This window comes from uncultured Umboniibacter sp. (assembly GCF_947497555.1).
Taxonomy (GTDB): Bacteria; Pseudomonadota; Gammaproteobacteria; order Pseudomonadales; family DSM-25080; genus Umboniibacter.
In genome coordinates, this window is sequence record NZ_CANMGY010000001.1 from 1 (window position 1) to 57671 (window position 57671).

Sequence of the window (57671 nt, forward strand, 5' to 3'; positions counted from 1 at the left end):
ATCGGATGTCGCCGAAGGCTTTCGAAACCGATTATTTTAAGCGCCTAGAAGGTGTCTAGAAAACTCAGGCCTTATCACACTTCTATGGTTCTTAATTTACCATAAAAAGTGTCTAGAGTTCTCAGGCCTTATCATACGAATTGAGCATTATCATGGGTTAGTAACACATACATATAATGGTGTTTGGGATTATATCCTTCATGAGTGGACTTGTTTTTATAAGCTGCAATCAATTTATGCTTTAGCAAAACATTCTGTTCCACAATACTTCTTCAACAAGAAAGCCTTGCAACTTCCAAGGAGAATGAAGGTTTTAGAAAGTATTATTGCTAAACAATCAGAAGAACCTCATAAATCATTTTCATCTCTTGATCTAATGAGTTACATGTATTCAATTAGGTGGTATTTACATCCACAGAAAACAGAGCTTCGAAAAAAGATGGATTTGTATTTATCTTCTTTCGTTTCATCTGGAGAGTTGGAAAATCACGGTGGTAGCTTTGACTTTATAATTACTGGTAAAGCTATTGCTACCTTAGAGCAGTACCAAATTGAGACAGCGAGAGCAAAGTACGCTAAGTCTGCAAACTCTTGGATGCTCATACTTACAGCTATATTGGCTTTCTTCGCTGCTTTCCAATCTGGTTTAATTAAATCACCAGTCTGGATTGACCTTGGTAAAATTTGGGAGTGGTTATCATCGTACATGTAACTGGCCTTTCCCCTGAATTAGCACTACCCCACAATCAGCTCAGCCCTACATAACCAGGGCCAATTAGATGAAAAATCTGTAGCCCATCTACTCGATAATCAACACCTAACAAGCCATAAAACTTGCCTAGTATGCCGAACAAAACATCGCAGATTCCTAAACCGTCCAGCTCTCACTTAACGCCTCAGCCTGCTTTAAACACAACGCGATAGCCTCATCCGCTCTATCCGGTGGGTACTTCCATCTCCGAAGTGCTCTCCGTACTAAATTACGTAGTTTAGCCCTCACACTATCCCTTACCTGCCAGTCAACCGTAGTGCTCTTTTTAAGCTGCGCGGTAACATATTTAGCTAATTCGCGGAGGTTATTGTCGCCGAGCTCTTTTACCGCTGACTCATTTTTTATCAATGCGCGATAAAATGCGATCTCATCTGGGTTTAGTCCTGACTGCTTTGCAAGCTCAGCGTCATCGGCCATGTCCTTAGCCATCTGAATAAGTTCTTCGATGACCTGTGCGGTCTCTATGGCTCGGTTATGGTACTTCCGTAGAGTCTCTAAAATACGATCAGAATATTTTTTTTCCGATACCACATCAGTCTTCATACGGGCTTTAATTTCGTCCCGCAATAGCCGTTCGAGTAGGTCGACTGCTAAGTTCTTTTCTTCTAGGTTGGCTACATCTTCAAGGAACTCAGGTGAGAGTAGCCCTACATTCGGCTTTTCGAGTCCTACTAAGCTAAATATGTCATCCACGCCTTCGGCAACTATGGCGTTATCGATAATTTGTTTAAGCGCAGAATTCTTCTCTTCGTCAGTGCGGCGCTTATCTACAGAGGTAAACTTCGTAATCGCGTTCTTAACCGCATCGAAGAAAGCAATCTCAGTGCCCAGAGCCTTGGCCTCGTCCATGGTGCTACTGAGAGTATAGGCGGTGCGAATCTTAGCCATAATATCGAGGAAGCGTTTCTTACCATCAAGTTCACCGGATCCGGAGTTTTGCAGCCCTAATATATGATTCATTACCCCTGGCAGCAGATGCAAGGCATTGGTCTTGTATGCACTGTAATCACAGCCATGCATTAAACCGCGTAGCTTATCAATATTCTCGAGCAGGATAGCGAAGGCTTCGGCGGTATCAATCGTAGGCTTTCCCTTCCCCTGTGAGCTGGTATAGGTTTTGAGAGCGGCTTTCAGCTCATTCGCAATACCGATGTAGTCAACTACTAGGCCGCCGGGTTTGTCTTTAAAGACACGGTTAACACGGGCGATCGCCTGCATTAGGTTATGCCCCTTCATGGGCTTATCGATATACATCGTGTGACAATTAGGCGCATCAAAACCGGTTAGCCACATATCCCGTACGATAACTAATTGCAGTGGATCATTGACATCTTTGAAGCGCTTTTCGAACAGCTTTTTGGTGTCTTTGTTATAAATGTGTGGCTGAAGCTTCTGCTTATCGGAGGCGGAGCCCGTCATCACAACCTTAATCGCGCCCTTAGTTGGATCAGGATCATCCCAGTCTGGGCGGACAGTCGTAATTGCATTGTAGAGGTCAACACAGATTTCACGGCTCATACCAACAATCATCGCCTTACCCGGCATAGTGCTAATCCGAGCTTCGAAATGGGCCACCAGGTCCTGCGCTACCTGTGCCACACGAGGCTCACTGCCTACTAACTTCTCTAATGCAGCCCATTGAGACTTCGTTTTTTCTCGTTCAGCAACGTCCTCTTCATCTTCAATTACCTCTTCAACTTCATCGTTGAGGCTCTCGATAGCTGCCGCGTTAATATCGAGTTTCGCGAGTCGGGATTCATAGTAAATGGGAACGGTGGCTCCATCCTCAACCGCATCTTGAATATCGTAGATAGAGACATAATCACCAAAAACGGCGCGCGTATCTTTATCCGCTGAATCGATAGGGGTACCGGTAAAACCAATAAAACTGGCCTGCGGGAGTGCATCTCGCATGTGCTTCGAGTAACCGAACGTATACTTTCCCGTTTTCTGATTAAACTTTGCCTTGTCGCCATACTGACTGCGATGCGCCTCATCACTGACCACCACTATGTTATGGCGAGCGCTTAGGACTGGGTGAGCCGTTTCTTCAGCTAATAACGCAAATTTTTGTACCGTGGTGAAGACAATGCCGCCGGACTGTCTAGACGCTAGAATATCGCGAAGATCATCACGATCACTGGCTTGCACCGGCGTTTGCTTCAGGGTCTCAGCTGCCATTCCAAAAGTATTATATAGCTGCCCATCTAGATCGTTACGGTCCGTGACCACGACGATGGTTGGGTTGTTCATTTCAGGCTGCGCGAGCAACTTTGCTGCATAGCACACCATTGATATTGATTTACCGGAGCCCTGGGTATGCCATACCACTCCCGCTTTACCTGAGCCGGGTTCGACGTTGTTCGCCCAGTTTGCTCTGGGTTCATTAACCTCATGGTTCGACGAAGCAATAACCGTTGCTTTGACCGCTTCGCGCACTGCATGAAACTGGTGGTAGCTAGCAATTTTCTTAATTATCGTATCGCCGTCTTGCTCGAAAAGGATAAAGTGGCGAATGTAATCTAAGAACAACGAGGGCTTAAAGAAGCCCTTGACCAACGTTTCTAGAAAGTACTCAAACTGCGGTTTATCATGTTCGTCATCAACCACACGCCATGGAACGAATCTTTCTTTATTTGCAGTTAACGAACCAACGCGCGCGTTAAGCCCATCACTAATGACTAGCGCTTGGTTAAAGATGAAAAGATCGCTAATTTCATCTTTGTAGGTTTGCAACTGCTGGTAGGCTGACCAAATATCTGCGTTATTGTCGGCAGGGTTCTTTAGCTCCAACACAGCCATAGGTAGGCCATTGATGAAGACAATCACATCGGGCCGGCGGTTACCCTTGCTTCCGGTAATGGTGTATTGGTTTACGACTAGAAACTGGTTGTTGCTGGTATTGGCAAAGTCGATGAGCTGAACATAGCTCGTTTTACTTTCACCCTTATCTTTGTACTCAACCTTTACACCTTCGATCAACAGTTGATGAAAAGCTTTGTTGTTTTTAATAAGAATAGGGGTTTCGGCTTTAGTAACCTGGATTGCGACTTGCTCTAACGTAGCCAACGGGATTTTAGGGTTAATTATCTGCAAGCTACTAAGCAACCGATCGTGCAACACGATTTGGCGGTAATCGGCACGTTCTGGCGCTTCGCTGTCGGGCGCGATGTCGTAACCGCAGATGTAGTCGTAGCCGGTGGTTTTAAACCAATCGAGGCAAAGTTGTTCTAGTTGGTCTTCGGTGATCATGTTTTTTCTCCAGCTAGCTGCTGAACATCATCTGCAATAGCCTTATCTTGCTTCTTTTTTTCTCCTTTATAGTCTTTGGTGGGGTTGTTCCAGCAGCCTTCACTGTGGGCATCAAAGAACACCAGATCATCTAATGTCAAGTGTTCTAGCTTCATCTCTATATTTCCACAAAGTACTTGATCATCACCGTAAATTGCTACGGCAATCTTTTTTACGGAGGATTTGGCTACTTGTTCGATAATGTGTTCGTCTTGATCTCCAAAACTCCAACCATAAATAACCAATGTATCCTCAAGAGAAGGCAATACTTCAAAGAAAACGCGCTCAAAATAGTTACAGCTCGATATAGCATCCCTTTTATTTTCCTTCGTTCCTTCACAAACAAATGCTGGAGCTAAACTATTTCTTTCCCATTTATCTAAGATCGACTCTAAAAGATTACTATCCGTACCTGCTTGAATTTTTCTTTCTCCAGAAAACCCTTCACGGCGTAAAACGAGATTTCCATGTGGGTAAAAATACAAGGTTGATCCAACTGCTTTGCCATAGGGAGCCTTCACTGTTCGCCAGTCAGGCCTGAACTCTGAATTTAGAAAACAATCCTTAAACCAATTTCCCAAGTGGCGATTGCCGTATTGAGCCGCCCAGTAAACAATCAAGTCATAATTTAAAGAAATGACGTAATCAAACTCCTGCATGAACTTAAATATGTGTTCCAAGTGCTCGCGCGCATCATCATAGCTAACATGGGTATATCTAACTGTTGAAATCAAAGCTTTTCGGACTTTTTCATAGGCATTCTCAACTTCGCCGCTCGGAATTCCTAATGCCTCATTAACCAACTTAGCTTGCCATAAACGGCGCAAGACATGCTCAAAATCATTAACAAAAAACTTATCAAACACAGCCTGAACATCAGTTGTCAAATACCCAAGTTCAACAGCCTTGTCATATAGTGACTGATAGTTAAAACAATCATTAACAGCGATACTTGCACCGTTCCCTAATAGTAGACTGCCTTTATGATAATTTTCTTTGATGTCATTCCATTGGTTTATTTCAGCCATGTAAAACTTCCTTGTCTTCATTACCAATCGCTAAATCACCAGAAAGTAGTTTCGGCAGCAAAGCATCCCGTAGTTCCACAAGAGTTTTATTCTCGTTGCTAGACATCTTCTGGAGATATGGCATCGCAAAATCATAAAAGTGTTTGTTCAATTCGACAGACGGAACAACAACCAGCTCTTTTCCCAAGAAGACTTTCGTCTGGAAGTTACTAATTCCTGTACTCGTATTTTGATAGAGCCAAGTTTTTCCTTCGTCATAAATTTTTTGCAGATGAAGGCCGAGGATTAACCCTACTTCAGACTCTACTGGTCTAAAGAGCCTACAAAAACTGGCTGGTTCTAAGTCAGCATTCAGTCTGCTAATAATCTCTTGCGTTAAATATAAAGAGCGCCCTGTAGGCTGCGTTGGACTACCTCCCGAGACCTCAATAACAATATCACCTGCTTCCAGCTTTCTTGTTGCTAATTTCTTTGCCGTAACATATCGAGTTGGGACTCTGTCATCCGAACCAGCATGAACATTAGGCAAATCTGTACCACGTAAGATCTTTACTTTCTCGGTATGTTTTTCATCGGGCTCTTCTTTACCCCAGTCCCCTCCAATAGTTTTAGATAGTAGCTCACCGAACGGCTTTGCTGCCCACCCCTCCGGTATCTCACCCAACTCCGAATCAACCAACGCATCAGGAAACTGCGCAGCGGTTGCTTTAAGCTCTTCTTGTTGCTCTGGGCTAAGTTGATCTAGTTCGGCGAGTGACTTGCCGCTGATGGCAGCCATTGCAGCGCGCTCGGGGTCTTGGCCCGCTTGTTTGGCGGCGATTTTGGCGCGGGTGGGCTCGAAATCGACAAACCAGCTTTTAAAGATGGCTTGGGCGATGTGTTCGAGGGTTTGGTTGGTTTGGCGGTTGAGCTCGATTTTGTCGTCTATCTTTTTTAAGAACGCACCAATTTCTTTTCTTTTCTCTTTATCAGGAAAACTATACTCGAATTCAACAAGAGACTGCCAAGGAACCCTCTGCCGCCCAGACGTTCCTTCCATTCGTGCTTGAGCATAACTTCTGAACTCCGGTAGGCGTGCCAAGTAGTAGACATAATCTTCATCATAATCTGGTTCTTTAGCTGCCATCACTATGAATTCAGTAGAGCCACTTGCAGCCACACCTTCTGGCAAACCAGATACTTTTGCTGTTTTCCCATTTTCTAGACATGGAGTTATTCTTGCAAAAAGTGTATCTCCATTTACAAATTTTGAGCCACTCCCCTTAAACTCTCGCTCACCTATTTCGCTAATATCCCGGCTATCAACTGGCAGCGCAGCCATGTCAACAAATGGTGCAATTTCACCTTTTTTAACGACCCGTTTGGGATTAAAGTCAACTATGTCAGTTATTTTAATATCAGACATCGAAACCCAACCCCGCCAAGTTCTTTTTAATCTCGGTTTCTAAACGATCCGATTCTTCAAACTGAGTCTTTAGCTGGTTGGTTAACCGTGCCATCTTCTCAGCAAAGGGCTCGCCATCGTCTTCTTCGGCGGCTGCGCCTACATAACGGCCCGGGGTGAGCACGTAGTCGTGCTTTTGCAGCTGTTCTAATTCAGCACTCTTACAGAATCCCGCAACGTCTTCGTATGGTTTTTCATCAGAGCCGCCTGTTTGCCAGTTATGAAAAGTTTCGGTGACTTGGTTTAAGTCATCTGGAGTGAAGTCGCGTAGCACACGGTCTTTCATGTAACCGAGGTTACGAGCGTCGATAAAGAGTATCTCGCCCTTGCGATTACGGAATTTTCGCCCTGCAGCACTTGCTCGCTCGCCCTTATTTTTTGTTAAAAACCAGATACAGGCGGGTATCTGTGTATTGGTAAACAACTGACCGGGTAAGGCGACCATACATTCGACCAAGTCTTCTTCGATGAGTTTTTGACGAATTGCGCCTTCGTTATTGGTGTTAGAACTCATTGAGCCATTCGCCAACAACAAACCTAAGCTGCCATTGGGTGCTGTGTGGTGCAGCATGTGCTGTAGCCACGCAAAGTTGGCGTTGCCTGACGGTGGGCGGCCATATTGCCAGCGTGGATCGTCGTCGCTGACGCCTGCGTCCCACTCTTTCATGTTGAAGGGCGGGTTCGCCATGACAAAGTCGGCGCGCAGATCGGGATGCTGGTCGTTGGTATAGGTACTGGCGGGCTCTTTACCAAAGTTAAAGTCGATGCCTCGAATCGCCATATTCATAGCTGCTAGCTGCCATGTAGTATGGTTGTACTCTTGCCCATAGATACTTACCTCGCCAATCTTACCTTGGTGCTCGCTGATAAAGTGCTCAGACTGTACAAAGAAGCCTCCACTACCCATGGCTGGGTCGTACACTCGCCCTTTAAAGGGTTCTAGCATCTGTACTATTAGGCTTACGATTGATTTGGGGGTATAGAACTGACCACCCTTTTTACCCTCGGCTAGCGCAAACTCGCCCAGCATGTATTCATATACATGGCCCAGAATGTCTTTTGAGTTAAGCGATGCATGGTTAAAGGGTATGGTGGCGATGAGATCGATCAACTCCCCCAATTTGGCTTGGTCTATTTGCAGGCGAGTGTATTGCTTGTTTAACACGCCCTTAAGCTTCGGGTTGTCGGCTTCGATGGCTTCGAGTGCATTGTCAATTAGGTGCCCAACCGAGCTGACTTTGATAGTTTGGCCAGCGCCAATGGGCAGATCAGCGCCACCAATTACGGTTTTGTTGTTATCTTGCAGAAATTTCCAGCGTGCTTGATGCGGCACCCAGAATGTATTGGTTTCTAGGTAGTAGTCGCGCACCTCTAGTTCGGCGGCAATTTCGGCTAGGTATTCTGGGTCGTTGTGGCCACCAAAGTCTTCTGCGTCTAGATAGTATTCGTGGGAGCTGTCTTTAAGCTGGGCTTCGAGCTGCGCTTTGCGAATATCAAAGGCGTCTGAGACGTATTTTAGAAAGACTAGGCCTAGTACGGTGTGTTTGTATTGCGCGGCATCGAGGGTTGAGCGCAGCTTATCGGCGGCGTTCCAAAGCTTCTTTTCAAGATCGCTTAGGTATTGTTGTTCGTCGGTGGCTACCATCTTTAAATTCCTATTCTGTTAGTCGTCGCAGACATTTTTGGCTTGCTGCAACGGAACTTGGCTTTCGCTAATCGAAAGACTTATATTTTTGATCAAATATATTCATTATGTCTTCAAGTTGGTTTGGGGCTTTAAAATCAACCTGATAAACACTGCCTTTATCTCCAGACTTCCAAGTCCAAGATCGCTCGTTTAATAGTTGCTTTGGGTCGTCAGCGTTAAAAAATCCCTTCGAGGTTGAGCCATCACTCTTTAAGTTCCCTCGCAAGAACTCCAGATTCAAGTATGATTTTCTAAAGTGAACGAATGAAACGGTTTTTGAGCCACGCTTCACGGCGACATAACTGGCTGTCGCATGTAAGTCGATGTCACCATATTCTTCAATCTGATCTAACAATGCCTGCCATAAGGGTAAGGTGCTAGCTGATAGTTTACTGAGATGTTCATCCAGCTCATGCACCTTCACCTCTGAAGAGACTTCGGAAATGGTTGATTTGGACCCGATAGGCGAAAGACTACTGATGCTTTCTTTGGAACTTGCGGAGATAGATTCCAAACCAATAATGCCGCCTTCGTAGCGTTTGATTTCATAAAGTTCGAAGGGAACATCTTTAAAATTAACACTGTTACGCTGGTAGGCGTTGAATGAGGGGGAGATAAAGATGACTCGAGTTGAGGACCAATCAACATCCTTTTTCTTAAGCGAGTCAGTCATTCGTTCGTTGTAGTCCAAAATGAACTCAGCCTTATTATTAAGCATTACCGAAAGATAAGAGTACCCCTGATCAACAACGGAATAGCTACTACCTTTCTTGTACTCAATTATCACAAAGGATTTGTTTGCTGGATCATAGGCGAGCGTATCTAAACGAAATGATCCTATGGAATACTCCGATGCCACAAACTCAAGGTCAAATAAAGACTGTAAGTTACTCTCTACGAGCTGCTGTATCTCCTGCTCCAACTTGAATGGTTCTGAGGATATTGGCTCGAGTTGACCGCTATTTATACTGTATAAATCCATGAACGTTTCTTACCTTCTAATTCAGTTCAGCTGACACCAATGATCCGCTAGTTTTACCAGATATCCGAATAGCTATCCCAGGAAAATGAACTCTCGGTGAAAATCCAAATAATTATTTTGCTGGGCCGTGAATGTTCCTACGGAATAATCAGCGCTTGGCGGCACTCCCATCTTTTTCAATGATGCATGGTGTGCTACTTCTGCTACAAGCACTTTCCCGTTTTCATCAAAGCTAATGAAGCCCTTGTCAAAAAGATGATCCACTGAGGGCGTTAGCATTAAGCCATTCTCGGGATCGAGGCGTTCATCATTGTCACCATCTCGCCAAGGCTTGATGTGACTGGCGATCAGGTGCTCGAAACGGTCGACTCGCGTTATCCGACAGGACTTCTCTATTTTACTGAGGTCACGGCGGTATTTTCCTTGTCCCCGGCGCGATGCCACCAGCGCTAAACGCGTTGTTTCATTATTCTCGCTTTGTTCTATCTGAGTCTCAATGTGATCTTCCCAAACTTGCTGCTCACGCTGTACAAAATAGTGCGCCGCCTGTTCATTGACTTCGTTAGCGTGATTAATAATCTCGCTCGCCATAGCTCCGGCTTTGGTAGCGAGAAATTGTGCCAACGACTCGCTAATTTTAAATAAGTAGGCCTGATTACCATTTCCGTCGGGTTTAAGTGGAGCGTGCTTCTCTGCAAGCAAAGGCTGTACATACTCGTTGTAATCGCGTGGTCTAAACGACTGAGTTAGCTCTTTAAAGCCCACATCTATTCGCCACCCGGCACTATTCCAATTGTCACCAGCGGCACCAAATTCAGTAGGCTTGGGAAACTCGTAACAATATGTACGTGCAATACCAACCGCTTTGATGTGACCGTCCGCGAAGGAAAACACAACGTCCCCAGGCCTAATTTTGGTCATTAAATCGTAGGAATGGTTTCTTTGGCCGTGTTTCTGGCGTTTGGGTGACCACATGTATTCACCCGGTACTTCATGACGATAGGTTTGCTTTTGGTTGACCCACCAGAAGTTTTTCATTCAGTAGCCTCCTGTTCAGCAGCAATTCTCAACGCCTCATATTCTTCACACACTCGCTGCCTATTCGCCACTCGGCTCGGATCACCTGCGGCTGCAGCAATAGCCGCATTACAACTTACCTTCGCCTGCTCAAGCTCTGTGAGTTCGTCTGCTAGCGCGATTTCCGCAACTAGGGGCTGGTAACGGTTGGCTGCACGGCAATACATTCGCGCCATTCGTTGAGCGAAGATGGAGTTGTGGTTCACGACGGCCATTTCCTCACAAACGGCTTTAAAGAAGCGCTTGGCTGACTTGGTACAGTTCGCTCTAGCTAGAACAGTAGACTGTACATGCTCGCAGACGGACGCATCTACGATGTTCCAGCGAAAGTGACGGAAAGTTAGTAGCTCTTCCTCATATTCAATACGCACTGAGCTCTCAATAAAGTTGCCCTGTTCAACAATATAGTTCCCTGGATACTTAGCCAGATCGGCAAGCGTACTAATATAGTTCGCTGCAAGCACAGACATAATAGCCATCGTCTAACCCCACTCCCTCACCAACAACCTATCCTTCACCCCACGCACCTGAACGGTCATCGCCTCATACACCTCATCAAAGCTATTCACATCCGCTCCAAGGCCCGGTAACGCCATAGCGCTCTGAACCATAAAGGTATCCCTATTGGCATCATCGCCCCAGGCATCATTCCACCAGTTTAAAACGCGTTCACGCGCCTTCGCTAGGGTCGCCTGACTCGGCACTTTATCGCCCTTATTCAGGTTTTCCTTAGCGCTTGAAGGTAATAGATTCCAGAGGTCATTACTCGGCCAATGGGCAAAGGGAACACAGTGGTCCATGTGATAGCTGTCACCTAGTTTCTTGCCACTCCAAACGGACTGGATTTCGTAGCCATCGCTGCGTAACTGCTGTGCTCGCTTTCGCGCATAGGAGGTATCGTGGTTGTCATCAATCCACGCTAAGGAGGCAAGGTAATGCTCATGGCTTAACTTGCGCTCCTGATTCAGCGGATAGCTCTTCATAAGCGCTACCCACTGATTAATGATTAGCGGCTCAATCCAGCTACCGAATAGCTTGAAGCACTGCCATAGGGATTCATCCAGAATGAATTCGCCAAAGCTTTCGAAGTAGCTTTTATCAAGTACTAACGTGGACGCCTTTAGAGGTGATTGTTTGCGTACTTCGAACAGGTAATTGGTCTTCTCTTTGTGCCACAGATGTTTGACAGGCATAGCTTTAATGGTGGTGGCACTATCGGACAACATCTTCGAAACCGCTTTAGCTTCGTTACCTAGGAATACCGCTCCTATGTGTAAATCATCCGCTTGTAAGTGACTTAACTCTTCCCAGGCTTCTTTAACAAAACCTAAGCCACGCTGTGTGTTAGTCGCTTGCTGAATACCCCAGTGACACCTATCAACGCTATCCGCGTTGGTAGGCTTTTGAATTGGGAACTGGAGTAATTTCTTGTACTGCTTCGCCCAGTAGAAGGCAACTAGACCCAGAGGCAGTGCAACCTTGCCCTCTGACTTATCTACCACACAGCCCGAATGCGCCTCAGCAATACGAACTAAGGATCGTAGCAGTGCCAGTTTGTAGGTGGCCGATTTACTGTCGTTTACCAACGCATGACGAACCTTGAGCAAATCACCCGAACCATCATCCGGCAGCTCCAACACCACCGTCTCCCACCAAACCCCCTCACGCTGCTGCTGATCATCATCGCTCGCAACGGCGGTGACCAAGAGCCCATGATAACGAGATAACTGCTCCAGTTCCGCCACACTCACCCCATGGGAAACACGGCCATCACTAAACTCACCATGGCGAAGAGTGATTACTAACTTACCCCTAGGCGCAAGCAGATTAGTGAGTTTACGAAAGGCACGCTGACGTTCACTCTTGGGTACGTGCATCCACACGGCACTCAATAGAATCAGATCAAAGCGGATACCCAGCTGATGGCTAGTTGCTAAGGCAGGAAGGGAATCATTAAGCCAGGTAACGGGAGAAGACGGGTTTTCGGCAGCCGTATGCAGTTGGCCTATTTTACGCATGGCCTCAATAGGCTCTGCGGCATACACCTCAGCCCCTAAGCTTGCCAGCCATCTAGCATCGCGCCCGGTACCCGCACCCACATCCAACACCTTAAGGTGGCTGTTAGGCGCTGGCCAATAGGTTTGCCAGCTAGCGTGAACCTGTTCTGGGGACATGGTGTTGTATTGCCCTGCCAGGTCACTCGCGTTGTGTTGATAGAAGTCACTCAAACTACGTCAATTCCCTTTTTAGGTAGTTTTTATGTTGTTAATTAGTTTGGCACAGCTTGGCGTAAGTTCCCAGTACTTGATAGGTCAACTTGCTTCATCATTACCTACCCTTTTAGGTAGCCCCAAATTACACGCAAAAAAAACCACCCATTTGGGTGGCTCTTCATAACACTACTCAGTAACTAGGCTTTGAACTTGGTAATCACCAAGCCCAACACCTTATTCAGCAACCAATAGCCTGTTAAACCTGCTACCAAACCAATTAAGCTAAACCACTGCGGCAACCATTGGGTAGCGCCGGGTTGCGCTTCGAAGGACAGTGCCATATCACCACTTGGATACAGCCACACTCCCACGTCCGGATTAACCAGGTGCATCGCTGACATAATTAAGACCATGATCACCCAAAAGTAGCCAAAGCCAAGCACTAGCGTCGTAAACCCTTGCACCGCACCCTTGCCGGCACCGTTCCTCAGGCTCTTCAAAATGGCAAATGGGTTACCCTTGGACACCTTCTGATTCAGCAAAATATCTTCAATGAGCGGAGCTAAGTATTCATCCGGCGAACCCAACCGACTTATCGCGTCAATCAACTTCTCCTCTTCACTGGGTGCAACCTCACCCTCCGCCAACGCCGGGGCAAAGCTGAAGGCCGAGTCGTAGAGGTGACTCAGAATCTCCATGCGAATATCTTCACGTTCACTCTCGGGAAGCGGCTTCAATTTATGCACTAGCTCGCGATCAAAATTACGCCAAACCTGCTGTGCAGTGTTGCTGTTGATGGGAAAAGCCGTATTCATGATTGCATTACCATATTAAGAATTGAGTTGTGAGTCTGGGTCCACGTAGTTTTCATCTTGCCGAGCGTCTCTTTACCAAGCTCGGTGATCTCATAGTACTTACGCGGCGATCCCACCTCGGCCGTTTTCCACTCCGACGTGACTAAACCATCCCGTTTTAAACGGTTAAGCAACGGATACAAAGTGCCCTCTGCCACCTCAATGGAGGTGAGCTTCTTAATCTCCACGGCAAGTTCGTAACCGTAAATATCACCTTGCTGTAGCTTCAGCAGAATGATGAATTCCAACAGCCCCTTACGAAACTGCGGCACCCATCTATCTATAATTTGTTCGGACTCCATGGTTGGAATTCCCTTCATTGACTCGCTATTTATACATAGTATTAAACTGTACATCGGGTTGCAATTCTATTATCGAAAAATAACAAAAAACCGGATTTAAGAGCTCTCAAGCTCCTATAAACCAATGGAACAGCACATTCAGCTCAATTTTACACATCGCAATAAATCATACCTTGTATTGCTATGTATGATTCTTTTGTTGTAGGGTACCTAGCAATACAAGGTAACTAACACAGGAAATTGTTATGAAATGCACACTTAATACATTCGCTAAACTATTGGCAGCCGCCACGCTTAGCTGCAGCGCTATCGCTCAAACTACGATTCAAGATATTCAAGGGTCTTGGCTAGGTGCCATGGCCATCCCAGATGGCCCCACCCTCAACATCGGCATTGAGGTATTTCAAAAGGCCGACGGTAGCTGGGGCGGTAATGTAGCAAGCCTAGATCAGGGCGTTCGCTATATGCCCGTTGCCACGGTGGCGGTTGAAGCCAACACCTTTCATCTTCAGCTAGCCGGCGCGCCCATCACGGTTGTGGGTGAAGTCAGTGCGGATCAGCAACACATCAGTGCCGACTTCAACCAGGGCAGCAGTGCCTTTGAGTTAGAGTTAGACAAAGTTCCTGCGCTACCGGAAGTAGAGCGCCCACAAACGCCTAGCCATAGCGAAGACTATCTGAACCAAGCGGTCCGCTATCACAACGTCCAGGACGACGTGTGGTTATCGGGAACAATGACTTTACCCCAAGGCAGCGCCAAGCATCCTGCGATTATGCTCATTGCGGGGTCGGGTCCTAATCACCGCGATTCCTACTTCGGGGGTCATCGACCGTTTGCTGTCATCGCCGATTATTTAACGCGTCAGGGCTACATTGTGCTGCGTTCGGATAAGCGCGGGATCTACAAATCGAGTGGTGATTTTCAAACGGCTACGCTCGCTGACTTTGTGGCAGACGCCGAGGCAGCGCTACAATTCCTCACGGCTCATCCGCGCGTTGATGCCGACAATATCATCCTCTTGGGGCACAGCGAGGGCAGCCTGGTATCGGTGATGGCAGCATCAGCGCAACCGGTTCAGGGGATCATCTCACTCGCTGGACCCGGTATGTCCGTATTAGACATTCTATTACTTCAGGATCAAACCGAGCCTGCCGCCAAGGGTGCTACGCAGGCCGAGACGGACATCCTGCTTGGTTTCAGCCAGCGTTTTTATCAGATGATCCTCGCCACGCCCTCCGGTGAAGCGCGCAAGCAAAAGGCCTTAGCCATGTATGAAGGTTTAGCGGGAACCGAAGCCGAGGTAGTGGGCCGCTGGGTGAATACCAACTCGGGCACTCTTAGTATTGGGGCGGCAGAAAGCGATTCACTCTATGAACTACTACAGCAAAACCCACTTCCCTACTGGCAGCAGTTTACTGGTGAAGCGCTGATCCTGAATGGATCCAAGGATTCTCAAGTTCCGGCCGAGCCGAACGTGGCGGGTATTGTTGCGGCCATCAACCCAGCTCAGGCACATGTTGAAAGCGAGATTATCAGTGGCTTGAACCACATGTTTCAAACAGCTGAAACCGGCGCCAATGATGAATACGCTTCCATAGAGCAGACGATTAGCCCAGCAGTACTCAGCAAGATTTCTCAGTGGTTGGCGGCGCGCTTTTAAGCTGCGCCGCAATACAATTTAAGCTACTGCGCAATACCGTGCGACATCAAGATGAAGGTATATTCCTCCGCACGATCGCGAAGTCGGCCGTAGCGTCCGCTATTAGCAAAGTGACCCGCGCCCATGTTCATCCGCATCATCAACAGGTTATCGTCGGTTTTGTAGTGACGCATTGCCGCCGTCCATTTCGCCGGCTCCCAGTAGGTCACCCGTGGATCATTCAAACCACCAGTAACCAACATTGATGGGTACTCACGTGCGGTAATATTATCGTAGGGCGAGTAGCTCTGAAGCAGCTCAAAGGCAGCCTTATCTTCAATCGGGTTACCCCACTCACTCCACTCAGGGGGTGTGAGTGGCAAGGTTGCATCCAACATAGTGTTGAGCACATCCACAAACGGTACGCCCAGTACCACCCCACTCCACAACTCCGGAGCTTGAATCGTTACCGCACCCATTAGCTCGCCGCCGGCTGACCGGCCCGAGGCGCTGATGTTTCCTGCGCTGGTGTAATTCAGCTCAACCAGACTATTCGCCACATCAACGAAATCGTTGAAGGTGTTAGTTCGTTGCTCCAGCTTGCCGTCGAGATACCATTGATAGCCCATTTCATCGCCGCCGCGAACGTGTGCTAACGCGTAAATCACTCCGCGATCAACCAATGACAAGTTAACACTGGAAAAACGCGGCGACATGCCCGAGCCATAGGCTCCGTAACCGTATAGGTGCAGCGGGTTACTGCCGTCTAACTCAGTGCCTTTGAGGTACACCATGGTCACCGGCACTTGCGCACCGTCGCGGGCGGTAATCATCACGCGCTGAGTATCGTAACGGGTTTTGTCGTATCCCGAGGGAATATTCGTGACCTTGCGCGTCTCAAGCACTTGCTCCGCTACGGCGTAATCGTAAACGGTTGACGGCGTAATCATCGAGCTATAGCTCAAGCGAAGATGGCTTTGAGTAAACTCGGGATTGTTGCCAATGGAGGCCGTAAACACTTGCTCAGGAAATGCCACCTGGTGTAATTCGCCGTTGTAGCTAAGCACGGTAATTTGCTCTAAGCCCTCAACGGATTCCTTCACGGCAACAAAATCATTAAAGGTTTGCATGCTTCTTAGGTATACCGAGTCACTCCCTGCCCGAACGGTTTCCCATTCGGCGTAACTTGGGTTTTGGTCATCTACCTTCGCTAAGCGGAAGTTCACGTGCTGGTCATTGGCCAAGATCCAAAACTTGCCGTGGGCATGATCAACGGAGTACGAGAAGCCCTCATCGCGTGACGCGAACAACCTAGGCTCAGCACTTAGATCCGTTTGTGACAGCGCGAAATACTCGGAAACGGTACCCATGCCCGATCCCAACAGCAGGTACTCGCCATCGGACGTCGAACCGAAGCCAAGGAAGAAGCTGTCGTCGTCTTCGGCCAGCAATACGCTGCTTTCATTGGTGTTCAGGTTATAGCGGTTGATTGATTCGGTGCGCCATTTACCCTCTTCCAGTGCACCGTACACCAACGAACCGTCTTTCATAAATTCGGCGCCGCCGTTGGTATCCGTAATGGTGTCATCAAGGTACTCGCCAGTACTAATGTCTTTGACCTTAACGGTATAGCGTTCATCGCCCGAGGTATCGAACGAATAAGCAATGTAACGGTTATCCTTTGAAATGCTGTAGCCACCTAGCACGAAGTACTCGTGAGATGCGGCCAGCTCAGGCTGATCAAGGATGACTTCCGGCTCAGCCTCGGGATCGCTTAAGTCTTTACGTAGGTAGGTACGATACTCATCGCCCTCTTCGAATACCCACGAGTACTCAAAGCCGTTGGACACCCAGGGCACGGACGATTCAGACTCATCGATGCGCCCTTTAAACTCGTCAAAGAGCGTATCCGACAGCGCGGTGTTCGCACTTAACCAGCTTTGAAAGTAGGCATTTTCTTCGTTGAGATAACCGAGTACATCCTGATCATCTACCGTGGGATAGTCCTGATCGCGAATCCAGTTCCATGGGTCGGATACGGTAATGCCATGATGAGTGAATTCATGCTCACGCATCTCAGCCGAAGGCGGATTGGGTAGCTCGGTTAACAAGCTGTTCGAGTGGTTGTGACTCGGTGCAGCCGCCTTGTCATTTGACGTGCAAGCACTTACCAACACCACGGCGCCTAAGGCCAGAGCAATTGGTTTAATACCAAAATTTTTCATAGCAATTCCCGTTTATTAGTTTTCACCCTTTTGGGGTGTGCACCGTTGGTGCAGTGATCAAGAGTTAGATTAGCCTGACTGAATGGGTTTGTACACGGGGGGTTAGTCACCCTACCTTGTCATGTTAAGTCCTCGTGAAAAAGCAGGGATTCGTTTAGTCGGGTAACGCAACTACCCGAACTGGTAGTTTGTGAGCTTGCTTTGCCCCTACCCTTTTAGGTAGTAAGTAAACCCTATTCGCCAAATTCCTCACCAACTAATGACCACGCAGCAATTGGCAGGTACACTTTATAAAAGCATTTCAAAGGGCGATGAAAATGGATTTTCCAACCTACGAACTACTCAAAGAATATCAGCGTGATCACCGCGATAGCTTCAATCAGGATATTGGCCTGCGTATTCATCGCGCCCTAAGTTGGCTGCATCGCTCCCTGCACGAGCAGGATGATCTGGACGCCCAGTTTGTATTCCTCTGGATTGCCTTTAATTCCGCCTACGCCTACAACAGCACCTCGGAGTATCGGGTCACCGAGACCGAACAATTCTCCGGCTTCATCAGTCGTCTAGTGGGCCACGACAGCCATCAGTTGCTCCACCGCGTGCTCTGGACACACTACCCCAATGCCATTCGGGTGCTGTTGGGCAATAAGTTTGTGTTTCGCCCCTTTTGGGAGGCACAGATGGGTGAGCCCATGGAAACCGGCTGGTTGGAACAATTCGAGCGAGCAAACCAAGCCGCGAATACGGCGCTAGGTCGGCAGGACGCAGCCACCGTATTGCAGATTGTGATGACGAGGCTCTATACCCTGCGCAATCAGATCCTCCACGGTGGTGCCACCTGGAACAGCGCCGTGAACCGAGATCAACTTCGCGACGCCTGCGCACTCCTTAGTGAGCTGGTGCCCTGTGTCATCTCCATTATGATGTCCCACGCCGGTGAGGTATGGGGCCCCGCCCACTATCCGGTTATTGAGGGTTAAGCTTCATGACGATTGCCACCGTAGTACAAACCTTTCGGCCACCATTTTTAGTGTTAACGCCCATCTGTGTATTTTTAGGTGTTAGCACCGCCTCCGCTAGCGGCGCTACCCTCAACACCCTGCAAGTGGCGCTAATACTACTGGGCTGCCTCTGCGCTCATATGAGTGTGAACGCCCTAAATGAATACCATGACTTTAAGAGTGGCTTGGACTTACAAACACAGCGCACTCCGTTTAGTGGTGGCAGTGGCGCATTACCTAGCAACCCCGAAGCGGCATCAATCGTATTGGCGTCCGGCGTAGCCTGCCTGGCTATAACCTTAGTCATCGGCGTTTATTTTGCGCTAACGGCTGCCATGCAAACCCTCGCCGTTACGGCCGTAGCTGCCGTGTTAGTACTTACTTATACCACCATTTTAAACCGGCTACCGTGGTTCTGCTTAGTTGCCCCAGGCTTGGGTTTTGGGGTGTTGATGGTGGTGGGAACTCACTGGGTGTTAGCGGGTGAAGCAAACGCTTTGGTGTGGTGGCTGAGCTTGATTCCCGTCCTGCTGTTAAACAACCTGCTACTCATAAACCAATACCCTGACATTACTGCGGACCGAGCCTCGGGACGAGCCACCTTCCCTATTCGCTATGGAGTTGAAGTCAGTAATCGGGTGTTCGCGATCTTCAGCCTGAGCGCAGCGAGTTTAGTGGTGGCGCTGGTAAGTCTGCAGCTTATCCCACCCCTGGCAGTGATTAGCCTTGTACCCATTGGCTTAACGCTTATTACCTATCGCGGGGTTCTGAAATTGGGTGCGGAGATTGACTCTCAGCCACAACTGATGGCAGCCAATGTCATAGCGGCTAATGTGACGCCGCTATGCTTGGCGGTAAGTATTGCCTGGGGTTAACAGGCTTTAGGCTAAGGCTAAGGCTAAGGCTAAGGCGATGCATTAGACTTGATTAAGCTTGCATTGACATCATGATGACAAACACTGCCATGGCTACCGAGATCTGAGTCTGACGATCCATACCCTTACTTTTACATCTGTTGATTAGCTTCATAATTTTCATAACTTCATCCTTTTCATAACACTATGGTAGGCCTTATGGCCGTTTTAATGCCCTTTTGTGTTAGGCATGTATTACATTATGTAAAGAATACCTTACATGTCAAGTAAACATTACATAATGTCGTGGATATATTACAAACGGCTGTGCTCTAGCGGTGAAACCAAGCGGTACATCAGGCTACAGAATGAATGAACGAAAAACAACCAAACTATAACTAAGAGCGGCTTCTACGGTGCCCCGCGCACGGTAGCGCTGATGGCCGAGTATAGCTTTTAACATAGCCTTCCCTTAAAGGTGTATTCCTATTGCCCCTCTTTTAGAGGGGCTTTTTTATCTAGCTGTTTGGGGGAGAGACAAACTAGGCCTATTGAAATCATGATGATAGTCCTTGTTACGCATTTCGCAGAAACACGAGCGCCCTCGACCCTGATGACAAAAAGCACACCTAAAAGTGCTATTAATTTCCTATAAAAATATTCAATTTGAGTCCTACAGAGAATTAGATACTCTTGGACGAGAGAGGAGTTTCATTCGAAGAAATACTGTTCTTTTTGGGAAATGGTGGCTACTAGATGATCTGGAACACCGGAACTCAGACAGTTATGCAAACCGGCAGGTGTTCATCGTAGCCATGAGTGATTATGTGTATTACGGACCCTATGTAGAAACTCAGGACGAGATCTTTTTGAAGACCATCATTCCAAGTCGCAAACTCACGAAAAGGTACCTCGGAAGTCAAACGCCATGAAAGATTTAAAACTAAGCAGCGAAGAGCAGATTCTCGTTGAGGCTTTAGAAGCGGGTGAATTTCAATCCAAGCTTTCCGCCGAGCGTTTAGCCGATCTTGAGCAGGCAGCGGAGAATACCTTTAAGAAAGATAAACGTATTAATATCCGCATTTCATCTCGTGATTTACAGGCAATCCAATCGCGTTCGCTTCAGGAAGGAATGCCCTACCAAACCCTTATCGCTAGTATTATCCATAAGTATGTGTCGGGTTCCCTCGTAGACGTTTCAGCTAATAAAGCTAATTCTCAGAAGTAGCTGACCATTATTGATTGTTACAGCCATTGACTCGCTTCGCGGCGACACAAGATCACCGCGATGACATCATTAGGTCAATTTAAACCGTAGCGGCTATTCGCTCAGGCAAGTTTGCCTTGCAGTGATCATCAATAAAGCGCTGCTGTGACGGCATCACGGATACCGAGTCATCAATCACTCGCTTAATGTGGGACAAACGGCGCAGGACTTCCTCGTCCGTATGAGTATTCACTAATGGATGATAGCCTCGCGAGGCCAATCCCTGACCCTGCATTACCGCCAACCAAGAGGTTTCATTAAATAGCTCCTGATCCTGGCGGTAAACTCGGCCATTGGACTGATACAAGGCCATCTTTTCTTCCAGAAAGCTTGGTACCTTCATGCCTTTGCAATAGCGCCAAAACTCAGAATCATCACGATCCGTTACTTTATAGTGCAAGATGATAAAGTCACGAATACGTTCGTTATCCAGTTTGAGTTGGCGGTTGAAGGTATCCCTATCAACGTCGCTAAATTCCTTGGAAGGGAAGAACCCCAGTAGCTTCGCAATGGTGGCCTGAATCATGTGCAACCCGGTACTCTCCAGCGGCTCAATAAAGCCTGCTGACAAGCCAATCGCTACACAGTTCTTATTCCAAATTTTCTTCCGCGTACCGGTAATCCAGCGCAGGAAGTTGGGCTCCGCCAATGCGTCACCCGTGAGTTTGCTTCTTAGTAGCCCAACGGCTTCATCATCAGAGACAAACTTACTAGGATAAACGTAGCCGTTACCGATGCGATGTTGCAGGGGAATACGCCAAGTCCAGCCCGCCGATTGAGCCTCGGAAACCGTGTAGGGCTTTGGCTCTTCGTTGGTGGTACATGGCATGGCCACCGCTCTATCGCAGGGCAGCCACTCACTCCAATCCTCAAAGCCAGTCTTGAGTGCACCCTCAATAAGTAAGCCTTTAAAGCCAGTGCAATCAATGAAAAGGTCGCCATCTATGAGCTCGCCGCTGTCTAGGCGAACCGCATCAATGTGCCCGTTATCTGCACGCAGCAGTACCTCGTCAACCTTAGCGTCAATGCGCCGAACCCCGCCTCGTTCCGCTAATTTGCGTAAGTACTTAGCATAGAGAGTGGCGTCAAAGTGAAACGCATAGTTAATCTGCGATAGCGGTGAATTACCCGCGTTACGCTGCGGCCGCATGAACTTACCCTGGCGAGCGGCAACGGTCGCAAGCGAATATTCATCTAACGGTGGCACGCTGGTATTACCCTGCATCTTCAGCCAAAAGTGATGGAAGGGGATAGCATCCATAACGGTGCCATGCACGCCAAAGGGATGCATATAGCGGTGATTGGTGTTACGCCAATTTTGGAACTCAATACCCAATTTAAAGGTCGCGCAGGTCTCGCGAACAAACTCATCCTCATCGATACCCAAAATCTGGTTAAACAGTTGAATCTGAGGAATCGTTGCCTCGCCCACGGAAACGGTGCCAATTTCACCTGACTCAATGAGTGTCACAGTCGTTTGCTTGGTATCCAATACCTTTGCGAGGGCCGCTGCTGTCATCCAACCAGCGCTTCCGCCACCTACAATCACCACGCGTTCAATGGAATTATTCATTATTTTTATCACTCCCAACTAGGGTTTGCTCTCAGCTAAACTGCCGAGCTATATGTGTTTCAATGTTAGTTAATACCTTGCCAATAGCGGCGTCTGGCACTAGCGCTGCCTCAGGGCTTTGCGGCCCGTTAAAGCCAACACCGTCCGCTAATACACTCATCCAGCTGTCCATAGCTATTGGGCAATTTTCCATAGTCGGAAGTTCACCCGTAGCGCTAAAAAACGTTCGAAGCTGCAACCCGAGAGGGGTTTGCAAGCTAGCTGATAGCGGTAGCTTGGCAAAGCTACTAAAGTAATTTCGCAAGTTCATCAGCTGACGATTGCAGGCCTCACTGAGCACGGACATCATGGCTCGGTCACCGCGAAAACTTCGCCATAGTGATAGCTCGGCAAGTATCATTTCAGACTCAACAAATAATGGTCCAACACAGCAGCCGCCGGCTTGGCCAACCCGCAACACACCAGCAGTCCAAACTCGCTCGGGCTGTTCAACCAAGGTGGTTCGATAGCAGCAGCGCTCGTTACCGCCTGCGCGGGTGATGTCGTAGCCATCATGGGTCAACGTTACTTTATCGGCAGCGGCACCCGCTGTGCATACGCTTCTGTCGTGCCGTGATAGCTGAAGCTGGGGCTTAAGTGTGGTGACCGGTGTAGCCATTACTGAGTCCGGCAATAGCGAAACATCCACCACTGTAGTAGCAGCGTTCAAACTGACCCCAGCCACCTCGTCGTAGCCAAAACGGGCAGCTAAAGTCTTTAATCGTGTGCTGAGCAGTTGCACAAATTTCGCCGCTGGGACAACTAGCATCGGATCCACCGACGACCAGATAGATGCCGATTCTCTGGAAATCACTGGCTGCTGGAGCGGACCCGCTCGCTGCATTAGCTGATTGGCAAACTTAAGCTTCGGCAAACGTTCGCTGGACTCCGCCGTAAACTGATGCAATGGCGCTCCGAAAAAACGTGGTAATGATGAACTAGACCCTATGGACTTTGTTGGCTGGCCGTTATCTGTGTCAATAACCCAACCATAGGAGAAGTGTCCCCCTAACACTGCGAGATCGATTCCCAGCTGCTGCAGCAATAGCAGGCAGTTTACCCCGAGCACTAGCGTCTCATCGTCCGTGGCGGGCTGAATAGATACCTTCACTCGGGTGTGAGGCTCTGCATTAATAAGCCATGCTGCTGCCATCAGCGCCAGAGCATTTCGCTCACTCGAAGCGGTGGCATTAACAATATGGATATCTGGCTTCATCATGCAATCTCTCTCCCATACAGGCTGAACCTTGCGGTATCGGATCCACCGGCCAGTTCCTTAAGCGCCTGCTCATGGGAGCCACAGGACGACACTAAGCTATCGATTTGCTGTGACAAACCGCTGAGCCACGCTTGAGTCTTGCCCGCATCGAGTAATTGGCTTTGCGGGTCTAGGCGGCTCGGGATGATATTTTGCCCCGTGTACACGGCTACCCAACTCGGCTTTAGGAATAGCCCAGTATCGTAGTGAAGCACATGCCCCGTGGCCTTATAAAGACGAATTCGTTCAACCAAGTCCGTCGGCAGTGACATATTCTTAACGTAACGCCAGAACTCTGAATCTTCACGCTCTGTCGCACAGTAATGCAAGATCAAGAAATCGCGAATTCGCTCCATTTCAAGGTTCATCGACCGATTGAACTCGTCGCGCAGCAGTGTCTCGTGACCTCGTGATGGAAACAATTCCAGCAACTTCATAATGGCCGCTTGAATAAGATAGATACTGGTAGATTCTAGCGGCTCAAGAAAGCCACTCGACAAGCCAATCGCAACGCAATTATTGGCCCAGGTTTGCTTGCGCTTGCCAGTGACAAAGCGCAGCGTCTTAGGCTCCGCCAGTACTTCGCTGTGCAGGTTCGCTAATAGCTCGTCGCACGCCTCGTCAGGAGAGATAAAGGCTGATGAATACACCATACCGTTGCCAGCTCGATGCTGAAGCGGAATCTCCCACTGCCAACCGGCAGTTCGGGCAATGGCCCGAGTATAGGGCTTTAACTTGTCATTACTCGTTGACGGTACCGCCCAGGCGGAATCACAGGGTAGCCAGTGGCTCCAATCGTCATACTCTACCTTCAACGCACCACCCAAGATGAGGCTGCGGAAGCCCGAGCAATCAATTACAAGATCAGCATCTACACGCTGCCCGTTTACGTAGAGTGCTTGAATATCCCCAGAACCGGGGTGAATTCCCAAACGATCAACCTTACCCTCTATACGCTCAACGCCCAGCGGTTCAGAAAATTCTCGTAAGAACTTTGCGTAGGCAGAGGCATCAATATGGTAGGCATAGGAATACTCCGATCGTATATCGGAGAAATCAGCAGACGGGTAAGCAAAGCGGTTGGCCTCGGCCATCTTTACCGCCAAGGAGTAGCGGCTTAGGTCTGCTGCGTTTTGATTTTTGCTGTGTGCTAGCCAAAGCTGATGAAAGTCTACGCCCTCATAGGACGACCCATAATCAGAGAAGGGGTGAATATATGATTCGCCCACCCTAGACCAATTAACAAATTCAATACCGAGTTTAAACGTTGCATGGGTAGCGCTGAGAAAACTGGTCTCGTCGATACCTAATCGCTTATTGAAATAGCGCAGATGAGGAATAGTGGCTTCGCCAACCCCCACCGTGCCAATATCGGCCGATTCGATTAGCGTAACTTGATGTGTTTCAGACGGCAGAAGCTTAATAAGCGCTGCGGCGGTCATCCAACCTGCAGTGCCTCCACCTAGGATTACTACTTTATATTTTTTATTCATCGCGACAACCCAACTGCTTTATAAAAAATAATACCCCCTAGCCCATGGTTGGGGCTAGGGGGTATTGGGTGCCGATTAGAATGTAGCGCGGAAAACGAAAGAGTAACGACGATCGTTAACGAACCACGAACGCGTTCTCAAATCACCCTCTTGGTTGATTTGCATCTTTGTTTCCACTGCGGTATCCAACAGGTTGGTAGCCTGAACACCCACTTGGAAGTTCTCACTAATATCGTAGAACAACGAGGCATCAAGATAACCCATATCGGCGTTATAAATTGGCAATGTGGTAATTACATCCCGTGACGTCAGCAAGTACTCGGAACGCCAGTTATAAGCCAATCGGCCGGAGAAATCATACTTTTCATACATCATGGCTACGTTGAAGTTGTGCTCTGATAAGCCCTCCAATGGCAGATCATCAAAGGCCGTATCGGCACCGCCATTTGGTGAACCTTTGTCTTGGATATTCGCGTAGTTAACGCTCATCCCCAACCCACCGAACACCCCTGGCAACCAATCGTAGAATTGCTGATAGTTCAATTCGAAGCCATAGATCTTGCCACTCTCGCCATTCGTTGGTGCTGAGATTTGCACCACCTGAGTTGACCCATTATTGGTCATGGTACGAGGAACGGTTCCGTTGATGAAGTAATTGCTAAGGTCTTTGTAGAACAAAGAGGCCGTCGCGTTGCCGTCATCAGCAAAATACCATTCGTAAGAAAGATCGTAGTTAATCGATTCCATTGGTTTGAGGAACGGGTTACCGGCATCGCCAAGGAAACGCTCAAACTTCGCACTGACAGGCACTGGTGGCTGCCCTGGAGGCGTATTTGGATCTAACACGACACGTAGATCATCACCCCAAACTGAGACATGGTTTGACAGCTGATCTAAGTCTGGCAAAGCAATTGCCTTAGATAGGCCGAAGCGAACCAAACTATCGTCGGTCACACTTAGCTTCATATTCAAGCTTGGCAGAACACCACTGTAGTCACCGGTAGCCACATTCTCAGCGGTAGTACCATCGCCAAAGGCTGCTTGATCTGCATCAAGGAAATTCAATGGGTCATTGGGATCATTTGGGTCCGCGACGAAATCAGGGTAAGAGAGGAAACCTTTGGTATCGGTTTCAATTTCTATATAACGAAGACCTAGGTTACCGTCAAGCTCCATTCCGCCTAGCGTGGTGGCGAAGTCCATGCGAACATAGGCCGCATTCTTCATTTCTTCCTGCTCATTAATTTCCGTTGGGAGGAAATAACCCTCTACGCCGTCGCGTTGATTCAATGGCGCCCAGCCTTGGCTTAGCGCCAGTACTGCCGAAACATCTGGATACTGCATCACCGTATCCATATCCGGAAACAGTAGTCCGTCACCGCCTTGGATATTTAGTACGCCACCACGACCGAAGTTATCGAAGCTGTTTTGATCATAGCCTACGGAAGCGCCAGCCGCATCGTCGTACCAGGTGTTACCACTGCCAGTCCATGCTTCGGATAATACACCCCAGTTGTAGGTTGAATAGCGAACCGTCTGTTCACGTTTAGAAGTACGTGCCCCGACCTTTACCGCCGTAACGAAGCCACTATCGAAGCTGTAGGTTAAATCTAGTCGACTCGCAAACTCGGTGCCGTCGTTATCTTCCACGTGATCCATCGCAGAGCGATGGAAATTATTGCGGGGATCGCTAAGGTAGTCCTCTTGGATCGCACCGCCATCGTAAGCTGGATCGAAGATGTCAATGGTCGGAAGCCCTGAACCCGAAACGTCTAGCCCGACGACTGATCGAGCGCCGCCCATCATCTGAAAGTCGAAGGTGTTAGTTTCCGCCTCAACATACTGAAGATCACCAGAGATTTCTAGGTTAGCGGTTGGCCGAAGAATCAAATTGAATGAATAGTCATCGATAATGCCTTCGTTCTCGCGCCAGCGACTAACCATGTTGTGCTGCATGCCAAAACGACCGCCAGGTTGGCGATCCGCATCGTTACCACGCCATCCTGCCTCCGAGGTAATCACGCCGCTTTCGAAATAACCTTGATTATCAAAGCTAAAATCTGAACCGGCTACAGGGTAAAGATCACGATCGGCGCCGTCATCCATTTCCATGCCGTACTCAGTCCACGCTAGCTTTGAGTCAGAATGCAAATATTCTGCCGTTGCAACAATTGCCTCATCGGGAGACTCCCACTGCAGTACTAATGCTCCTCCGGTACGCTCACGATCATCTTGCTTACGACGGATTGCTGCACCTCGAGGCACATAAACATCTTCGCCATTCACCTGATTATTCTGTAGGTTGTAAATACCAACCTGCATACCATCCGATTGCGCCTTTAATTCCGATTTGGAGTAGTTTACCAATAGACCAAAGGTACCAATATCGCTCTCCCACGTACTGCTAAACAAACCCGAGTAACTAGGTGTTGATTCCTCGATAAAGTCTGCATAGGTAGAGTCTAGTGAAAATGCGACAACGGTTTCATCGTTATCTAGTGGCTTACGGGTCACCAAGTTAACGGTACCTGAAATACCACCTTCGATCATATCGGCCGTGGAATTCTTAAAAACTTGTACATTCGCCATTAACTCAGGTGGGACATCTTGGAAACTTAATCCTCGACCACCGTTCACTTTAAAAGCGTCACGGCCGTTGAACTCTGAACGGACGTGAGTTAAACCACGAATAACAACACCTGACCCTTCCACACCAAAGTGATCGGGGTCATCAGCGCCTTCAAAGCGCCCCATGGCTACACCCGGTAGGCGGGAGATGGCTTCAATAACCGATCTATCTGGAAGACGACCAGCATCCTCTGCAGAAATGGCATCAACGAAAGTTGCCGAGTCACGTTTGATGGCTTGAGCATTCAGTAAATCACGACGAACACCGGAAACAACAACCTCTTCCATTACCTCGTTGTTATTCTCAACCTGTTCTTCGTTAGTGGTGTCCTGAGCAATAGCGCCGCTTGCGATACCGGCGATAGCAGCAGTTAAAAGAGATAGCTGGAACGGATTACCGTGCCCACGAGCTCGTTTGAAATTCTTCATAGGAAAGTCCCCAGTGCAAACAATTGTTATACTTATCATGTTGTTGCTCCTAAGCTATTTGATTATCCATAGCGAAGTCGTTCTTCTTTGCTGTAGGACGATTATTTGAACGTTCAACTTTCAACAATGCGTTTGATTGAACTAATAGACATATCACCTATTTTTCTATCGAAGCGATCTAGAGTTAGTCACAATAAGGGCTAGAGCTAGATCAAGTAGTGGATAAAGTTAAACTTTAGGTATCGGTAGCCCAAGCCAAATAAAGCTGAGCGAGTTGAAAGAAAAACGAAAATTCTTAACGACTAGCGCTTAAAAGGCCATCGAAAATGCGGGGGTGGTAGAGAGCTACAGCTTCATCAAGCTAGTGAGCGAGCGCTTCTGTAGCTTCACCATGAAAATCTTTGCGGTACTGAGAAGGAGTCTTGCCAATCACCTTTTTAAAGAAGGTATTGAACGTCGCTTTACTGTTAAATCCAGCAGAACCCATGACGTCCAACATCGTCAAGTGAAGTTGCGATTCATCCTCCAACAAACTGCGGCACTCTTCAATGCGATAACGATTCACAAACTCGAAAAAATTACACTCGTAGTAGCGATTAATGAGTTGTGACAGGGCTCGCGGAGACACTTCAAGCTGCTTCGCCAAGGTCTCAATATTTAACAGGTGATTCAAATGTGGCTTTGCTTCGCTCATGAACATCTCTAGGCGATCTGCCTCAACTTTCATTTCTTGGCGCACAGATTCGTCTGAAGCAGCATTATCAGTCTCTATGTTCTCTCGTGCCCCTAAATCAGAAACTCCCATGAGGGCATCACTCCGCCAGAGAGTGAAAATCCCTAACGCCGAGACTAAAAGCATGTTCACCCAATTAGAGAAGAGCCCCATCGATTCAAAATCAAGACTCGCACCAAAGACAAAATTCGTTGTGAAAGCCAAAGTAACGAAAACACTTTCAACGCGAATGAGTAGAAAACCCACCAGCAAGTAGGTTAGCCAAGTGAGATCTAAACGAGCCACATCAGCATATTGCTGTTGAATTTCTCGGTGATAGTTACGAATTTCCCATAGTGCCCAGACAATACAGCCCGCACGAAAGACTTCCCGAAAGAGGTTAATCAAATAAACGTAGGTAGGTTCATCCGCAAGATCATAACCCTGCAAAATGGCCATCTTTTCATCATAACCTAGCGCAAACCAAATGTTTGATTGATACGCTACAAAGAAAACGAGTGGTAGAAAGAGTAACCCATCGTAGCGTCTAAATTTAAACTCGCGGTAGATAAGCGCTCGAACAAACAGGAGTAGAAACACGGCCTCTACCCAATAGGCGGTTCCAAAAACATGGAAAATATGCGGCGAGAAATTAATGGCAGCCTCACGAAATGCCTCACCGAAAATAATCAAGTTATCAAGCGGCACACAGGCTGAGGCGATTAAAAAAGCAGCGAGAAATTTATAGCGAGCTCGACCATTGGAACTCATTCTGACAAATAACAAAAATACGGAAAACGATATACAGGTGTACATCGTAATAAAGAGCGCAACGTCATGTAAATTAAAAAGAACTTGGTCCATACCGGGCCCGAATCTCCGCAAATTTTATTGTAATTATTTGAGTAAATTACCAACTGCTCAAGTTAACTGCAACCGAAGTATGGAGTTTGCGGACAAAAAAAGTGGGGCATTCGCCCCACTGAAAAAGGAAGTAAATGAATCTCGGTAAGATTAGCGTGGAGTTAATATCGGCTCACGGTGATTATCGCCTGCCCAGGTGTTGGCGCAGTCATAGTCTTGAGCCTCAGCATATTCCCAGCGAACATTCGCCAAGGATACACTTACGCCTTCACTAGCCGTTATGACAAAAGGAGCCGAAGTACTAGACAGGCTAGAAACATCTGGCGCGATACAGAACAACGGAACGGACCACTCAACCCAGTCTCCTTGGTTAGTCTCCAGCATCCCCGTTGCATCCAATGGATAGTCATTCATCTGTGATTCGATGCTCAAGGTGAGCGCAGCATCAGAAGGCGCTTCGTTGACCTTGAGTGCAAACGCCACACGGGCATCATAGCGACGAAAACCCGTTAGGTTCGTTGCCTCACCAAAGCTGAACGCAAGCTGAGAATCTTCTGAATTGAAGTCGACTCTCCGCGCATCCTCCTGCACCAATCGGTCCTCAACATTCACTATTGTGTTGCGCTGCTCAATGGTGATGTGCTCACCCGGTGCACCAACGAATACCGCGATTCCGCCGGTATTCGACTGAATATTATAGGACTCCGTTAATGCCTGAGTAATCGGCGCTACTGTAGATTCATAGCTTCCGCCAGCACCGAGTTCAAGCGCTTCACCTTCACTTGATAGCGGCCATGAGCCCGGTAGGCGACCGGTGAAGTCGAAATCTCCCCAAAGCACGTCGGCAACACCCTGCCCCTCCGAACCAGGTAGCCATGCGGCAACAAATGCATCACTGGCATTGATCTCTGGATTGGTCCACATCGGACGCCCCGAGATGAACACCGATGCGACCGGTATGCCCGTCGCTTTTGCTTCGTTAAGTAACGCTAAGGAATCACTTTCCATCTCACTGTAGGCGATATGCATTCGATCACCATTAAACTCGGCATAAGCTGTCTCACCAAAGATCACTACAATCTTATCGAAATCGCCCTCGGCGTCACTAATACTGTCTGTAACGACCACTTCACTTCCGCGAACTGCACCAAAAGCGACTAACGCATCGGAAATTTTGGTGGCGTTCGGGAAGTCGACCTCCGAAGTTTCCGTACCCTGCCAAGTAATCGACCAACCACCTACCTGACGCGAAAGATCCTGGGCAGCATTACCCACTACCAGAATACGTTCGCCGGCAACGAGAGGCAGTGCCGAGTCATTATTTTTGAGCAACACCAAACTCTGTCTTACCGCATCACGGGACAGTTCGCGCACATCATCGCCCCACAGAGCATCTTCGCTGCCGGCCAAATAGCGTTCGGACGGTTTAACCGTATCGAAAAGACCTGCACGCATTTTTACTCGGAGAATCCGTCGCACCGCATCGTCAATGCGTTCGTGACTAATTCGCCCATTATTCACGTCATCAATAGTGTTAAGAAGGAATGCTTCCCAATCATCAGGCACCATGATCACATCCACGCCGGCATTAATGGCTTCGGCACAGTGAGCATTAGTACAACCTGGAATCTGACCGTGACCGTTCCAGTCGCCAACAATGAAGCCGTCGAAACCCATTCGCTCTTTAAGAACCGTTGTTAGCATGTAGTAATGCCCGTGAAGCTTCTCACCATTCCAGCTATTAAATGACGCCATAACGGACTGCGCACCAGCCTCTAACCCACCGATATAACCCTGAGCATGAATGTTGAACAACTCGTCTTCGGTTATAGTCGTTTCGCCCTGATCAATACCTTGAGTGGTTCCACCGTCGCCTACGTAATGTTTCACAGTGGAGATAATTCGACCATCTTGGAAGCGCTCTTCATCGGTTTCACCTTGAATTGCAGCGACCATTTCATAGGCATAATCGCGGACCATTTCCGGGTTTTGTCCGTAGGACTCATAGCTTCGACCCCAACGATAGTCCATTGCCACCGCAACAGTTGGTGCAAATGTCCAATCAATACCTGTGGCAATGACCTGCCGTGCCGTTGCCCTGCCGATGCCGCTCATGAGCTCTGGATTGCCCGCAGCACCTAAGCCAAAGTTATGTGGGAAGAGCACTGCTCCCACTACGTTGTTATGACCATGTACCGCGTCCGTACCCCAAATTATGGGGATAGGTTCATGGTCTAGGCCGTCTTCGATCATCGAGGCCTCATAGTAGCCATCAGCAATATCTAACCAATCATCAATGGTAGAATAGCGTTCACCATTGGGATGCGAACCGCCCCCATTCAATACACTACCTAGGCGATATTTAAGGACGTGTTCTGGACGAACATGACGCAGTTCGCCTTGGACCATTTGCCCCACCTTGTGCTCAAGTGACATCTTACTAATGATGTCGGTGATTCGAGCCTCCATGTCAGAATCTTGCTGAATGGGCGACTCGATAACGGGCCAAATTGTTGCGTCGCCTTCATAGGCCGGCATCATCGCGATACCACTCTCTGTCGACTGTTCATTTGAGCAGCCGAACATTACGGCTCCGATTAACGCTGAAAGCATTAGTTTATTCATGGTTTTACCCTTTTTCATTGGATTCTTTATCGTCACGAATGTGAGCGCGATGCCTCCGTTAAACAGTTTTCGTATCCCGCTCTGTGAGTTCGCGTTACCCTATTTAATGGTTAGTTGAAGTTCGCGTGGTTTCACGAACTAATTGACGAAGCAGCCTACCGTTTTCCGTTAGCTGTAAATCTTCAACCGCAAAATTTTCGCCAGCTGCCTCGAAAATAGCCGCGGTTTCGTTTTTGTCGGAAACTCCCCAACCAAAGTGAGAAAGCTGGTGTTCGTGCACAAATCGGAACCATTCTTCCGTACTTTCATAGTTCACGTCGCCGTCCCCATGAGCACTGACTGCGCCCCACTCGGACACAAACAAGGACGCGCCTAGCGACATCGCGACGTCGGCCTTTTCGCGTAATGCTTGCTTATGAGTGCCAGTATAAAAGTGCAAACTATAGGTCACGTTAGGATCATCGAGCGGATTTTTGGCGGCAACCTCCACATCCTGTGACCAGGAGGGCGAACCTACTACGATTAAGGCGCTCGGTGCTTTCTCGCGAATGATCGATATCATCAGTTCGGAGTACGGCTTCACATCATCATCCCAAGTAACGTCATTTAATGGTTCATTGTAGATTTCATAAATAATGTTTGGATATTCCGCATAGGCGTCCAGTACCCGATTAAAAAAATCTGCGGCAACATCTGGTTTCTGATGAGCGTAGTGCGAGTGGAAATCAACGACGACATAGATATCACGGCTTATAGCCTGATCAATAATTGCGGTTAGGCGAAGCCAGTTACCTTCGCTATCCGACTCCCAAGAACCAGTATTATCGCCACCAATTGCAGCTCTCACGGCATTCGCACGCCAGTCATCGACAAAGTAGTCAACAAGATCAGCGCGGTAGAATTTCTCGCCATCCCAAGTGGTGTTACTCCAAAAAAAGCTCGGCCCTGCTAACATCAGAACGTCACCATTTTGGTCAACAATCTGGCCATTTTTTACGGAGATAGCGCCATGCTCGCTAACGACGCTGGCGTAACTACTCATAGCCAAGAGGGTACAACCAATTAAGGCGGTTATTCGTTTAGTTAGGGTTTTAAACATAGAATCAGCTCAATTTATTATTATTTACGTTGAGCCACCCTATAACTCCGGGCAATGGAATGTCGTTCAAACCAAGGTATTTGATGGAACTTGAACGTTCAACTTTACGTAAATGAGCTGAACCCATTGAATTATTTGGGGTGAACACTGACTCTCTGAAGTAGCTAACCATCATTGATGAGTCACAGTAATAGGCAGTACGAAGCCTAGCGGGCCTCTATATTCAGTCTGATCTCCCAGGAGCCTGATAGATAACATCGTAATTCTGCTAGGTATTTGCTACTGCCAAGAGCATGGCAGTGGATAGGAAAAATAAGAGCATGACAGTGGATAGCGAAAACATCAGCGCTTAACGCAAAACGCCCAGCGAGTGCTGGGCGTTGTTTGCGGAGTTTACGCTTTAGAAGGTAGCTTTAACACCCATCCAAAGATACGTTCCGAATACGTCGTGCTCACTGTTAAGTTCGCCGTATCCGCCCGAGTAATCCTCAGTAAATACCGGTTTACGGTCAAACACGTTGTCAACACCACCCATCAGTATCACGTCTGACGTAATATCGTAACTGGCATTCAAGTTTACATAGGTCATAGAAGGCATCGCCTTACCGCGTGTTGATGTTCCGCCGTCGTAGTACTGAACGGTAGAACCCACAGACCAATCTGAAGCAGCCGTCCAGGTTGCGGTCATCAAACCTCTCCATGGAGTGTAGATACCACCAGTGGTTCCCACGGTACCAACGTAATCCTGCACCGAGCCATCCATCGCCTCAACCTCATAGCGAGAAAGGTACGAACCCTGAGCGCTAAGGAAGAGATCACCGGAGTTAAAGTAAAGACCTTTGCTAAGCTCCATATCCCAACCGGAAACGTGTTCATAACCTGTGTTTTGCAGGGTTCCGTTCATGTTTTCGATCTGACCTGTTACAGGGTTACGCTCCACCGATAAGGTGTCACAGGATGCACTATCACCTGCTATGTAACACTGATCCAGCATGTAGTCTAAATCTGGTGTACCAATTGCGTTCTCAATCTTAATGTCGTAGTAATCAACAGTGAAAGAGAGATCTTCAACCATGTCCGGCGTCCAGACCATTCCAGCCGTCAATGTTTTGGCTTCTTCTGGATTCAGGGCCGCGTTACCGCCGATGTTAGTTGGGATCTGACCAGAAGTATGTTCAAAGTTCTCGCCAATCCCTTCATCCAAACATTGTTGGTAGTTGGTAGATTGATCATTATCACAGGGATCCGTCTGGAACTCATACGACTGACTAGCGCCACGATACAATTCGTACACGTTTGGAGCACGGTAGCTCGTTGAGTAGCTACTACGGAAACGTAGGGTTTCAATTGGTGCATAAATACCACCTACGCGGTAAGTTCCCTTTCCACCGAAGCTGCTGAAATCTGAATAGCGAACCGCGGCATCTACCGCCAATTCATCCACACCCTTAACGCCAGAGAGAATAGGAAGATTCACCTCTGCAAAGACTTCCGATACGTTATATGAGCCAGCGGTTGGGCTTTGTAGGTTACCAGCGGAATCACCATTCTGCGCTTCGGCAGATGGGTTGAATTCTGCGGACTCTTCGCGATATTCCGCACCTACGGCAAAGCCGATGTCACCACCAGGAAGCGAACCGAGTTCACCTGCTAACGACGCACCGAAGTTAGTGATCTCGTAAGTGTTGTCAGAAACGTCAGTGAAATTAACCTGTTGAGCTAACTCTGGGTCCCAAGGGCCTAGAACGTCAGCGCCATTTGCAACGGCCTCATCAAGCTTACGCTTATTCAGCGAGTTGTGGATGAACTCATTCGTTGAGTTACGACCATAGCTACCGTAGACATCCCACGTGTAGCCGTTATCCAGATCGCCAGTTAAGCCAGCTAGTGCACGGTAAGTGGTTGATTCCTGAGACGAGATACGTGGACCACCCGCGGATGCACGGCTGTATACACCGCCGTAGTTATCAGTCCAATCGCCCGTGTTACCCGCAGCGATATAGGCTTCCTGCAGCTGTGCAATTTGTGAAGCAGAGAAGCTGTCTAGCGGAACATCCAACCATATTGGATTAGCCGCCAATTGCTGAGTAGAGTCACGACGAGTAGTGGTAAGTTCGCCATATGCTTCCATTGAGTCTGAAACGAAGTAATTACCATTAAGCGTGGCACTCACACGCTCAGAGTTGCCGGACAACCACATTTCCTGAAGGTCATATTGTTGATCCATTTGAAGGTCGCCGTTCTGATCAAAGAAGCCCGCGCCTAATCCACCAACCCAAATATTGCCGTTCGGGTGATAAATACTATTATAACCAGCGAAATCACGATCAGAGTAACCAACTTCGCCACGCTTGTGGTAGGAAATGTTGCCTACAAGCTCGTAACGCTCTTCACTCAAGCCAGATGTCAAAGAAAGTTCCTGGCTATCACCACCGCCTTCAACTGTGTCACCGAGCTTGGCACTGAGTTCAGTACCTTCGAATGAATCTTTCATTACGATATTAATAACGCCAGCAATGGCATCTGAGCCATAGACGGCAGAAGCCCCATCGGTAAGCACTTCAACTCGATCAATCATCGCGACAGGAATGTTGCCAAGATCTACCGCAGACGCGACACCCGAGGTTGAAGAGACGAAACGGCGGCCATTAACCAATACCAGTGTTCGAGTTGCACCCAAGTTACGTAGGTCAACCCAGGCTAAACCAGCCCCGCCGTTGTTATCATTCTTACCAATACCATTCGTTCCTACTGACGGCATACGTTTTAACAGCTCGTCAATATTAGCGACACCAGAACGCTCGATTGCCTCGGTAGAAATGACGGTGATTGGTCCTGTCGTTGACAGAGGGTCACGGGCGATTCGGGTGCCGGTAACCACAACTTCTTCGGTCATACTATCTTCTTGAGCTAGTGCCGCAGGTACTGCGGTAAGACCCGATAGCGATGCGCCGATCGCTATAGCTAGTGCGCTTTTGTTATTCATAATACTCTCTAAACCTCTATTATTTATGCCGAGAAATATAGCAATCACGGCCTCCTATTTTCAGGAGCTCTTTCCGAGTTCTACGGAAACTACTTGGAGATTCAGGTAGGGGTCAACAGCAAAAAAATGCGCGCAGGGCTCAGTGAGTAAATACACCTATCAAGGAAGTGAATACCAGCACAGCAGCCTATGAGTGAGAGATGGCTAAAGTTGCAGCGAAGACTGGAGGTTTTAGTTGCTTGAACATTAAAATTGCGACCTAACGAAATGCTTAAAAAAAAATGGTTATAGCAAAATATACGTATGGGTAGTGAGAGTACTGCTCATTAATGGTCTGACCAGTACTAAATTGCGCATAAAAAAGGCAGGTTCATCAAAAAAAGGGAATAATTAACAGAAAATTAGATTACATTACGACATTAACAAACCTCAATTCTGTAAATTCGAAAAATAAAAAATATTATTCGGCCTGCTGAATTCTCAAGTAACCGGATATTTAGCAAAAATTAGCGGGATATGAGCATAATCGCACCGCATTCCCTAATTTTTGCTAAGTCAAAATTACGCAATATCGCCATGACATGACGTGTTTAATCCATGGCATTTACTGCGCCCGTCACCTCACTAACGGTTATTCGAATAAAGCCGGTGCTTCAGGCGCACTCTCAACCATTTCTTTATCAATTTCTTTATCAATTTCTTGCTGAATTAATTGATAGAATTGAAGACGCTCCTCCATACGCTGGCGGTCACTCGCGACAGCCCAATTACCATTTGAGGCAATAACCAACTGCCTGGCAGGATCAATGAAGATGCCCTGCCCAAAGATCCCCCGCGCCATGAACGCACCGTTATCCAACGTCCACCACTGGTAACCATAGCCGTAGTTTGGCGAGATATTCCCTACATGATTGGTAGTTGCATCGGCCAACCAACCTTCGGGCAATATGGACTCGCCATTCACTTTGCCTTCACTAAGCATAAACAAACCAACGCGCGCAAAGTCACGGACGGTAGCTTGAATACAACAGCCACTAATTTCCTGGCCCGAAGAACTCAGCAACCACGAAGCATCAGCTTCCATCCCGTAGGGCTGCCAAATCTTCTCTGACAAATAGTCCGCCAAGGTTTTGCCGGTAGCACGGTTTACTAACAGGCCTATTAGGTTGGTCTCGCCCGTTTTATACACCCACTTTTCACCAGCGGGCGCTTCGCGCTCTAGACTCCGCATGTAGCTAATTGTGGTATCAACCCCAGGCTCAGGAACATGATTATTGAATTTGGCGACATCCGAGTTAGGATCACCATAATCCTCATTCCAACGAACGCCTGAGGTCATAGTGAGTAATTCTTCAACCGTCACGTCGTTGTAAACGGAACCTTCAAGACCGGGCAGATAGGTAGTGATCTTGTCATCCACGCTATTAATGTAACCGTCTTTTATTGCCGCACCCACCAAGGTAGAGGTGAGCGACTTCGCTACCGAAAAACTCGTCCATCGACCATCGGCCGTAAAGTTTCGACGGTAGTCTTCAAAACGAATTTCGCCGTTGTGAACAATCACCATGCCAGCCGCTCGTTGGGTACTCATATAAGCATCCACATCTAATGGCATCTCTAGTGGTTGGCCCGCTGGTAATTGCAGTGGCTGTTCACTTGCTGACATCACTCGAGATTTGGCCAGCAGAGGCATCTTATCCAACGCCCTGAAGGCAAAATCACGCTGTTCGTCACTCCAAAATAGAAGGTCTTTATCGGTCGGGAATGTCAGGATTAGGCTGCGAACATCACGGTCAATAGTTTGCCAATACCAGGTACCGGAACCCGCCAGGATGACTAGCGCAGCAAGTAGCCACTTCTTCATTATTTTGCTCTCATTATTATTTTGATGTTCTACGTTACACCGCGAATTACGGTGAGGCAATGTGGACAGTCGCAGGTCTCCTTGCGCCTTAGGCTTATTCAACCCGTTATGAATAACACGAATCTCTAGCTCTAAACCAGAGGGCTGCCAGCTGTCACCTGGGTTACTAGCTATTTCAACTTCCTTGCCGCACACTTTAAGCATTACTAGATAACGGAGTTTGCGATGAATAATTTCTTTAGTGTGGAAGGCAAAGTTGCTGTCGTAACGGGCGGTTCACGTGGTATTGGTGAGATGATCGCCACTGGCTTACTGCAGTCTGGCGCCAAGGTTTATATTACCGCTCGCCGAGCCGAAGTGCTCAATGCCACCGCCACACGTCTCAGCGAGTTTGGTGAGTGTATTGCCATTGCATCAGACCTCTCTACCACGGAGGGTATTAGCCAATTTGTGGAAGCGGTCACTCAACGCGAGAGCTCGATTGACATCCTTGTGAACAATGCCGGTGCGGCCTGGGGGGATACCATTGATAACTTCGCCGAAGAAGGCTTTGATAAAGTCATGGATCTCAATGTGAAATCGATTTTCTTCCTGGTACAGAAGTTCCACCAGCAACTGAAGCAAGGCGCGTCGCAAACGGACCCAGCGCGCGTTATTAATATTGGTTCCATTAATGGTTTAACTAACCCGAAGATGAACAACTACAGCTATTCAGCAAGTAAAGCCGCGGTGCACCAGTTAACTCGCCACCTTGCTGCCGATATGGCTGAAGAGTTCATCACCGTAAACGCCATCGCCCCGGGATACTTCCCCAGTAAGATGACCGCTCATATTATTGAGGCGGATGATGCGCTCAAGGAGTCCGTCCCCCTAAAGCGCTTAGGCAGCTACGAAGATGCCGCCGGTACAGTGATTTATTTATCGTCACGTGCCGGTGCTTACGTAACGGGCCACACTCTTACGGTGGACGGTGGCATGGTGGCGGCGGCGGGTTAATCGCCAAACTTAATATCAATTTGAAAGTCGTCCAAGGCCTGTACCGACAACTGCCAACCAAAACGATCACAAATACGTTGAACTAGGTGCAGGCCCTGACCCATACCGCGGCTTGCCTGGCTTTTTTCGCCCGGCTGCATTAGCGCATCGCTCACAACAGCTTTGTCAGCCGATGAAATAGGGTTAATCACACTTAGCGTAGAACCCGTTAGTTGTATCGATAGAACTGACTCACTAGTATGATTCACCGCATTATCTAACAGGTTGTTCAGTAGCAATTGCAGCAAATTTGCGTTCGTCACAACATAGAATCCCGCACTGACGGCTACGCTAACCTCATAATCATCCGCTCTAGCCAGAACAGGATGAGTAATTAAGCTCTGTTCTATCTGCGCTAACAAGCTGAGTTTCTCCGTGGCCAATGATTCATTACGGGATAATGTCAAGAGTACTTCTATGGTCTGTTCGATTTGCTGTGAGCTCTGCTTTAGTTGGCTTAGGGTTGGCGAACTCAGCTTACTGCCCGCGCTAAGCGTTGACAGTTTCATCTTCAGAACGGTCGTTGGCGTTCGCAGCTCGTGGCTAATGTCTCGAGTGAAATCCGTCTCTCGTTTTAACGCCTTCTGAAAGCGATTTACATTGGTCTCAATAACAGCTCCCAAAGCACTCATTTCACGAGACTTGAGAGGCCTGGTAAACTTCAGCGGCATCTTACCATCATGGGAAGCGACTTTATCGGCGAGATATTCGATGGGTTTCACCACCCAATTCGACAGGTATATTGACAGCGCGATGGCGACTAAACAAACCAATAGGATCATGGCCGCGAGCCACCTAAGTAATGCCGGCAAATAGTCCCGAGAAACTTCGTAGGCACTCACATTCGCCACTAGCAACCAACTTTGCTGCCCTAACTGCACACTACGAGTATGAATAGTGCCTCGATTCGGCAACGGAAACTCAACCCGTTCCGGTGACTGCTGATGGAGTAACTGCACGGATTCGGGTAATTCCGACCAACCCGAATACAATGTCATAAACGGATAACGGGCTGAAGCTAATTCTCCAGTAGCTTGAAAGTGCTGTTCAAGATAGCGTGTTTCGTCCAACACCATACGATTAAAGATGTTATCTTCCACTAGCCATGAGTAGGCCAGCATCAAAAGTACCAATAGTAAGCTCAAAATCATCGTGAAGATCACTAACAGACCGCGTATCCGACTTTTGATGCTCCCGCTCTTATTCATACTCGCTCCCCTAGCCAAATCACCACGCTTAGGCATACCTACTCCCCCGCATCCAAACGAAAACCGACTCCGTGAATCGTTTTTAACATTGGTTGATTAAATGGCTTATCTAGGTTTTGACGCAGGGTATAGATATGTGATCTCAGCACATCACTATCGGGCTGCTGGTCACCCCAAATTTTGCTAATCATTTGCTGTCGACTAACGGCGTTTGGATAGGCTTCCACCAACAACATCAGCAAACTAAAGTCCCTAGCACTGAGAGTTACCTCCTGTCCGGCACGATATATTTGCTGTGTCTTGGTGTTGACTCTGAGTTCCCCAATAGTAACCTCACTGCTACGATGCAGCTGTCGGCGTTTGCTCAAGGCCTTACATCGCAACAGTAACTCCACTAACTCGAAGGGCTTAGTTAGGTAGTCATCCGCGCCCGCATGAAAGCCTTCCGACTTATCCTGTAGGCTATCCCTTGCGGTTAACATCAACACCGGAGGGGCGGGATCGCAATTTCCCTTAATCTTCTTGCACACTTCAATTCCGCTGATATCTGGAAGCATCAGGTCCAAAACAACTACATCATAGGTATCTGTCATCGCCATTGCTAAACCCGCTTTACCGGTGGCGGCGTAATCCACAACAAATCCCTGCTCAGCCAAGAAATCATATACCTGAACAGCGATAGCTTGCGTATCCTCAACCAGTAACAGCGACGTCTTTTCCACGAGCTTTAGTCCTCTCTACTATCCATACTTACATTCAAACTAGCATCCCTAGCACCCTTTTCTTCGATGATCGCCAACGCAGCAGCAACTTCAGTATCTTCGCCCGATTGTAGGCTCTGCGCATCGTGACGGGTAATCACCTCGGGGATCACACCCTGAACCGTACTATCACCGCTAGGACGAAGTAGAATGCGCGTTGGCACATAGGCCCGCAACTCCGATGCCGGAAGATTGAACAGGTTACCCTGTGCCGTTTGGTTGGCATAGCCACCTGTCGTTTGACCTATTAACGTCGCAAACTCGTTATCCTGTAGAGTGGTAGCCAATACAATAGCTGATGAGTAGCTCACTTGGCTAATGAGCAGATAGGTATCGCCACCAAAGTGATTTTCACTCTGAGTCGGCTCCACCCAGTCTTCCCATGGCTCGTCCAGTATCTCACCCACCTTTCCTCGATAGCTTAACAGGCCGCTGTTATCTTCATTAAGCTTCTCCTTTACCCTCGCCACCAACCGAAAGGGTTTATCCGCAAGATAGCTAGTTAGATACGCCACCGTATCGGTGTTGCCACCTGGATTATCGCGAATATCGATGATTAATGAATCGATGCTTCGCGCTGCGATGTCGCTGAAGGTCTCGTCAACGAATTCTTCGAACCAGCTTGGATCGACATCAAAGTCCGCCAAATAGAGGTAGCCCACATTGCCGTCTAACACTTCAAAGTAGTAGTCAGTATCCGCGTTCTGATCCTGAGTTACTAAAGCCCAATCATCGTCTCTCGCTAAGGTAATTTGCTGTGACTCGTTCTGGTGCTCGAGGCTTAACTCAAACTCATTGGTGTAACCAAAAACAGACCACAAGATAATTGGGAACCTACGGGCTACCACCTGTTCGCGTAGCGCTAGGGATTCACCTCCTACATAGCGTTGGGCAAGGTCAACCAATTCAGTGGTGTCAATATCGTTTAGTTGAGTTATCTTACTCCCGGCCGAAATCACATCACCATTAAAGGCATAGCTATTCTTAATAAACAGCCCATCATCATTAATTTCAACCGCCAGGGGAAACAATATTTGCCCCTGAGCGTCTAGTAACGCCTGTTCCTGATAGGGCCATATTAAAAAGGTGTGTCCGTCATTAAAGGCGTGTGAGAGTTGCCCCACCTGTCGATAGAACTCCAGGCGAGTCAGAGGCCTGTTGATAAGTGACTTGATGTTGGCCACCTCGGCCTCAAGATCCGCCAAACTTGCGTAGTTTGCGAGGTCTGGATGACGGTCGAGCACCCCTTGGTAAAAGGCATCAACATCCTGGTGCAACTGCTCCACAGGAATCTTGGAAGTCATCAGTGAATCATCGGAGAGCGGTGGAAAGATTTCTAAGTGGCTGTTTCCACAGCCGGTCAACAGTAGTGTGGCGACGAGTAATAACGAAATAGTACGTTTCATAGCAATTCCTCTTAAGCTTTTCGGCGAACATGGGCGCTAATGTAGCAGGGCAAATGTGAAGCTTTTGTCGAAGAATTTGAAAAACACTATCGAAATAATTCTCACAACTAGACTAAGTTCCCTACAGAAGACAGGGTTACGCTTATTAAAAAGGTGTCTTGATGTGAATTACTCAGGCAGTATGTATAGGGTGCATCTTAGCGTGAAGGATCTCAGAAATGTTTGAAGAACTCGATTATCAGGAAACACCGCTAGGCTCCATCAGTCTTCGCCGACGCAGCGAACCTAGGTTAAACAATCGCATTGTTTACGAGGTGAAGATGAATGATGAGTTCCTCATGTCCAGCCTGTTCTATGAGGCGGAGTTACAGCTTTCTTATTTAGGCCTGGCCGCGCTGGAACGCGATGAGCTCAACGTCGTAGTAGGTGGTTTGGGCCTTGGCTACACCGCCGGTGCGGCACTGGAAGATGATCGAATTGCGCGTCTGCGAGTAATTGACGTCATGGAGCCAGTCATTAGTTGGCATAAGCGTGGCCTCGTTCCCATGGCTAAGGCTCTCACCTACGATGAGCGCTGCGAGTTGGTGCTGGACGACTTCTTCGCCTGGGCATTAGATGGAGAGCGCGACCAAGACTGCCTCGATGCGGTGCTACTGGACATTGATCACACGCCCGCCCATTGGCTTACAGCGAGCAATGAAGGCTTCTATAGTATTCAGGGATTGCGGGCGATTACCGATAAACTCAAGCCAGGCGGCGTCTTCGCGCTTTGGTCTGACGATGATCCGGACCCAGAATTCATGGCTTTGCTGGAAACCGTTTTCAGTCGGGTAGAGGGCACGCGAATTACCTTCCCCAACCCCTATCAAGAGGTTGATGCCTCTAACGGTGTTTATGTAGCGATTAAATGAAGCTTGGCAACGAACGAATTCAGCCTAGAACTACCTGATTACCACCTTGAGATTTAGCTTGGTAAAGGGCTGCATCAGCACGACCAACAGCACTTCGCAGCGCTTCACCTTTCGATACGCTCACTAGCCCAAAGCTTAGTGAACAACTAAGTCCACGCGACCTAGCGAGTTCCTCTACGTCGCGGCGCAGCGCTTCGGCTAGACGCTGCGCATTAGCCAAAGTGGTTCCGTGAAGATACGCGACGAATTCATCGCCACCCACCCTACTGGTTAGATCAGAGGAGCGGAGACGTTTACTCAAATAACCGGCGAGGCTTTGCAACATATCATCACCGGCGGGATGTCCATGCTCATCATTCACCTGTTTGAAACCATCCACATCAATATACATAACAGTGGACTCAGTGGATACGGCACTTTGATCAAGACGTTTCGTTACTTCTTCGAAAAAGCTTCGGCGATTAAGCAGACCGGTTAGTGGATCTAAACTCGACAACTTGGTCAATGTATTGACCACGCGACGATTCGCTTCAATCACCACGCCAACATTTACCAAATACGCCATAACTACGACGCTGGCCATAGTGACCATATCTAGGAATCGGCGCGGAGTCGCATCCATATCGAAAAGGTTTACCACTGCACGCATTGAAGTTGTTACTGCGAGGAACAGGAAGGCCATAAAGAGGATCCACATGGGCATACTCTGCAGGCGCCTTGAGAGCACAACTGTCAATTGCACGGATAGCCCGAAGGCGAATAGATTTACCCAAAAGGTGGACCAAGATTCAGGCAGACGGATCATCATTCCAAAGAAAACACCCAATACACCTAATGATGCAAATGCCAGAGCTGGCTGCCATTTGACGAGAACCTTAGAGTGGATGAAGCCACCGATTGCGTAACGACAGAGAAAGAAACTGGCGATCATCGTTGCGTTGGAGAGAGTTCTGAGTAACTCAGCAAAGGTAAATTCTTCCGTTGGACCCGCATAGCCAAGCAGCCGAGCCGTAATACTAAAACATGCTGATAGGCTCAGAAGTACTTGAGATAAACTTAAAAGCGGAATATAGCGTTCGCCACGGTTAACACGCCCACTGAGATACAGCGATAAACCATTTATCGCAAATCCAAACACTATAAAACTGTAAATGAGAAAATAGCTATCCATGCTAAATATCCTACGCATTACTCACCGCAGAGTATAGCTTACGCACCAACGATCGGATTCTAGTGCTCGCTTAGCAGCTTCGAAACGTTAAACGTAGAGAGAAATAATGAGCTGGATAGACCTTATACGCAACATCCCATCGGACGGAGTGTACGGTAATGATTAGTCAGAATGAGGAAATACGTCGAGCGCACCGCTGAATGGGTTCAACGCGCGCTCACCGAGCTTGGGGGAGGCTCTTCAAGCGCGTCGTCGAATTATTACAACAGCTGCTCTTAAAGCACAGCGGTTTAAATCATCAGTATCAGTACCAGCGTAGCGCCCACTGCACCGCCAGCGACAATTCCGCCCATCAGTTGAGCGAAGCTAAAGCTTTGTGCTACTTCCACCACCTCAAAAGCCTGATCAGAAATAATGGTACTGGCATCAATATCCAGCGCAGCGGCAATACATAACACTGATTCACTGGCACCGGTACCATAGCGTTCAATCCGTTGAATTGTTCGCAGGCTAAGACCTGAAGTATCCGCTAACTGCTGCTGGGTCCAAGCCTTTGCGGTGCGAAGTGCCTTGAGTTGTTGAGCATCAATATTCATCTCAAAACCTTACTTAAACAGTACTTCGAAGATCATCACACCGCTGAAACCTACCACAGCTCCGGCTAGCAAAGACTTGAATAATTTCGGCCAGTCAAACTTACCGTCTTCGTCACGATAATAGTTGAAGGTCACGGTCCTAAAATGGGCGCCATCCTTAACCACCTTCACCACCACATCGCTTTTGTAAGCTTTAGTAATATCAAACTCGACTTCGTATTCCGAGTCATCAACACTAAAGGTATGAACCGTTTTGAATCGCAAACTACGTTTTTCGGAAACCAATTCACCGTTCAACCATATTTTCTCCATACCCGTCCAACTAGAACCCCACACTACCAGTTCTTGGCCATCTATATTGAAGCGTGCCGTGATGCCATTTAGCAGTGAAAGTGTTAATGGCTTGTTGATGTTTTCCTGTGACATGTTTTTCTCCTTGATGAAAGTACGATGCCAGAATCACATACCGCTGTCATGTGCGAAACGACAGCAAAGCGTCTGTCACAGGCCTGACGGACAGGTGTCACTTCACTGTCAGATACTATTTTGCTATGACAGCAGGGTGTCACACACGCTGGAGGACGCATTATTCCTACGCTAACTGATATCGGCGCGGCAGAGTGACGGTCGGTATCTCTCTTGGCCCACGAGGGTGCTTTCGCGAACAAAAAGTGAGGTTGAAGAATTACGTGTTAGCAATTCCTTCCACTGACACAACAGCAACGGGAAAAAATGAAGAAAAACCTCCCCTTCGGCTCACAAAAGTTCTTGCTCTGGGGAAATATTTTATCCATATTCTATGGTTGCATAGGCAAACACATAGAGTAGTTCATGAGAAAATTGGTGGTCTGTTGCGACGGCACTTGGAATGATGCTACCCAAAAGGGTAGTAATAAATTTGAAACCACGAATGTCGCCCGCTTCCACAACTTGCTAGATCAAAGCCAAGCCAACCAACTGAGCTTTTATCAACCCGGCGTGGGCACAGGCGGTTTCTTTGATCGCCATGTTGGCGGCATGTATGGCCGCGGTCTGGGTAAGCAAATTATGGCCTGCTACCAATGGTTGGTGTCCGAATACCAGCCGGGCGATATTATTTATTTAATCGGTTTTAGCCGCGGTGCCTTCTGTGCTCGGAGTTTGGCGGGCATGATTAACCGCTATGGAATTTTGGCCAATGATTTTGCCTCCACCAAGGCGCTCGCGAAAGCCGTAAAAGTGCTCTATCGCGAAGGCTATCAATACAGCCTCGAAGACTACCAACTTCCTACACCAATGACCTTTCATCCTCATTCCAATACCGTGGGCTTCGTTGGTGTTTGGGATACCGTTGGTGCCCTAGGCATTCCCGATGACCTCGTGCTATTTGATCTCTTTGATGCCCCAAGGCGCTATCGTTTTCACGATGTTGAACTCAGCCGTGAGGTACTCAACGGCAGACATGCTCTGGCCATTGACGAACAGCGCTCTAGCTTCTTCCCCACCCTGTGGAGTAATGAACACCACCCGTCCGTTAAGCAGGTCTGGTTTGCCGGCGCGCACGGTGATGTGGGTGGCGGCTATAAAGAGCGTGGTTGTGCCGACATTAGCCTAGCGTGGATGATTGAAGAGGTTCGAAACCCCCAACTAAATGGTGAGGTTCCGGCGTTGAGCTTTGTTGATAACTTTGCCGAGTCATTTGCACCTAACCCTGAAGCACCCATCCACGACACCTATCAAGGCATCATGCGCTTTCTCTTACCTCATCCTCGTAGCGTGCCTAACTTAGCCGATGAAACGGCCGTTCATGATTCCGTTCGGCAGCGTCAAAACGCAGGCCTTCATCCTACTTATCGCCCAGAGTGCGGCGTGTGTACCAGCGGCGTTAGCCTCACCATTTCGGCCAATGAGGCATGGAACTGGACGGGGGTGTATGTTCAAGCCGGCGAGCAGTACCGCATTCAATGTGCTGAGGAATGGGTGGATGCCCCCCTTGAGGTAGCTTCCGATGGAATTCGTTTAGCACAGATGCGTTTGCGTATTCTCTTACAGCTAGGCGGTTCTCTGATTGATCACCTTGAGTGGGCGGTAAAACGTATCATCAACAAGCAGCGTGCGGACCTCTTTCTATCTCGGCGGATTTCCAAGGAACCATGGTTTTGCGTGATGGCAGCAATTGCGGACGCTCCCAACCCGAGTCATGATGGCACCCCGCCGCACCATCGCGTGTTGAGAGTGGGTAAATCGCTATCATGGACTGCCGCCACCAGCGGTTATCTTTACCTATTCGCCAATGATGCCTGGGCGCACTATGGATATAACAGCGGGACCCTTGAGGTAACGGTGCAACAGATCACGGACTCTCAAGCGGTAGACGCGTGAGGCGCTTTTTTCTGTTATTCACACTAAGCTGTGCGTAACGTCTTTTCCTTGGAATCCTCCGGTGCTTAATGGTGTATAACTGCGATGGATAAACTCGGATTTATAAACTCTGATGTATAACTGCCTTCCAAAACTCTGACTTATAAACTCGGATGTACAAACTGCCAAACCGCTGCAGATTAACTAGCCAATCTGCGCGCTTTTCGAACATGTTTTAGGCTCGTTTTTCGCACTGATCAAAAGCTAACCTCGCTCGCCAAGCCCCAGCATAGCTAGCCGGAGTAGACATATCCTTGAGTTACACACAGCTCTTTGCACACTTAATGTGGATTAAAATCTAGTTGCTAATGGGCATCGTATAAGTGGATGAAGGCTAATCACTCGTTAAAGTATAAAAAGATGGCGAACGCCATAATTCTGTCATCTCACGCTGTTAGTTTCATTAATAGCATCTTCGCGTTTTCAGTTTTTACTGTGGCAAGGGTGAATTGAATCCCCAAAACTTATCACACGAGACGAACCATGAAAAAGACATTAACACTAACGGCTCTGGCCGCAGGGATTACGCTCGCTGCTTGCGAGAGTGGTAATAAAAGTAGCGAACCCGTAAATTTCATCGTCCTAGGTGACAGTGGCTACCACCACGATTACCTTGATCCTGAGGACTTGGGAATCAATGCCCAAGACTTAGTGGAAATGGAGCGCGCTGACTGGGTGGAGAAAGGGAAGCCTATTGAGAGCTTTAAACTTTTCCCTACCCACACAATTCCGGGCACAGACAGTGTCATTGAGCAGAGCGGCCAACAGTCCGTAGCAAACGCTATTGCGAATTTCTGTGCTTCAGCCCCCTGCGACTTCATGACGCTTCTTGGGGACAATATCTATCCCGATGGTGCCGATGGCAGCAGCGACGATGTAGAGCGCTTCCACAAGATTCTGCATCAACCCTACGTGAATATTGAGTCGGACAACCCTGATTTCCAAATTTATGCCGCCCTAGGCAACCATGACTGGGATACGAGCTTTGAGGGACGCACAGCTCAGGTCAACTACGGTGAAACCGACGAGCGTTATGAACTTCGTGAACCCGGTTATTATCGTTATCGTCGTGGTGACGCAGAGTTCTTCGTGCTGGATACCAACATGTTGCTAGCGGGTACCACCGTTTATAAAGATGAACTCGATGAGAACGGCATTCCCATTAACACCGGCGAGCTTGATCGCAAAGAACCCTACGAAAATCCAATTAATGGTGAAGACCTTAAGCAGCTAGCATGGCTAGAACGCTCTTTATCTGAGTCCCAAGCGCGCTGGAAAATCGTTTACGGACATCACACGCTATGGTCCTCGGGTGGCAGTAAGTTTGAGGAAGCTATCGCCTTACGTCGGTTACTGATGCCTATGTTGTGTGAGAATGCTGATCTCTATATGGCTGGCCATGAACATGATTTAGGTATTCATCAAGATACCTGCGAAGAGACCCTTGGACACGCCAATAGCCCGCTAAATCTTCTCATTTCGGGAGCCGGCTCCAAGCAACGAAGTATTCATGAACGCTTCCAAGCACACCAAGTTGCCAATAACCCAACTTATCGAAACATCTATAACCAAGGAATGGTTTGGGGTTTTGCCCATGTAATACTCAACGGCGATGACGCTACCATTGAGATGGTTACAACGCCCAATGATCAATCTGGCGACACCAATATTAGCTTTCGCTACGAATTCGAAAATCGCTCCATGACGAATCGCTAACCGTTTCACCTCCCCCTTGCCTCGTTAGCGAAAATAACGGGGCTTTTTTACGCCTGTCGATTACCTAACCATCGCCTAAATACCGCCTAAATACCGCCTAAATACCGCCTAAATACCGCCTAAATACCGCCTAAATACCGCCTAAGTATCACCGTTAACTCAACGATGAATCGCCTACAAATTGGCGTTACCTTCTCCCCATAACTCCGCAGTGCTTGCTAAGCCATGACTTAAGGTTGACGAGTATTGTTCTATTTGCTGCGCCAAGGCACTGCCCATAAAAAAGCCCAACGAGTAATTCGTTGGGCTTTTCAATTAGCTCTGCTGGGCGTTGGCGCTAATGCGCGTTCACCCGCTTTGCTTAGAAGTTACGCCATTTAACACCTAGGCGGTAAGAACGACCGTACTCTTCATACTGCAGGTTGTACTGTGAAGAACCCGTGTAAGCATAGAAGCTCTGGTTGGTCAGATTAATCGCATCAAAGCTCACTTCGAAGTCACCAAAGTTTGTTCGGATACTGGCATCGACATTAGTTTGAGCGTCTTGATAGCTGTCTTTCATTGGATCATCAATATCCAGTGCTAGCAGCGATTCACTCTTATAAGCGGTTGCCAATCGTAAGCTCACATGCTCGTTTTCCCAGCCCAGAATTACGTTAGCCGACAGGTCACTTTGTCCTGGCATACTAGTGCTAGAACGGTTTGCGTAGCTAGCTTCGGAGTCCGTGAACGTAGCATTAGCCTGGAGAATGAAACCATTATCGAAGCGCGTCAGATAGGAGGCTTCTGCACCAAGGATATGAGCGCTGTCGCCGTTATCAAAGCTAATCGCCTCATCATAATCGGTCCATGCTCCAGTTCCCGCAAAGTCAGCCTCGTAAACGAAGTTCGACACATCCTTATAGAACGCGCCTACCGAGAAACTACCCAACGCTTCGTCATCGTAGTACTCCAAGGTCCAGTCTAGGTTGGTTGACTCAGTCGCCTTAAGCTCTGGGTTACCAAACTCTGCTTCGTTGGTATCAAAATCAACACCATTGAAATCTTCTCGCTGAATCAGCTGTCCAGGAGACATCTGTTCGAAGGTAGGACGAACCGCACTCTGGGTAATAGCACCACGCGACTGCCAGTTCTCTGACAATTCATAGCGGATATGAACTGAAGGCAAGAAGAAGCTTTCGTTGTTGCTGAACTGAGTTTTCTGGAGTGTTGCAGTCTCATTATCGGCATCAATCTCTACGCTGTAACCCTGAAGATCAGTATCTATTCCCTGATAGCGAACGCCGTAAATTACCGAGAACTCATCGTAATTTAAGGTTTGCATTACATAGGCAGCTTCCATCTGCTCATCAATCTGGTATTGCGGCGCGAAGGTCTCTTCCAAGCTTCCCAACTCGTCAACTTCGTAATCAACGCCCGCTACGGCTCCTGCCATGTAGCTATCCATCGCTGAGCGCGATACCGCAGGACCTTCACTGACACCAAAGTAGTCAAACTGACCCATCAGGAAGTTATCGCCTGTGGGAGCATCATTAAAGTCTGTCCACACTTGCGATTCAGCGGTGTAGCGTTTTTCACGATCCGTCAACTTAGTACCAAACTTAATCAATGAATCCGCGCCAAAGAACCGATCCTCAAAGGTTGCGTCAAGTTTGAATTGATCCTGCTGATCAGTGCTAAGACCATCCAGCGCCACAATTTCGTCTAACTCAAAGGCCATGGGGTCATAAAGCTGGGCATCGCCCGACAAACTAGGCTGACGAGTACCTGACCAAGAAGCTGAGGTAGCGTCATCAAAGTCGCTTGCCATGACTGCATCATAACGACCGGGCTCTTTCTCTTCAGAGTCGCTGTAGCCATAGCTGGCTTCATACAGCCAACTACCAACCTGCCATTCACCGCCTAACGACGAGGAGAAGATAGTTTGTTGCTCGTTGCGCACCTTCAGCTCTCGCTCAATTTCGAAACCGTCACTAACTGTTCCTGATGAAGCGGTTAGCGCATCGATACTGTCAGCTTTGTCGAACTTCCATTCAATCTTCTGGCGAGTCTCGTTGTCCTCGAAGTCTGAATAGAGCGTTCTCAGGTAGTAGCTTGAGTTTTCATTAGGGCGATAATCCACATTCAATGCGGCGCCAATACGTTCACGCTCTACTTCGTAGTAACGCTGCTCAATTTCTGGCGGCATTTCAATTTGTGAGGCATTTGGGAAGTCGTCAGCGTCTGGCTTTTCCCAGGCACCATCGGTCTCCACGTTAGCGGTAACCATCTTGCGGTCTTCATAGCTTAATACCGTGGCTAACCCCAGGGTATCATCAAGCAAACGAGTACTAGCAGAGAAGGCAAACTTTGGCGCGAGTTCTTCAGCCTGATCGTTATAGTTACCCTCGGCGCTAATTGAGATAGCGTTATCGTCACGGTCAAAGGCCGACATGGAGCGAATTTCAATATTCCCACCTAGCGCATTGGCATCTTGATCTGGCGTCGCTGATTTCGAAACTTCTAAGCTCTGTACGAGATCCGATGGAATAACATCCAGTGCTACCGCTCGGCTTCCCGCTTCCGGTGACGGGACACTCACACCATTAATACTTACGGTGTTGAGATCTGAACTGGCACCACGAATACGAACAAAGCGTCCTTCGCCCTGATCGTAATCAATCGAAACACCAGTCAGGCGGTTTAGTGCTTCCGTCACGTTAGCATCCGACAGCTGCCCCATCGCGTCAGCATCCACTGCAGAAACGATATTATTAGCATTACGCTGCCTGTTTAACGCGCTCGCTGCGCCACCGGCTTGACCAACTACCAATACCTCTTCACCGAAGAAACCTGATAGCACCACATCTTCGCGGGTCACTTGATCATCGCCAATTGTTAGCATCTGCTCAAATGGCGAGGCTCCTAAGTACTTCACGCGCAAGGTATAGTCTCCTGCTGGAAGTGCCTCGAACCGGAAGCTACCGTCGCTAGCCGAAACCGTTGAACGACCCAGCTCTGGAATCTCTATAGACGCGTTAGCAAGAACATGTCCCTGTTCCTGGGTTTTGATAGCACCCAACAAACTCCCCTCTGCGAGGGTAGTCGCGGAGACCGTTGTAATGGCTAGAGCCAGCATACTCTTGTGAAATTTTCTTGTTATCATGGTGAAACATCTCTCTGTTGAATTATTCCAATTAGAGTGCCGTCGCAAAATGACAATGGGGTGACGAAGAGATGAACGAGCGGTGACAGCTAAGTGACAGGGAGATGACGTAGAGAGGCTGAGCGACACCTTCTCTCAATGGAAGTTACACAGAATCTGTTACAGGCTCCTGTGAACCCAGTGTCGCCAAATAATTCGCGGCAAATGTGATATTTCAGCACTTATATCGCTATACTCCCGCTACCCCAATTATCCAGAGAAAACACATGACATTTTCCGAGCTCGGCTTAAAGTCTTCCATCGTGTCCGCTGTTACCGAGAAGGGCTATAGCACCCCTACCCCTATTCAAGCCAAAACTATCCCGGTAATTCTTAAGGGTCGAGATGTGATTGCTGCCGCGCAAACGGGCACCGGTAAAACGGCGGGCTTTGTATTGCCACTTCTTCAGCAGCTGGATAGTGGGCATACGCTACGCGGTAAGCGTATTCGCTCGCTCATCCTAGTGCCTACTCGCGAACTGGCTATTCAGGTCCATGACAACGTAGTCGCCTACGCAAAGAACCTGTCCCTCAGCTCAATGGCCATGTACGGCGGAACGGATATCGACGCTCAGAAGAAGCGACTTATTGAAGGCGTGGACGTACTTGTCGCCACACCCGGGCGATTGTTGGACATGGCGCATCAACGCGCTCTGCATTTTGATGAGCTAAAGGTCTTAGTGCTAGATGAAGCGGATCGCATGCTGGACATGGGCTTTAGTAACGATATTTATGACATCATTGATCGCCTGCCCCAACAGCGCCAAAATCTGCTGTTCTCAGCCACCCTTTCCGATGACGTGCAAAACTTGGGTGATGATCTCACTCATTATGGCACTAACGGTGATGTGGTTGAGATCCGCATGTCGGCGAAAAATGAAGCCGCCAGTAGTATTGAACAATGGCTCATCACCGTAGATAAAGACACCCGTTCGGCCCTATTGAGCCATCTTATTAAGGAAGGCGAATGGGATCAGGCCCTTATCTTTACTGAACAAAAGCACGTAGCGGCTAAGTTAGTCGCGCAGTTGGCCAAGCGTGGTATCGAAGCCGATTGTATCCACGCGGATAGAAGCCAAGCTCAACGTGAAAAGGTCCTCGCGCAGTTTAAATCAGGAAAGCTTAAGTTCCTTGTGGCTACGGGTGTTGCCGCTCGAGGAATTGATATCGGAAAGCTCACCCGAGTGGTTAACTATGACTTACCGTTCAAGCCGGAAGAGTATATTCACCGCATTGGCCGAACAGGTCGAGCGGGGGCAACGGGGCAAGCCATTTCACTGGTCACCTGGGGTGACTTTAAAAAGCTTTGTGCTATTGAAAGTGAGCTTGGTCACTTAATTGAACGTCGTGATGTAGCGGAATTCCCAGTTCGCAAGACGGTACCTATTTCTATTCTTAATTACGTGCCAAAAAATCAAAGGCACTAAGGGTAGCGTTTAGCAAACTCTTTCTACCCGGTGCGCGGCGAAGACGTCGCTGCACTTAGGTATCTGTGGAAAAGTATCAACGCTGGCTACAACTCGAAAACAAGGTCATTTTCTCTCAAACACATACCCTACTGTATTACGCATTCCCTCACGCCAAGCTTGCGCTCACTCATCAATGACTATACTCCATTTTACAAAGGTCGTTTCAATACAACTATCACCCGAGTTAATGCTAATAAGTTACTGCTAACGCTTAACGACGCGCTGAAGGTGTTTGATTCGCTAAAGGGATGCAAAAATTATTTGCCTGAAAGGAGATTAGGTATGAAAGGTGTCGTATTTACGGAATTCTTTGAATTGGTGGAGACAACTTTTGGAGAGGATGTCTTAGATGACATCATCGATAAAGCGGACCTTGATTCTGAAGGCGCCTATACAGCAGTCGGCAAGTACGATCACGATGACATGGTCAAGCTTGTGGAAGCACTCTCTGCCGAAATTAACGTTCCCGTTCCGGAACTGATAGAGACCTACGGTAAGTATCTCTTCGGCAGGTTCGTCGTCATCTATCCAGGATTTTTTGACGGGGTTAGCTCAACTTTCTCATTTCTTTCTCGGATTGATAACCACATTCACGTCGAGGTAAAAAAGCTTTATCCCGATGCCGAGCTACCTGTGTTCGACGCGATTATTAATGGCCCTAAGATGACCATGACCTACGATTCGAAACGGCCCTTTGGGTACCTAGCGAAAGGCCTAATAAACGGTTGCATTGAACACTTCGGTGAAACCATTGAAATAATTCGCGCGGATATCTCAACTGACATGACATCCGCTACCTTCGAGCTAGAGGCCCGTTAGCACCATGTCTTCCGACTTAGAGGCGAAGTATAAACGGCGAGTTCAGCGAGAACGTGCTGCAAGGAAAGAAGCGGAGAAGCTGCTTGAGGAAAAAGCGCTAGCGCTCTATAACACGTTGCAGGAAGTCGAGAAGATTAATCGAGATCTTGATGCGAAAGTTCAGCAAAAAACGCTGGAATCGGTCAACGCCAAGGACGCTGCGGTGCGTGCTAGTAACGCTAAGAGTGAATTTCTCGCCACGATGAGCCATGAGATTCGCACACCACTTAATGCCATTATTGGCTTCATCCAATTACTAGAACAAGCCAATCTTGGGGAGCGAGAACGAAAGTTCCTCGACAACATGAGCTCCGCATCTCAGGGTTTACTCGCCCTTATCAACGATCTTCTGGATATTGCAAAAATTGAAGCTGGCAAGCTATCCCTTGAACAGATTCCCTTTCCTCTCAATAAAACTCTTGAGGAAGTTGTCTACCTCTACGACGCAAAAGCCGATGAGATGGGAAGTAAACTTCATTTCAACTCATCGTTTAGTAACGATTTGATGGTGGTGGGTGATCCCTATCGGCTTAGCCAAATCATTAAGAACTTCATTTCTAACTCAGTTAAATTCACTAAAGCGGGTCACGTCACCCTGAGCTTAAATGGACTAGCCGTCGAAGACGAGATAGAACTAAACGTGTTGGTGACCGATACCGGTATCGGAATTACTGAGGAACAGAAAAAATCACTGTTTGAAAAATTCTCCCAAGCTGACTCAAGCACCACACGAGAATATGGTGGCACTGGCTTAGGCCTCGCTATTTGCGCTCAGTTGGCAACCTTGATGGGAGCCAAAATTAACGTAGAGTCTCAGAAAGACGTTGGTTCAACATTTACGATTAGTCTTAAGTTGCCCATTGATCACAACCACTATGACGCCAAGGCCGCGCAAGAACCTGACATTAGCCTTGCCGGCTTACGCGTTCTCCTCGCAGAGGATAACCCCGTTAACCAACTTCTTGCAGTGAGCTTACTCGAGGACAACGACGCTACCGTAGATGTCGCTGACAATGGTTTAGAGGCCATTGCTATGTGCTCGAATAATACTCACTATGATGTAATTCTGATGGATGTTCAGATGCCTGATATGGACGGCCTCAGTGCAAGCCGTGTTCTACGGGACGCAGGCCTCACATTGCCTATTGTTGCCCTCACTGCAAATGCTACCGCCGAAGACCGCGAAAGGTGCCTTGCTGCGGGAATGACAGAGTTTATGTCAAAGCCCTTCAATGTTACCGAGCTTCTCACCGTGATCAAGCGCGCAACTCAGGCGCACTAAGAATTTGAATTGAACGGGCGAAAGCTTGCAGAGACGTTATACTAAGAAGTGGACCCGTAAACAATGAGTGTGAATCATGTTGAAAACTAGCGTACTAAGCGTTCTGTTGTTAATGCCAACTAGTCAGGCTCTCAGTGAGACGATTGCTGAGGTCAACGTTCCCTGTGACAAGCTGCCTTCGGCGGAAATAGATTTCAGTCAAGAGAGTGGGCTGTTTACGATCACAGTTGGCCGCCAAACATTAACAGCTACAAGTATTCGATTTACTAAACTCGATGAAGGCATTAATGAATGTGCGATTGAACTTGCTAACTTTACCTTTGTCAGCGAAACGCCGCTTCCGGTCAGTCCATCAGGCCAACCCAATGGGTAGTTTTTTCGCAAGCATCGTATTCAACATGCTTTTTCTAACTAGTCACGTGTAACGAAGAAGAATCTATGAAAAATAATCGACAGCGATACGGTAACCCTTTCACCGGTTTATTAACGTCAGGGCTGGTTGCCATCACAATGCTTTTTGCAGCACAAACATCGGCTCAAGAAGCAATACCAGACCTTCAAGATGACTGGGACTGGGTTAAAATCACTTCCGATGAGTGGCTTAAAGGTGACTTCATTGCGATGTATAAAGATGTACTGGAGTTTGAGAGTGATAACCTTGGCACGGTAGAAATTGACTGGGAAGACGTTGCCGAGCTTTACACAAAGACCTATCAGAGTGTTCGTACTACGGACGGCAGGATCCTCACTGGGTATATTACCTACAAGGACGGGCAACTGTCCGTCAGAACAGCCGAGTTTACAACTTCGATTCGTCGTGACGAATTAATGTCTTTGGCTCCGGAACAGGGTAATAGATCGGGTTACTGGGATGCTAAAGTAACGCTTGGCCTAGATACTCAAAATGGCAACACCATTCAATATAGTGAGACGGTTACCGCTACGGTTAAACGCAGGACCGCGTCTTCGAGAATGCAGCTCGACTACATCCTCAATTACGGTGAATCGACGGACCGAGATACGGATGTCCAGACCGTCACATCTGATAGCGTTCGTCTCAGAGCCATCGCCGATTACTACTTAGATCCGAAGTGGTTTATTCGTTTCATCGACTATGAATACTTCGATGACGCCTTCCAGAACATTGCGCGACGATCCACCTATGGAGTTAAGGCTGGCTATACGGTTGTTGATACCGCCACCATGGATCTAGAATTTTTAGCAGGTCCAGGCTATCAAATAACCGAGTTTGTGGCCGTTGAAGCCGACGCCCCGCAAGAAAACGAGTCTAAAGCTTTCACTGTAGAAACCGCATGGGATTGGGAGTTCATCGACGACTTTAGCTATATTCTGAATTATAGCTACACCAATGTGAATGAGTCATTAGGTGAGTCGCTGCATCACTTAGAGACGGGTTTCGAGATTGAACCCATTAATGATTTTACTATCAACTTCACCTACTACGTT

The 57671-nt window shown here is 48.1% G+C and carries 41 protein-coding genes (1 of these 41 running past the window's edge); 14 read left to right on the plus strand and 27 right to left on the minus strand.

Annotation, left to right across the window (positions count from 1 at the left end; all coding sequences use genetic code 11):
- Positions 1-304: 304 nt before the first annotated feature.
- Positions 305-712, plus strand: coding sequence for a hypothetical protein (locus tag Q0698_RS00005; RefSeq protein WP_298632504.1), 408 nt, complete (start codon positions 305-307; stop codon positions 710-712).
- Between the two features lie 156 nt (positions 713-868).
- Here the strand turns inward: Q0698_RS00005 and Q0698_RS00010 are convergent, their stop codons facing one another.
- From Q0698_RS00010 to Q0698_RS00055, 10 genes are all read right to left on the minus strand, one after another.
- Positions 869-4024 (minus strand): type I restriction endonuclease subunit R, encoded by a 3156-nt coding sequence (locus Q0698_RS00010; protein ID WP_298632506.1) that lies wholly within the window; start codon positions 4022-4024, stop codon positions 869-871.
- Positions 4021-5091: a DUF4917 family protein gene (locus Q0698_RS00015; RefSeq protein ID WP_298632508.1), complete on the minus strand. Its 1071-nt coding sequence runs from the start codon at positions 5089-5091 to the stop codon at positions 4021-4023. Before Q0698_RS00015 ends, Q0698_RS00010 begins: the two co-directional genes overlap by 4 nt.
- Positions 5084-6496 (minus strand): restriction endonuclease subunit S, encoded by a 1413-nt coding sequence (locus Q0698_RS00020; protein ID WP_298632510.1) that lies wholly within the window; start codon positions 6494-6496, stop codon positions 5084-5086. The genes Q0698_RS00015 and Q0698_RS00020 overlap by 8 nt, the downstream gene beginning before the upstream one ends.
- Entirely contained in the window at positions 6489-8180 is a 1692-nt protein-coding gene (locus Q0698_RS00025) for a class I SAM-dependent DNA methyltransferase (RefSeq protein WP_298632512.1), read from the minus strand. Before Q0698_RS00025 ends, Q0698_RS00020 begins: the two co-directional genes overlap by 8 nt.
- 67 nt (positions 8181-8247) lie before the next feature.
- Positions 8248-9204, minus strand: a complete 957-nt coding sequence (locus tag Q0698_RS00030; RefSeq protein ID WP_298632513.1) for a DUF5655 domain-containing protein — start codon at positions 9202-9204, stop codon at positions 8248-8250.
- 72 nt (positions 9205-9276) lie between these two features.
- Positions 9277-10242 carry an HNH endonuclease signature motif containing protein gene (locus Q0698_RS00035; RefSeq protein WP_298632514.1) on the minus strand — a complete coding sequence of 322 codons (966 nt, stop codon included), beginning with the start codon at positions 10240-10242 and terminating at the stop codon, positions 9277-9279.
- On the minus strand, positions 10239-10760 hold the full coding sequence (locus Q0698_RS00040) for a hypothetical protein (RefSeq protein WP_298632515.1): 522 nt from the start codon (positions 10758-10760) through the stop codon (positions 10239-10241). Before Q0698_RS00040 ends, Q0698_RS00035 begins: the two co-directional genes overlap by 4 nt.
- Before the next feature lie 3 nt (positions 10761-10763).
- On the minus strand, positions 10764-12509 hold the full coding sequence (locus Q0698_RS00045) for a methyltransferase domain-containing protein (protein WP_298632518.1): 1746 nt from the start codon (positions 12507-12509) through the stop codon (positions 10764-10766).
- Positions 12510-12691: 182 nt separating this feature from the next.
- Positions 12692-13309 (minus strand): hypothetical protein, encoded by a 618-nt coding sequence (locus Q0698_RS00050; RefSeq protein WP_298632520.1) that lies wholly within the window; start codon positions 13307-13309, stop codon positions 12692-12694.
- Entirely contained in the window at positions 13306-13650 is a 345-nt protein-coding gene (locus Q0698_RS00055) for a PadR family transcriptional regulator (protein WP_298632522.1), read from the minus strand. The genes Q0698_RS00050 and Q0698_RS00055 overlap by 4 nt, the downstream gene beginning before the upstream one ends.
- Before the next feature lie 245 nt (positions 13651-13895).
- On the opposite strand from Q0698_RS00055, the gene Q0698_RS00060 reads away from it, so the two are divergent.
- A complete protein-coding gene (locus Q0698_RS00060; RefSeq protein WP_298632524.1) occupies positions 13896-15311 on the plus strand; it encodes an alpha/beta fold hydrolase in 1416 nt (471 codons plus the stop codon).
- A gap of 23 nt (positions 15312-15334) precedes the next feature.
- On the opposite strand, the gene Q0698_RS00065 is transcribed toward Q0698_RS00060, so the two are convergent.
- The gene (locus tag Q0698_RS00065; RefSeq protein ID WP_298632526.1) at positions 15335-17515 is read right to left on the minus strand and encodes a S9 family peptidase; all 2181 of its coding nucleotides are present in this window, start codon (positions 17513-17515) and stop codon (positions 15335-15337) included.
- Positions 17516-17832: 317 nt separating this feature from the next.
- Between Q0698_RS00065 and Q0698_RS00070 the strand changes: the two genes are divergently transcribed.
- The 3 genes from Q0698_RS00070 to Q0698_RS00080 all read left to right on the plus strand — a co-directional run bounded on the left by Q0698_RS00070 (position 17833) and on the right by Q0698_RS00080 (position 20598).
- Entirely contained in the window at positions 17833-18495 is a 663-nt protein-coding gene (locus Q0698_RS00070) for a HEPN domain-containing protein (protein WP_298632527.1), read from the plus strand.
- A gap of 5 nt (positions 18496-18500) precedes the next feature.
- On the plus strand, positions 18501-19391 hold the full coding sequence (locus tag Q0698_RS00075) for a prenyltransferase (protein WP_298632529.1): 891 nt from the start codon (positions 18501-18503) through the stop codon (positions 19389-19391).
- A 907-nt stretch (positions 19392-20298) separates the two neighbouring features.
- The gene (locus Q0698_RS00080) at positions 20299-20598 is read left to right on the plus strand and encodes a hypothetical protein (protein WP_298632531.1); all 300 of its coding nucleotides are present in this window, start codon (positions 20299-20301) and stop codon (positions 20596-20598) included.
- A 79-nt stretch (positions 20599-20677) separates the two neighbouring features.
- On the opposite strand, the gene Q0698_RS00085 is transcribed toward Q0698_RS00080, so the two are convergent.
- The 9 genes from Q0698_RS00085 to Q0698_RS00125 all read right to left on the minus strand — a co-directional run bounded on the left by Q0698_RS00085 (position 20678) and on the right by Q0698_RS00125 (position 38207).
- Positions 20678-22210 carry a tryptophan halogenase family protein gene (locus Q0698_RS00085; protein ID WP_298632533.1) on the minus strand — a complete coding sequence of 511 codons (1533 nt, stop codon included), beginning with the start codon at positions 22208-22210 and terminating at the stop codon, positions 20678-20680.
- A 31-nt stretch (positions 22211-22241) separates the two neighbouring features.
- The gene (locus tag Q0698_RS00090) at positions 22242-23468 is read right to left on the minus strand and encodes a hypothetical protein (protein WP_298632535.1); all 1227 of its coding nucleotides are present in this window, start codon (positions 23466-23468) and stop codon (positions 22242-22244) included.
- Positions 23465-25000 (minus strand): tryptophan halogenase family protein, encoded by a 1536-nt coding sequence (locus Q0698_RS00095; protein ID WP_298632536.1) that lies wholly within the window; start codon positions 24998-25000, stop codon positions 23465-23467. The genes Q0698_RS00090 and Q0698_RS00095 overlap by 4 nt, the downstream gene beginning before the upstream one ends.
- Positions 25001-25075: 75 nt before the next feature.
- The gene (locus tag Q0698_RS00100; protein WP_298632537.1) at positions 25076-28057 is read right to left on the minus strand and encodes a TonB-dependent receptor; all 2982 of its coding nucleotides are present in this window, start codon (positions 28055-28057) and stop codon (positions 25076-25078) included.
- A 361-nt stretch (positions 28058-28418) separates the two neighbouring features.
- On the minus strand, positions 28419-29633 hold the full coding sequence (locus tag Q0698_RS00105) for a helix-turn-helix domain-containing protein (protein WP_298632539.1): 1215 nt from the start codon (positions 29631-29633) through the stop codon (positions 28419-28421).
- A 150-nt stretch (positions 29634-29783) separates the two neighbouring features.
- Entirely contained in the window at positions 29784-32258 is a 2475-nt protein-coding gene (locus Q0698_RS00110; protein WP_298632541.1) for a glycoside hydrolase family 3 protein, read from the minus strand.
- Between the two features lie 103 nt (positions 32259-32361).
- On the minus strand, positions 32362-33357 hold the full coding sequence (locus Q0698_RS00115; RefSeq protein ID WP_298632543.1) for a glycoside hydrolase family 5 protein: 996 nt from the start codon (positions 33355-33357) through the stop codon (positions 32362-32364).
- 400 nt (positions 33358-33757) lie between these two features.
- Complete coding sequence (locus Q0698_RS00120; RefSeq protein ID WP_298632545.1) at positions 33758-36343, minus strand: TonB-dependent receptor; 2586 nt, start codon at positions 36341-36343, stop codon at positions 33758-33760.
- A 631-nt stretch (positions 36344-36974) separates the two neighbouring features.
- Positions 36975-38207 (minus strand): serine hydrolase, encoded by a 1233-nt coding sequence (locus Q0698_RS00125; protein WP_298632547.1) that lies wholly within the window; start codon positions 38205-38207, stop codon positions 36975-36977.
- 225 nt (positions 38208-38432) lie between these two features.
- Between Q0698_RS00125 and Q0698_RS00130 the strand changes: the two genes are divergently transcribed.
- Positions 38433-39203, plus strand: coding sequence for an SDR family oxidoreductase (locus Q0698_RS00130; RefSeq protein WP_298632549.1), 771 nt, complete (start codon positions 38433-38435; stop codon positions 39201-39203).
- Here the strand turns inward: Q0698_RS00130 and Q0698_RS00135 are convergent.
- The 3 genes from Q0698_RS00135 to Q0698_RS00145 are packed head-to-tail and all read right to left on the minus strand — an operon-like array spanning position 39200 to position 42617.
- Complete coding sequence (locus Q0698_RS00135) at positions 39200-40450, minus strand: HAMP domain-containing sensor histidine kinase (protein WP_298632551.1); 1251 nt, start codon at positions 40448-40450, stop codon at positions 39200-39202. The two genes, Q0698_RS00130 and Q0698_RS00135, sit on opposite strands and share 4 nt — an antisense overlap.
- A gap of 38 nt (positions 40451-40488) precedes the next feature.
- A complete protein-coding gene (locus tag Q0698_RS00140; protein ID WP_298632553.1) occupies positions 40489-41172 on the minus strand; it encodes a response regulator transcription factor in 684 nt (227 codons plus the stop codon).
- A gap of 5 nt (positions 41173-41177) precedes the next feature.
- Positions 41178-42617, minus strand: a complete 1440-nt coding sequence (locus Q0698_RS00145) for a S41 family peptidase (protein WP_298632555.1) — start codon at positions 42615-42617, stop codon at positions 41178-41180.
- A 218-nt stretch (positions 42618-42835) separates the two neighbouring features.
- Between Q0698_RS00145 and Q0698_RS00150 the strand changes: the two genes are divergently transcribed.
- Positions 42836-43528 (plus strand): spermidine synthase, encoded by a 693-nt coding sequence (locus tag Q0698_RS00150; protein WP_298632557.1) that lies wholly within the window; start codon positions 42836-42838, stop codon positions 43526-43528.
- A 19-nt stretch (positions 43529-43547) separates the two neighbouring features.
- Here Q0698_RS00150 and Q0698_RS00155 read toward each other — a convergent pair whose 3' ends face one another.
- From Q0698_RS00155 to Q0698_RS00165, 3 genes are all read right to left on the minus strand, one after another.
- Entirely contained in the window at positions 43548-44699 is a 1152-nt protein-coding gene (locus Q0698_RS00155; RefSeq protein ID WP_298632559.1) for a diguanylate cyclase, read from the minus strand.
- A 290-nt stretch (positions 44700-44989) separates the two neighbouring features.
- The gene (locus Q0698_RS00160) at positions 44990-45295 is read right to left on the minus strand and encodes a helix-turn-helix transcriptional regulator (protein WP_298632561.1); all 306 of its coding nucleotides are present in this window, start codon (positions 45293-45295) and stop codon (positions 44990-44992) included.
- A gap of 9 nt (positions 45296-45304) precedes the next feature.
- Complete coding sequence (locus Q0698_RS00165) at positions 45305-45721, minus strand: hypothetical protein (RefSeq protein ID WP_298632563.1); 417 nt, start codon at positions 45719-45721, stop codon at positions 45305-45307.
- Positions 45722-46126: 405 nt separating this feature from the next.
- Here Q0698_RS00165 and Q0698_RS00170 point away from each other — a divergent pair, with 405 nt between their 5' ends.
- Positions 46127-47656: a DUF2235 domain-containing protein gene (locus Q0698_RS00170; RefSeq protein WP_298632564.1), complete on the plus strand. Its 1530-nt coding sequence runs from the start codon at positions 46127-46129 to the stop codon at positions 47654-47656.
- Positions 47657-48178: 522 nt separating this feature from the next.
- Complete coding sequence (locus tag Q0698_RS00175) at positions 48179-49411, plus strand: metallophosphoesterase (RefSeq protein ID WP_298632566.1); 1233 nt, start codon at positions 48179-48181, stop codon at positions 49409-49411.
- 361 nt (positions 49412-49772) lie between these two features.
- Here the strand turns inward: Q0698_RS00175 and Q0698_RS00180 are convergent, their stop codons facing one another.
- A complete protein-coding gene (locus Q0698_RS00180; protein ID WP_298632568.1) occupies positions 49773-52556 on the minus strand; it encodes a TonB-dependent receptor in 2784 nt (927 codons plus the stop codon).
- Positions 52557-52822: 266 nt separating this feature from the next.
- On the opposite strand from Q0698_RS00180, the gene Q0698_RS00185 reads away from it, so the two are divergent.
- The 5 genes from Q0698_RS00185 to Q0698_RS00205 all read left to right on the plus strand — a co-directional run.
- Positions 52823-54022 carry a DEAD/DEAH box helicase gene (locus Q0698_RS00185; protein ID WP_298632570.1) on the plus strand — a complete coding sequence of 400 codons (1200 nt, stop codon included), beginning with the start codon at positions 52823-52825 and terminating at the stop codon, positions 54020-54022.
- Positions 54023-54346: 324 nt separating this feature from the next.
- Complete coding sequence (locus Q0698_RS00190) at positions 54347-54883, plus strand: heme NO-binding domain-containing protein (protein WP_298632572.1); 537 nt, start codon at positions 54347-54349, stop codon at positions 54881-54883.
- Positions 54884-54887: 4 nt separating this feature from the next.
- Positions 54888-56204, plus strand: coding sequence for an ATP-binding protein (locus Q0698_RS00195; RefSeq protein ID WP_298632574.1), 1317 nt, complete (start codon positions 54888-54890; stop codon positions 56202-56204).
- 76 nt (positions 56205-56280) lie between these two features.
- Positions 56281-56577, plus strand: a complete 297-nt coding sequence (locus Q0698_RS00200) for a hypothetical protein (RefSeq protein ID WP_298632576.1) — start codon at positions 56281-56283, stop codon at positions 56575-56577.
- A gap of 65 nt (positions 56578-56642) precedes the next feature.
- Positions 56643-57671, plus strand: partial view of a DUF481 domain-containing protein gene (locus Q0698_RS00205; protein WP_298632578.1) — the 5' portion only. It continues 93 nt past the right edge of the window; only the first 1029 of its 1122 coding nucleotides appear in the window; the start codon lies at positions 56643-56645; the stop codon falls past the right edge of the window.

Excerpts from the sequence above, each read along its gene's own strand:
- Q0698_RS00005 (WP_298632504.1), top strand. The coding sequence starts at position 305 with ATGAAGGTTTTAGAAAGTATTATTGCTAAACAATCAGAAGAACCTCAT.
- Q0698_RS00010 (WP_298632506.1), bottom strand. The coding sequence starts at position 4,024 with ATGATCACCGAAGACCAACTAGAACAACTTTGCCTCGATTGGTTTAAA.
- Q0698_RS00015 (WP_298632508.1), bottom strand. The coding sequence starts at position 5,091 with ATGGCTGAAATAAACCAATGGAATGACATCAAAGAAAATTATCATAAA.
- Q0698_RS00020 (WP_298632510.1), bottom strand. The coding sequence starts at position 6,496 with ATGTCTGATATTAAAATAACTGACATAGTTGACTTTAATCCCAAACGG.
- Q0698_RS00025 (WP_298632512.1), bottom strand. The coding sequence starts at position 8,180 with ATGGTAGCCACCGACGAACAACAATACCTAAGCGATCTTGAAAAGAAG.
- Q0698_RS00030 (WP_298632513.1), bottom strand. The coding sequence starts at position 9,204 with ATGGATTTATACAGTATAAATAGCGGTCAACTCGAGCCAATATCCTCA.
- Q0698_RS00035 (WP_298632514.1), bottom strand. The coding sequence starts at position 10,242 with ATGAAAAACTTCTGGTGGGTCAACCAAAAGCAAACCTATCGTCATGAA.
- Q0698_RS00040 (WP_298632515.1), bottom strand. The coding sequence starts at position 10,760 with ATGGCTATTATGTCTGTGCTTGCAGCGAACTATATTAGTACGCTTGCC.
- Q0698_RS00050 (WP_298632520.1), bottom strand. The coding sequence starts at position 13,309 with ATGAATACGGCTTTTCCCATCAACAGCAACACTGCACAGCAGGTTTGG.
- Q0698_RS00055 (WP_298632522.1), bottom strand. The coding sequence starts at position 13,650 with ATGGAGTCCGAACAAATTATAGATAGATGGGTGCCGCAGTTTCGTAAG.
- Q0698_RS00060 (WP_298632524.1), top strand. The coding sequence starts at position 13,896 with ATGAAATGCACACTTAATACATTCGCTAAACTATTGGCAGCCGCCACG.
- Q0698_RS00065 (WP_298632526.1), bottom strand. The coding sequence starts at position 17,515 with ATGAAAAATTTTGGTATTAAACCAATTGCTCTGGCCTTAGGCGCCGTG.
- Q0698_RS00070 (WP_298632527.1), top strand. The coding sequence starts at position 17,833 with ATGGATTTTCCAACCTACGAACTACTCAAAGAATATCAGCGTGATCAC.
- Q0698_RS00075 (WP_298632529.1), top strand. The coding sequence starts at position 18,501 with ATGACGATTGCCACCGTAGTACAAACCTTTCGGCCACCATTTTTAGTG.
- Q0698_RS00080 (WP_298632531.1), top strand. The coding sequence starts at position 20,299 with ATGAAAGATTTAAAACTAAGCAGCGAAGAGCAGATTCTCGTTGAGGCT.
- Q0698_RS00085 (WP_298632533.1), bottom strand. The coding sequence starts at position 22,210 with ATGAATAATTCCATTGAACGCGTGGTGATTGTAGGTGGCGGAAGCGCT.
- Q0698_RS00090 (WP_298632535.1), bottom strand. The coding sequence starts at position 23,468 with ATGATGAAGCCAGATATCCATATTGTTAATGCCACCGCTTCGAGTGAG.
- Q0698_RS00095 (WP_298632536.1), bottom strand. The coding sequence starts at position 25,000 with ATGAATAAAAAATATAAAGTAGTAATCCTAGGTGGAGGCACTGCAGGT.
- Q0698_RS00100 (WP_298632537.1), bottom strand. The coding sequence starts at position 28,057 with ATGAAGAATTTCAAACGAGCTCGTGGGCACGGTAATCCGTTCCAGCTA.
- Q0698_RS00105 (WP_298632539.1), bottom strand. The coding sequence starts at position 29,633 with ATGGACCAAGTTCTTTTTAATTTACATGACGTTGCGCTCTTTATTACG.
- Q0698_RS00110 (WP_298632541.1), bottom strand. The coding sequence starts at position 32,258 with ATGAATAAACTAATGCTTTCAGCGTTAATCGGAGCCGTAATGTTCGGC.
- Q0698_RS00115 (WP_298632543.1), bottom strand. The coding sequence starts at position 33,357 with ATGTTTAAAACCCTAACTAAACGAATAACCGCCTTAATTGGTTGTACC.
- Q0698_RS00120 (WP_298632545.1), bottom strand. The coding sequence starts at position 36,343 with ATGAATAACAAAAGCGCACTAGCTATAGCGATCGGCGCATCGCTATCG.
- Q0698_RS00125 (WP_298632547.1), bottom strand. The coding sequence starts at position 38,207 with ATGAAGAAGTGGCTACTTGCTGCGCTAGTCATCCTGGCGGGTTCCGGT.
- Q0698_RS00130 (WP_298632549.1), top strand. The coding sequence starts at position 38,433 with ATGAATAATTTCTTTAGTGTGGAAGGCAAAGTTGCTGTCGTAACGGGC.
- Q0698_RS00135 (WP_298632551.1), bottom strand. The coding sequence starts at position 40,450 with ATGAATAAGAGCGGGAGCATCAAAAGTCGGATACGCGGTCTGTTAGTG.
- Q0698_RS00145 (WP_298632555.1), bottom strand. The coding sequence starts at position 42,617 with ATGAAACGTACTATTTCGTTATTACTCGTCGCCACACTACTGTTGACC.
- Q0698_RS00150 (WP_298632557.1), top strand. The coding sequence starts at position 42,836 with ATGTTTGAAGAACTCGATTATCAGGAAACACCGCTAGGCTCCATCAGT.
- Q0698_RS00155 (WP_298632559.1), bottom strand. The coding sequence starts at position 44,699 with ATGGATAGCTATTTTCTCATTTACAGTTTTATAGTGTTTGGATTTGCG.
- Q0698_RS00160 (WP_298632561.1), bottom strand. The coding sequence starts at position 45,295 with ATGAATATTGATGCTCAACAACTCAAGGCACTTCGCACCGCAAAGGCT.
- Q0698_RS00165 (WP_298632563.1), bottom strand. The coding sequence starts at position 45,721 with ATGTCACAGGAAAACATCAACAAGCCATTAACACTTTCACTGCTAAAT.
- Q0698_RS00170 (WP_298632564.1), top strand. The coding sequence starts at position 46,127 with ATGAGAAAATTGGTGGTCTGTTGCGACGGCACTTGGAATGATGCTACC.
- Q0698_RS00175 (WP_298632566.1), top strand. The coding sequence starts at position 48,179 with ATGAAAAAGACATTAACACTAACGGCTCTGGCCGCAGGGATTACGCTC.
- Q0698_RS00180 (WP_298632568.1), bottom strand. The coding sequence starts at position 52,556 with ATGATAACAAGAAAATTTCACAAGAGTATGCTGGCTCTAGCCATTACA.
- Q0698_RS00185 (WP_298632570.1), top strand. The coding sequence starts at position 52,823 with ATGACATTTTCCGAGCTCGGCTTAAAGTCTTCCATCGTGTCCGCTGTT.
- Q0698_RS00190 (WP_298632572.1), top strand. The coding sequence starts at position 54,347 with ATGAAAGGTGTCGTATTTACGGAATTCTTTGAATTGGTGGAGACAACT.
- Q0698_RS00195 (WP_298632574.1), top strand. The coding sequence starts at position 54,888 with ATGTCTTCCGACTTAGAGGCGAAGTATAAACGGCGAGTTCAGCGAGAA.
- Q0698_RS00200 (WP_298632576.1), top strand. The coding sequence starts at position 56,281 with ATGTTGAAAACTAGCGTACTAAGCGTTCTGTTGTTAATGCCAACTAGT.